We start from the raw sequence: 57,201 nt of genomic DNA, 5'->3' as shown, positions 1-57,201 counted from the left end.
ATAAAAGTAGAAAATTCGCATTGTGAATGGACAATATCTGGTTTCCAATCTTTTATTTCCTTAATGAATTTATTTCTTAAAGTTGCAGAAATCCTTGCCTCTGGATAAATTTTCCCCGCACCAAGACTTCCTATATAATAAACATTTCCTTTTTTATAACTTTCAGTTGAATTTGAGAGGGTTAAAACTTTTACATCAAATCCCCTATCCTCTAGATAGGATTTTAAATTTAAAATTGATCTTACTACACCATTGACGACAGGATCGTACCAATCAGATGTAATTAAAATTTTCATCGAATCACCTCTTTAACTAACTTAACATTTCTTCATTATAAACTTATAAAGTCTATTAATATTGTATGCAAAAAGTAAATATTTTTCAATTTATATCAATTGGGGTATATTTTATCTAGTATTAATTCAAAGAAAGGGTGATAATTTGGGAAATTTAATAGTTGGCGATGTGCTTTTATTATTCTTTTCAATTTATGTAGGAATATTTTTCAAAAAATTTCACACAGACTATCCAAAAATGAGAGTTGGATTTCACATTTGGGAAGTTTGTTACAATAAAGAATGTTGGGAATACGGAAATAATTTTGCTGGAAATCTTTCAATAATTCTTGGAATAATTTTATTTGGCATAATTTATCCAATAATTTTGTATTTCAAAATAAAAAGAAATATATGCGTAATCCTTCTAATTGTTTTTACAATCCTATATTTTATCCTTTTACTTTTAATTTTAAGACACCACATGAGAAAAAAATTTAATTTAAAAGATGAAAAAGATGATGAAGATGATAAAAAATAAAGCTATTTTACAAAAAGTAAAATAGCTTTATTTTTTTCTTTGAGATTTTTATTTAAAAATTTTAGTCTTCTTCTTTGTCTATATATTTTCTTTTTAATCTTATAGCTGATGGACAAGCTGCAACTCCGCCTTCGCCTGTTTCTCTTAGGCTTGCTGGAAGGGCATCGCCTACTTCTTTTAAGGCGTCTACTGTTTCATCAAATGTTACCAAAACTTTTACTCCAGCAATTGCCATATCAGCTGCAGAAAGTGCATTTATAACTCCTGATGCGTTTCTAATATTGCAAGGAAATTCTACCATTCCTCCTATCGGATCGCACACAAGTCCCATTATTGATAAAAGTGCAATTGATGCCGCATCTTCCATCACGTCAATGTCACATCCTCTCAAATAACAAATTGCAGCTGCACACATAGCTGCTGCAGAACCGCATTCCGCTTGGCATCCGCCCTCAGCTCCAGCAAATGTTGCATTGTCAGCAATAATTTGTCCGAATTCTGTTGCAACGAGAATTGCTTTTATCAATTCTTCATCAGAATATCCATATTTTTCACGCATTGCCATTAAACTTGCTGGAACAATTCCTGCAGATCCTGCTGTTGGACTTGCTACGATTTTTCCCATTGATGCGTTTACTTCTGATGTTGAAAAAGCCATAGCCATTGCCTTTGTTGGCAAATCTCCCATTATTGTATCTTCTGATAGAAAATAATTATTCATTGATTTTGCATTTCCACCAGTCATTTTTGTCATTGACATTAATTTTTTATCAAGAGCTTTTTGTGAAGATTCTTTCATAACATCAAGAGATTTTTGTAATAATTCAAAAACTTCTTCTCTTGATTTTCCTGTTAGCTCCATTTCATCTTCAAGCGCAATCTCCCAAACTTCCTTGTTTTCTTCTTTTATTCTATTTTTAATATATTCCATTGTTGTTTTCATAAATTACCCCAAATATTTTATAAATTCAAAATTCTTGCCGGCTTCAATTTCTTTGTAAACTTCTTCTTCCAAATCTTGATCTAATTCTACAATTAACATAATTGTGTTGCCCTTGTTTATAGTTTTCATATTTTTTATATTATAATTGTGGTCAAACAAAACATTTGAAATGAAAGCTATCATTCCTTTTTGTTCAGGATAGGTACAAATAATTGTAGGATTTTTTCCATTATATTCTACTTCATTGTCCATTATTTGATTTATCATAATATTTCCGCCACCAATTGATGAGCCTCTCAATTTAAATTCATGGCCGTCTGGGTAGTAAAGAACAATTTTTACTGTGTTTGGATGAACTTCTCCCATATCTTGTGGAATAAAATTATAAGTAATTCCTGCTTCATCAGCTATTTTAAATGAATCTCTTAATCTTTCATCTTCTGGTCCAAAGCCCAAAACTCCTCCAACCAAAGCCCTATCTGTTCCGTGACCTTGGTAAGTTTTTTCAAATGATCCGTGTAAATAAAAATCAACTTTTGTAAATCCTTCTCCGCCCAAATCTCTTGCGATTTTTGCAATTCTGTTTGCTCCCGCAGTATGGGATGATGATGGGCCAATCATTACAGGTCCAATAATATCAAATACTGATAAATTTGCCATTATACTCTCCTTATTTTTGAAATTTCTTTTGGACTATCTATTATAAGATTTGGCTTTAAATTTTCAAGAATTTTTCTTTCTCTAAAGCCCCAAGCACATCCTACAGTAAATACTCCAGCATTTTTTCCACACTCCATGTCGACTTCGCTGTCTCCAAAATAAAAAATATCCGAATAGTCGACACCAAATCTTTCTTTTATTATATACATACCCTCAGGCGACGGTTTTCTTTTTATATCTTCTCTATATCCTAAAATAAAATCAAAATAGCCTTCTCCAAAAATTTCTCCTATAACTTTTTTGCAAGTGGAATCTGGCTTGTTAGAAAAAGCAACCAAAATTTCGCCCATTTTTTTTATTTTTTCAAGCTCTTCTACGATTCCATCATAAGGCTTTGTAAGATAGGTTGGATTATCATCATATCTTTTGTTATAAGCGTTTAAAATTTCTTCTCTTTTTTCAGATTTTTCAAAGCCAATATAATCAAGAGTTTTTTCAATCAAAACCCTCGGGCCATTTCCTACAAACTCCTCAATTTTTTCTTTCGGTACTTGACTTAAAGAAAAATTTTTTAAAGTTTGGTTTATATTATATGAAATAGAATCAATCGTATTTAAAAGTGTTCCATCTATATCAAAAATATACATTTATGTATCTCCTTTTGTTTGCCAATTTGTGCCAAACTATTATTACTATACCACTCATTAGTGGTATAATAAAAACAATATGTGAAACGAAAAAATAATAAGGAAGGAAAATATGCAAACAAGAAGAAATTTATCTATGCTCAGTGATTTTTATGAATTTACTATGGCTTATGGATATTTTGAAAGTGGAATGAAAGATACGATTGCAGTTTTTGATGCATTTTACAGAAAAAATCCTGACGGCGGAGGATTTTCAATTTTTTCTGGCTTAGATGATATTATTGATTACGTAGAAAATATTCATTTTGATGAAGAAGATATTGAATATTTTAGAAAAAATACAAGATTTTCAGAAGAGTTTTTATCTTATTTGAAAAATTTTAAATTCACAGGAGATATTTGGGCATTTCCAGAAGGATCAGCAATGTTTCCATCTGAACCGATTGTGACTGTAAGAGCTCCAATAATTGAAGCACAAATTTTGGAAACTTATTTGCTTTTATCTTTAAATTACGGCTCCCTTGTTGCTACAAAAACAAATAGAATTGTAAGAGCTGCAAAGGGAAGAACTGTAATGGAATTTGGGGCAAGACGCGCTCAAGGCCCTGACGCTTCTGTAAAAGGAGCAAGGTCTGCCTTTATAGCCGGCGCTCCAATCACTTCAAATACTCTTTCAAGTCAAATGTATGCTTATCCTGCTGGCGGAACTATGGCTCACTCTTGGGTTCAATCATTTGATTCAGAATACGAAGCCTTTTTTGCTTATGCAAAATTATATCCAGATAATTGTATTTTATTAATTGACACCTATGATGTTTTAAAACAAGGCCTACCAAATGCTATGAAAATTTTCAAAGAAGTTTTAGAGCCTTTGGGACTTACTGGCGGTGTAAGAATTGATTCTGGCGATCTTGCCTATCTTTCAAAAGAATGTAGAAAAATTTTGGACGAAAATGGCTACAAGGATGCAAAAATTGTTGCAAGTAATTCACTTGACGAATACAAAATAGAATCTCTACTCCAACAAGGCGCAGAAATTGATTCATTTGGAATCGGAGAAAGATTAATTACTGCAAAATCTGATCCAGTTTTTGGTGGAGTTTATAAACTTGTTCAAGTTGAAGACAAAAAAGGCAAGACTGCAAAAATAAAAGTATCAGAAAACGTAGAAAAAATTACAACACCAGGCCTAAAAGAAGTTTACAGATTATACGACAAAAAAACTGGCAAGGCAGAAGCTGATTATATAACTTTAAAAGAAGAAGTTGTTGATGAAACTAAACCACTTGTAATTTTTGATCCACACTTTACATGGAAGATGAAAAGAATGGAAAATTATGAAATTCGAAAAATGCAAATTCCAATTTTTAAAAACGGCAAAAAAGTTTATGAATCTCCAAAAATTGAAGAAATAAACGAATATTGCAAGTCAGAAGTGAAATCCTTGTGGGATGAGGTAAAAAGATTTGACCAACCTCACAATTATTACGTCGACCTTTCTCACGATTTGTGGAATTTAAAACAAAACCTAATAATGAAGGCTATGAGCAAATAATGATAGCCATAATTACTGGAGCAAGTTCAGGCATAGGCTATGAATTTGCAAGGCAAATTGACAAAAAAAATTATGAAGAAATTTGGCTAATCGCAAGAAGAACTGAAAGACTTCATGATTTATCAAAAAAACTACAAACAAGGGCAAGGATTTTTGCCCTTGATTTGTGTGAGGAAAAATCTTTTGAAGCTTTAAAAAAAGAATTAGAAATTTCAAACAAAAAAATAGGACTTTTGATAAATTCTGCAGGCATGGGAGAAAATGATTATTTTAAAAACACAAGTTTTGATAATGATATGAAAACTTTGGACTTAAATATAAAAGCTCTCACAGCAATGACAAAAATTTCCTTAAATTTTTTCCAAAAAGACGGAATAATTTTAAATATTGCCTCATCTGCAGCCTTTATTCCACAGGCAAAATTCGCCCTTTATGCTGCAAGTAAGTCCTATGTCTTATCATTTTCAAGAGCTGTAAGGAGAGAGTTTAAGGATATAAAAGTTTCAGTTTTATGTCCAAACAGAGTTGAAACAGAATTTTTAGAAAAATCAAATAACAATTCGGGCGGAATAAAAAATTTGGGAAATGAAAATCTAGAAAAAACGGTAGCAAAAGCAATTAAAAAAATGGGCAAAAAAGACCTAATAACCACCCATCCAAGTGCAAAAATTTTATTAATAATTTCAAAAATTTTCCCTCATTCTTTTATAATGTGGATTGAGAAAAAACTTTCTATGTATTAATTTTTTATTTCAAATTAAAAAGAAGGCAAGTGCGCCTTCTATTTTTTTGTAACTTTTAGTGCATCTAATCTTTTTTTCATGTATTTTTTATTTTCTTCGACGTTATCATACATCAAAGATATTAAAAGTATATCCATAACTGTTAGGTAAAGAATTCTTGCATTTAAGGATTCTGTTCCGTGTTCGGATTCTATTGATGGTAAAATCATAGCCTCATCTGAGATTTTTACCATTTCAGATTTTGGATTTCCTGTAAGGGCAATAATTTTTGCCTTATTTTTTTTTGCAACTTTTGAAACTTCTATTACCTCTAGCGTTCTTCCTGAATGTGAAAATACAAAAATACAGTCGTTTTCGTCCATCTTTGTGCAAGCACTTAGTTGCATGTGAGAATCCGAAATATAATTTACCATATATTTTGTTCTCAAAAATTTATGATATGAATCGTAAGCTATGGTTGCTGATCCTCCCATGCCAAAAAAGTGAATTTTTTTGGATTTTTTTATCAAATTCAAACAAGATTCAAATGGAATATTTTTAATATCTTCTTTTAGCGTATACATTGATTGGATATTAAACGCCATAATTTTGTTGGCTATTTCATCAGGGCTGTCATTTTCATTTACACTTGTTATAGCTGTAAGTAGCGAATCGTCAGAATTTTTATTTATATTTGTAGCTAAGTTTAATTGAAAATCTTTGTAGCCTTTAAAGCCAAGTTTTTTTATAAATTTAAAAATTGACGCTGTGGAGCTTTCTGTTTCTTCAGCAACATTTGATATAGTTTTATTTAATATTTCATCATCTAATTTTAAAAAATATTCTGCATAAAAATTTTCCGTTTTTGTAAAGGTACTTTTTTTAGACAAAATAATTCTTTCTAAATATCGGTTCAAAACATCCTCCAATCTATTCTTACTAATATTATACATAAATTTGTAAAAATGAATAGAAATTTTTGATTGCAAAATTTTTTTGTTTTTTTACTGTTTGACAAGTAAAAATTTTTTTCGTATAATTTACTTAAATAATGAACTACAGATAGCCTTACAATTTTTTAAAAATATTTTTTTAAATTATTTGAAAAGGTTATCAAAAAAAGAAAGGAGTTTATATGAAAATAGGTTTTTTGGGACTTGGAAAAATGGGTTACAACATAGCCTTAAATGCCATCGACAATAATTTTGAAGTAATTGGCTATGATGTAGATGAAAATGTAAGAAAAAAAGCAAGCAAAGATTTTAAAATCGCAAATTCTATCGATGAGCTTATAGAAAAATTAGATGATGTAAAATTTATTTTATTGAGTTTGCCTGCAGGAAAAATCACTGATGACATGATTTTTCTTTTAAAAGAAAAACTTAATAAAGACGACATTGTAATTGATACTGGAAATACTAATTACAAAAAAACTTTAGAGCATTACGAAATTTTAAAGGAAAAAAATATTGGTTTTCTTGATTGTGGAACTTCTGGCGGAATGAGCGGCGCTAGAAACGGTGCTTGTCTTATGGTTGGAGGAGAAAAAAAATATTACGATCAAGTAAAAGATTTTTTTGAAGCAATTTCTTGTGAAGATGGACTTTTATATACAGGACGTGCTGGTTCTGGTCATTATTTAAAAATGATTCACAATGGAATTGAATATGGAATGATGCAAGCTATCGGCGAAGGCTTTGCTGTTTTGGAAGCTAGCGAATTTGATTATGATTACGAAGATGTTTCAAAAGTTTGGAATCACGGATCTGTAATTAGGTCTTGGCTAATTGAACTTGCCCAAGAAGGCTTTGCCAAAGATCCAAAACTTGATTCTCATTCTGGCGTTATAAATGCAAATGGAGAATGTAAATGGACAGTTGAAGAAGCACTAAGACTTGACGTTCCTGTTCCAGTTATTTCTAATTCTTTGTTTGTAAGAAATACAAGTAAAATAAATGTTGATGATAATTTTTCTAATAAAGTTGTAGCTCAACTAAGAAATGGTTTTGGCGGTCACGATCTTGTAAAAAAGGATAAATAAAATGAAAATTGCTATTGTAAATTCTAGTAGTTTTGGAAAAATTTTCCCAGACCATATAAAAAAACTAGAAAAAATTGGACAAGTAGATCGCTTTGAAGTCGACCAAAATATAGATGGAAAATCTCTAGGTCAAATGCTAAAAGGCTACCAATATATAATAGCGAGCGTTACACCATTTTTTGATAAAGAATTTTTTGAAAATGTAGATGATTTAAGACTTATCTCAAGGCATGGAATTGGCTACAACAATGTAGATTTAACTTGTGCAAAAGAAAAAGGAGTAATTGTTTCTATTGTTCCTTCTTTGGTAGAAAGAGATTCAGTTGCAGAAAATAATATTACAAATCTATTGGCTTTGATGAGAATGACTATAAATTCTTCCAAAAAAGTAAGAGATGATAAGTGGGAAATGAGAGCAAATTTTGTAGGAAATTCTCTCTACCACAAAATTGTTGGCGTAATCGGCGTTGGAAATACTGGAAGCCAAGTTGCAAGAACACTTAGAGAAGGTTTTCAATGTAGGGTATTAGGCTATGACCCTTACAAAGACAAATTAGAGCTAGAACAATTCGGCGTAGAAAAAGTTGATTTTGAAACACTTTTAAAAATGTCTAATGTTATTTGTTTATGCGCAAATTTAACCAAAGAAAATTATCACATGATAAATAAAAATACAATATCAAAAATGAAAAATGGAGTTTATATATCAAATACCGCAAGAGGTGCTCTAATTGACGAAAAAGATATGATTGAAGCTTTAAAAAATGAAAAAGTAAAAGCTCTTGCAACAGACGTTATGGAAGTTGAGCCTGCAAGAAGTAATCATCCCTACTTGCAATTTGATAATGTAATAATTACACCTCACACATCAGCCTACACAAAAGAATGTTTGTATGCAATGGGAGAAAGTTGTGTAAATGATGTTTATAATGTGCACAATAAAAAACTTCCAAAAAGATGTGTGCAAAAAGAAAGTCCCTTTGTGGAATAAAAATTTTTAAAAAATTTAGGAGGAAAAAATGGAGACCTTATCTGTAGCAAAAAGTTTATTAATAGCTTTGTGGGTTGCAGGCGTTATGTCACGTTGGCTATTGGGTGGCGCATCTTTAACATTAAGATTTTCGCCATTAATGACAGGCCTTGTTGTAGGAATTGTTATGGGAAGAATTGCTGATGCAATGATAGTAACTGCAAGTTTGCAATTAATATATATGGGAGTATTTTCTCCAGGTGGCTCAATGCCATCAGAACCTGCAGTTGCAGCTGCAATAGCAGTTCCAGTTGCCCTATTAGGAAATTTAACACCAGAAGCATCAATTGCCATTGCCGTTCCAGTTGGATTTTTAGGATCTTATCTTTACCAATTTAGATTTTTCCTAAATACCTTTATAGGCAAAAAAACTGACGTCGCAATTGAAAAAATGGATGAAAAAGCAATCAAAAGATCAATAATAACATATCCAACTATAGCATCTTTTGTTTTATTTGTTCCATTAATCTTTGTAGCTTTATATTTTGGCGCACCAGTAATCGCTGATGTTGTAGCAAAACTTGAAGGAACAGTATTTTTACACATACTAGATGTAGTCGGCGGAGGACTTGCAGCAATCGGTATTGCAACAACAATTTATGTAATAGGTAGAAAAGATTATTTGTTATTTTTCCTATTAGCATATTTTTTAAGCGTAATTTTAAAAGATATGAATGTAAATATGCTAGTTTATGCAATTTTAGGAACAATAATTTCAATTTTGGCAGTAGGAAATAAAAATCAAGCCAAAGAAGATAAAGAAGTAAAAACAGAAACTTCAAGCGAACGTGAATTGACATTTGAAGAAGAAGATGACTTTTAGTAGGAGGTTTTAAAATGCAAGATATAAAAAAAGACGAAATGGCTCCAGAAGAATTAGAGCTAAAAGATGTTAGAAAAGCATATTTAAGATGGCATTTCGCAAACGAAATTCCTCACACTTTTGAAAGATATTTGGCACCTTCCCTCTTATATGCAATGATGCCAGTTTTGAAAAAATTATACAAAAATAAAGAAGATTTGAAAAAATCTTACAAAAGACAATTGTTATTCTTCAATACCCAACTAACTTGGGGCGGTGGAATAATCACAGGTCTTATGTCATCAATGGAACAAGAAAGAGCTCGCCAAGAATATAACAACGAAGAAATAACAATGACCGATGATTTGATGTATAATACAAAAGCAGGGCTAATGGGAGCTCTTGCAGGAATCGGCGATGCAATTGATTCAGGAACAATCCAATATATTTTTATAGCAATAGCAATTTCTTGGGCCCAAGCTGGATCCCCAATGGGAGCTTTGTTTCCATTCGTAGGATTTTCCTTATACCAAGTTTTTATCGGAAGATTTTTTGCAAAACAAGGATTTGTTTTAGGTAAAAACGCATCAAGTTTATTAAAAAGCACAGGAGTTCAAAATGCAATAAATATTTTATCAGCCTTGGGACTTTTTATGATGGGAATTTTGGCAGCAAATTATGTAAAAGTAAGCTCAGCATTAAAATTTACAATCTCAGGAAAAGAATTTGTTTTCCAAGAGCTTTTAGATAAAGTATTACCAGGAGCTTTACCATTAGTAACAGTTCTTGGCGTATATGTTTTTTATTTGAAAAAAGGTTTAAAAGTTACTCAAGCTTTATTAGGTTTAACAATAATTTTAGCAGTATTAGCAGGAATAGGAATATTATAAAATGGGAAAAGTAGTATTAGGTAGAGTTGATGAAAGATTAATTCACGGACAAGTAATGATTACCCTATCGCAAAAAGACGGAGTAAATTCAATTTTTGTAGTAGATGATGTCGTTTACAACGAAACTTTTATGAAAGATTTATACAAAAGTGCTGGAAATAGAACAGGAAAGAAAACAATAGTTCTAAATGAGAAAAGGGCTTTCTACTATTGGGACAAATACAAATTTAAAGATTATAATTGTATCCTAGTTGCAAAAAGCATAGATGTATTTTATAAATTAATCAAACACGGCGTTGAAGTTTGCGAATTAAACGTTGGAGGAATAGCAAAAAAAGACGAAAATGATTTGTTAGTTACAAAATCAGTTTATCTTAACAAAGAAGATGCAAAAAAATTAAAAGAGTTAAGAGAAGATTATAAAATAGACAATATTTATTTTCAAGCAACCCCATCAGCACCAAAATCAAGTTTAGACGAAGTTTTAAAAAATTTTGATTTATAAATCATTTAAGCTCCCCTTAAATTAAGAAAGGATAAAAAATGATAGGAATACTAATTGTAAGTCACGGAAAGCTTGCACAAGGATTTAAAAGTTCAGCAGAAATTATTTTTGGGCAAGCAGAAAACATAGATTATCTAGGTTTATATCCAGAAGATGACATAAATAATTTCAACGAAAAAATAAAAGAAAAAATAATAAATTTAGACAAAGGCGATGGAGTAATTGTCTTTACAGATTTAATTTCAGCATCCCCTTACACCCAAAGCCAAATTGCCATATCAAAATTAGAAAATAATGAAAAAATATCATTAATAGGAAATTTAAATTTCCAAATGCTAATTCAAGCAATAAATGGCCAAGTCTTAGAAGAAAACATAGACCAAGTTGTAAAAAATATCCTAGAAATCACAAAACAAGAAGTCTTAGAATGGAAATATGAAAATATACAAATAGAAAACCCAGATGAAGATGATGATTTTTAGATAAAAATTTTTTTCCCTTACAAATCGTGCTAGAAAATATCTCTAGCACGATTTTTTTTATTTTAAAATTAGATTTAAAAATACCAAGGCTAATATGTTTAACCTTGGTATTTTAATTTAATATTTTCTGATAGTTAGTAATTAATTTTAGGCTTATTATTGGGAATTTGTTTTATTTGATTAATTCTAGTGGTGAATCTACTTTTTCTTCTACTTTTTCACCTTTTAGATATTTAATTGCTGTTTCTAGAGCGATTTTTCCCATTTCCTTTGGTTTTTGAGCAACTGTTGCTGACATTGAACCTTCTTTTACAGCATTTATTGCGTCTTCATTTCCATCAAATCCAACTACAACAATATCTTTTCCGCTAGCTTTTATTGCTTCTATTGCTCCCAATGCCATTTCATCATTTTGACAAAATACTGCTTTTACATCTGGTTGAGCTTGAAGTAAATTTTCCATTACTGTCATTCCTTCTGCTCTATCAAAGTTTGCAGTTTGGCTTGCTAATAGATTTATTTTTCCATCTGTAGCTTTTTTAAATCCTTCTCCTCTTTCACGAGTAGAGCTTGCTCCAGGAATTCCTTCTAATTGAATAACTTCTGCATTTTCTCCAATTTTTTCAAGAATAAATTCGCCTGCAAGTTTACCACCTTCTACGTTATTACTTGCAATTAAACTTACAATTTCTCCCTCATCAGAATTTCTATCAACGCATATTACAGGTATATTTGCTTCGTTAGCTTTTTTTACTGATGTTGAAATTGCTGTTGAATCTACTGGATTAATTATAATCAAATCAACTTTTTGTGTTATAAGATCTTCTACTTGGTTGTTTTGTGTTGAAGAATCATTTTGTGCATCTGTTATAATTGTTTTTGCGTTTGCATCTTTTGCTGCCTCTTCAACGCCTTCTCTTATTGATACGAAAAATGGATTGTTTAAAGTTGATAAAGAAACTCCAATTTTATATTCGCCATCTTTGGCTTTTGTTTCTTCTTTTGCATTACTAGATGCATTATCATTTTTATCTTGTCCTTCGACGCTACAAGCTGTGAATGTAAACATAGCTATAGCTAAAACTGCCAATATTCTTCTAAATTTTTTCATATTTTTCTCCTATTTATTTCTCTTTCTGTCTATTAGAACTGCTATTAATATTACAATTCCTTTCACTATTTGTTGATAGAAACTTGAAACTCCCAATAAATTTAGTCCGTTATTAAGGACTCCTAAAATTAAAATTCCTATTAATGTTCCTGTTAATGATCCACTTCCACCTGTCATACTTGTTCCACCCAAAACTACTGCTGCTATAGCATCCATTTCATAGGCTGAACCTGCTGTTGGTTGAGCAGAATTTAATCTTGATGTAAGTACAAGACCAGATATAACTGCCATCAAAGCACTGATTACATATACAAATGTTTTTGATTTTGCTATATTAATTCCTGAAATAAAACTTGCTTTTTCATTTCCTCCAACAGCAAATATTTTTCTACCATAAGAAGTTTTATTTAAAATCATCCAAAGTATTATATAAACAATTATAAATAAAATAACTTGGAAGGGAATTCCTAAAACTTGTCCTTTTCCTAAAAATTGGAAAGCAAAGTCATCTCTAGGTCCTGCTATTGGTCTACCGTCCATAAAAACTAAAGTAAGTCCTCTAAATATTGTCATAGTTGCAAGTGTTACTATAAATGGTGCAAGTTTTCCTTTTGTAATCAACAAACCATTTATTAGTCCTAAGACAATTGCCAATAAAATAGCTACAAATATAGCAAGAATTGTGTTTGTCCCATTTTGTAAAAGTCCTGCAAAAATTGCTGAGCTTAGTGCAAGAGTTGAACCAACTGAAAGATCAATTCCTCCAGTTAAAATTACAAAAGTCATTCCTAATGCCACAAAACCATTTATGATTAATTGACGCATCAAATTTAACAAGTTGCTCACTTGCAAAAATGCTGGATTAAGTACGCTTACAAAGCATATCAAAATAAGCAAGGCAACTATTGTTCCTAAATTTTGATTTTCTTTAAATCGATTTTTTATATTACTCATAACCTTCCTCCTGTTGCAAGGGTCATTATTTTTTCTTGGCTAGCATCTTTCTTTAAAAGTTCTCCTTGTATTTTTCCTTCATGAATTACATAAATTCTATTTGATAAACTTATAAGCTCTGGCAAATCGCTTGATATAAGTATAATTGAAACTCCCTTATTAGTAAGGTCTTTTATTAAATCATAAATTTCTCTTTTTGCCCCTACATCAACGCCTTTAGTTGGCTCATCAAGGATTAATATTTCTGGACCAATCGCATACCATTTTGCAAAAACTACTTTTTGTTGATTGCCTCCAGATAAATCGCTAATTTTGCTTTCTGATGATTGGGTCTTAACTTTAAAACTATCTACCAAATTATCTGAAAGATTTTTTTCTTTTGCTTTATCTATAAAAGAATTTTTTGAAAATTTGTCAAAATTTAACAGAGAAATATTTTCTCTAATTGATTCATCAAGAATCAATCCTTCTTCTTGCCTATTTTCTGTTACAAAGCCAATTTTATTTTTTATTGCATCTGCTGGATTTTTTATTTCTATTTTTTTACCATCTATAAATACTTCTCCACTATCTTTAGGATCAAGTCCAAATACTGATCTCATAATCTCTGTTCTTCCTGCTCCCATAAGCCCAGAAATACCAAGGACTTCTCCTTTTTTTGCTTTTATATTTATATCTTTAAAAAATCCTTCTCTATTAAAATTTTTAAGCTCTATCTTTACATCAGAAATTTCAGCATCCATTTCAGGATAAAAATCTCCAATATCACGACCTACCATATAAGAAACAACTTCTCTTTCATCAGTCTTATTAGTATTCATTACTGATACGGATTTTCCATCTCTCATTACTGTAATCTTATTAGTTAATGAAAAAATTTCTTCCATTCTATGAGAAATATATATCATAGAAACATTTTTATCTCTTAGTCTTTTTATTAGCTTAAATAATTTGTCAATTTCATTATTTGTAAGTGCAGATGTTGGCTCATCAAGAATTAGAACATTTACTTTATTTAAGTTAGCCTTTGCTATTTCCATCATCTGTCTTTGTCCAACTGAAAGTTCAGAAACTTTTGTTTTTGGATTTATATCTAAATCAAATCTTTCAAGAAGTTCTATACATTTTTTTCTCATTTTTGCCTTGTCAAGAAAAATTCCATTTTTTATTTCATTATTCATAAAGATATTATCCATAACAGTAAGCTCTGGCCAATCAGATAATTCTTGGTGGATAAAACTTATACCATATTTTTTGGCAACATTTGTATCACTTATGTCAACTTCTTTGCCATCAATTAAAATTTCTCCCTTATCTTTAGATAAAACTCCTGACAAAATATTCATCAAAGTAGATTTTCCTGCTCCATTTTCTCCTACCAAAGCATGAATTTCTCCATCATTTAAGGTAAAATCCACTCCTTTTAAAACATCATTTTTACCAAAAGACTTGTAAATATCTTTCATTTCAATTTTCATAAAATCCTCCTAAAAGATATTCTTTGACCTTAAAATTATATTTGAATAAGGTGTATTTTCTCCAGTCCTTATAACAAATTTAACGTCTTTTAATTTTTTCTTAAATTCTTCATGAGATATATATTCGCATTCAATATCTGGCAAAAGTTTTTTAATATTTTCTTCTTGACTTGGATTTTTTTCTTTGATTTCTTTTGCCAAATAATAATATTCGCAACCAAAATCACTAAGCAGAATTTCTAAAACATCTATAAACTTAGGTTCGCCAAGTTTAAGTGCTAAGTCAATCTTTTTGTCAGAATCAATTGGCAAACCACAATCTCCAACAGCTATTAAGTCTGTGTGTCCCAAATCAGAAAGTCTTTTTGAAATTTCGCTATTTAATATTCCTTTTTCTTTCATACATTCTTCCTTTCAAATTCTTTTACATCACAAAGGCTTGGAATAGATATGCTAGCCCCGCTTTTTGTTACGGAAAGAGCAGATGCTAGGCTTGCAAATTTCAAACAATCCCTTACATTTTTTCCTTGATAAAAATATGATACGAAAAATCCTGTAAAAGTATCTCCAGCTCCTGTGCTGTCGACAGATTCAACTTTTATTCCTTCTTGTTTGATTTTCTCATTTTTATTTACAAAAATTGAGCCTTTACTTCCAAGTGTTACAATCAAATTTATATTTGGATAAGTAGCCATGAAATAATTAATGCTTTCATCTATATTATCTTTATTTGCTATATTCTTTGCCTCTATTTCATTTACCAAAAGCAAATCTATTTTATTAAAATCAAATTCTTTTATCTCATCTGTTATTGGAGAAGGATTTAAAACTATTTTCATTCCCTTTTCATAAGCCTTATCTATCAAATATTTCATAGAGCTTATTTCATTTTGCAAAAGCAAAATGTCATCTTTATCAAAATTATCCAAAACTTCATCTATAAATTTTTTGTCATTATCAAAATTTGCTCCCTTGTAGAGAACTATAGAATTTTCTCCCCTATCATCAACTTGGATAATCGCATTTCCTGTTAATTTATCAGATTTTTTTATATATTTGGTATTTATATTCTCACTTTTTAAATAATCAATAAGAAAAATACCATCATCTCCTACGCTTCCTGCGTGATATACATTTTCAAAACTTTTGCTAAGAGCAACAGATTGATTAAGTCCCTTTCCACCTGGTCTTTTTTCAATGCTTTTTGCACTTATAGTTTCTCCTGGCTTTACAATATTTTCTACTCTAAAAAATATATCAATATTTAAAGAACCAAAATTTAGTATTTTCATTATTTTTTACCTACACTTTCCCCAAAAGCCACAAAAGGCTCTACCATAACTTTTTTATTATTTTTTCTTCCATTTATCAAATCATCCGCCATTTCAATAGAAGATTTTGCTATCATTTCCAAATTTTGGTCAATTGATGTTAATTTGGGACTAATTAAATTATTTAAAAATAAATTATCATAACTTATCAAAGAAATATCTCTTGGAACTTTTATTTTGTTTTCATCAAAATATTTCAAAAGTCCGTATGAAGACATATCAGCAAAAGAAAAAATAGCATCAACTTTTTTTTCTAAAAAAATTTTTCCAGCCTTGTAACCACCTTCATAAGAATAATCCCCATGAATTATATTTGAAGAATCAATATAAATATCATTATTCATAGCAGCTTTTATGGCACCAGATAATCTTCTTGAAGAATTTGCAGTAGACCTTGGACCTATTAAAAGCCCAATATTTTTAAATCCTCTATCAATTAAATATTGCATGCCCAAAAATCCACCTTTTTCATTATTGCCAGTAACTATGTGAGTTTTTCTATCATCAAAATCAACCTCATCCAAAAAAATAATATTATTTTTTCTTACTAGCTCGTCGTCTAAATCTTTCATATTTCTATCAACTAGCAAAGATGCTCCAATAACATTGCTAGTAACCATATTAATAAATTCTTGCTTTTTAATATTTTTATTATTAGTATTGTGAATGTACAAAAAATAAGAATATTTTTCTGCATAATAAGTAAGATTTTTAACTAACAAAGAAAAAAATGGATTGGAAATATCTGGAATAAGAGCCATAATCACATTGCTTTTTTTACTAGCAAGAGCTTTGGCAAAATTATTTGGATTATAACTAAGAGTATTTGCCGCTTCAATTACTTTTTTTCTAGTTGCATCCGATATTTTGTTGTTAGTATTATTCAAAACCATAGAAACTGTTGTAATAGATACTCCAGCAAGTTTTGCTACATCTTTTATATTCGCCATATCGACCTCGTTAAAACGTTTTAATTAATTATAATATATTCTTTTATTAAGGCTTTGTCAATAGATTTTTTCTATTTATTAAAAAAATATGAAAATATTTAGCAAATTATTCTATAAGTATTTTTATAAGTAAATAAAAATTTTTTCGATTGTTTTTGAAATTTTTTAGCTTTAATCCTTTTAAAAAAATTATTTTTCAATTAAAAAATCGCACTGAAAATATTTTATTTTTATCAATGCGATTTTTATAAATAATTTTTATTTGGAAAAAACATCTGAAATTACTTCTTTTATATTTTTCATCTCTTTTATTTCTAAATTTTTGTATTCTTTTTTATCTATTGAACACTTGCCTATATAGGCTTTTTTGTAGCCTAGTCTTTCTAGCTCTTTTAATCTTGATTTTATTTGTGGAACTTTTTTAAGCTCTCCTGTAAGTCCTACTTCTGCTATAAAAACCGTTTTATTGTCGACTGGTTTTTTTAAATATGATGAGGCTATTGAAATCATTATGGCAAGATTTACTGATTGCTCTCTAATTTTTAGTCCGCCTGTTGCTTTTATTATTACATTTTCGTCAAATAAATTTATGCCTGCTCTTTCTTGTAAAATTGAAATTAAAGTATTTAAGTCATCTTTTCTCAAACTATCTCCAATTCTTTGGGGATAGGGCATAAATGATTTTGAAACCAAAGATTCTATTTCAATTTCCAAAAGCCTACTTCCTTCTTTCATCACAGAAATTGCCGATCCTTCAATTGCTGAATCTCTTTCTGTAATAAAATATTCTGACGGATTTGTAATTTCGATTAGACCTTCTTCTTGCATAGAAAATAATCCGACTTCGCCCGTTGGTCCAAATCTATTTTTTGTACTTGTCAAAAGTCTTAAATCGTCTTCGCTTTCTCCGTCCAAAACTAAAACCGTATCAACCAAATGCTCCAAAGTTCTAAGCCCTGCCATTTCTCCAGATTTATTCATGTGGCCTACCATAATAAAGGCTCTTTTTTTCTCAGGATTTTTTGCAAGGTCAACGCATTTATTTGCACATTCAATAGTTTGGGTAGGAGAACCTTGTTTGTTATCAAATTCGTTTAGAAAAAATGTTTGAACTGAATCTAAAATTACAATATCAGCATCTTTTTTCTTTATTTCAATTTCTGCAAGATCCATTGAATTTGTTGATAAAATCCAAATATTTTTTGAAATTTCTCCAATAATTCTATCAGCTCTTGCTTTTATTTGAGATTCACTTTCTTCTCCAGAAACATACATTACCTTAAAACCATCTTTCGCATAAGACGAAGACAATTGCAAAAGCAAAGTAGATTTTCCAGCTCCAGGTCTTGCTGTCAAAATTGAAACAGAATCTCTTACAAGCCCTCCGCCAATTGCCCTATCAAATTCGTCAAAAGAAGATTTTATTCTTTCAGACTCATCAAGTTTTACTTCTTTTAATAGCCTTGCCTCATTTTCAAAATCAAGGGAATTTTCTTTTGATGATGTCCTTTCATTTTTTATGGTTTTTTCAATCAAAGTTCCCCATTTGCCACATTCTGGGCATTGACCTGCCCAAACATTTTGAATATGACCGCAATTTTTACATTCAAAAGCTCTTTTAAGCTTTGCCATTAATCTCTCCTAAAACATAATTTACAGAAAATTTCTCGCAAGCTTTTTTTGGATCTTCCTTATAAATTTTTTCAAATTTATCTCTCAAAGTTTCCTTTTCATCAATTAATTTTTCTATTGATGAGAGATAGTTTTTTTCATTTTCATCAAGTCCAGCTTTTGCAAGAGAAATAAAATATTTTATCCATTCGCAAATAGATTTTCCCTCATATTTTGCATCAAAGCCGTGCTCTTTTGCATCCATTTTTAATTTTTGACAAGAATCATAAGTCATATTTTTAAAATCTTCTCTCAATTTATTTAGATTTTCTTCATTATAAAATAAACCCTTGATTAAGGCTGGAAAAGAAAGATTGTATGGATAAGAAACTGCATCAGGCATCCTAATTTCTATATATTTTTTAACCCTAACATCAGGAAAAACTATAGAAAGAGCGTGGAAAATCATCTCATCAGAAAAATCTTTATCCATTATTTTTTCAAATTTTGTATTCCCCTTATAAACATCTTGTCCATCTTCATGAACAAAAATTATATCAGTGTTTAAAATTTTTTCTGCATATTTTTCATAAGACATATCCTCATCAAAGGCAAAATCATAAACGCCCGTCCTATTTTTGTCACAAGCTTCCCAAATTTCTTGGCGAAGATTTTTATTTTCATAAGGCTTTCCTTGGAAAATATAGGCGTTATCATAAAGAGTGTACATAAAAGGAGAAAGAGCATTTGCCACGAAAAATTTCTTTTTAAAATCTTCTTCATCTGAAAAATCTATGGCAGATTGAACACTTGCAGTTCCTCTCATCATATTTAAAGCATATTTTCCACCAAATTCAGTAAAATATTTTTGCATATATTTGTACCTATCTTTTGGAATAATATTCAAATCCATTATTTTTGATTTTGGATGATAGCCCAAGGTTTCAAGATATTGATTTTTTTCATCAAAAATCGGAACAATTTCTCCCATAATTTTTTTATAAGAATTATCCAAATCATTTATATTTTTTTTAGCATCAATTGCAAGTTCAAATTGACCAGCAGGCTCAAGATTTACAGCAATATCTTCTTTTCTAAGACCAAGAATATATCCATCTTCCTCGTTTGTCACAGAAAAACCCATACCCTTTAAATCTTTCAAAGTACTGCCCACGCCCTTTTCTCCAAAATAATCATAAGAAAAAAGCTCATCCTTATCTATAACAAAATGCTCCATTTCTAGACCAATTTTAAATTTTTCCTTTTGGCTTTCGCCAGATTTTATATATTCAACAATTTTATCTTTTTTTTCTTGATAATTCACAACATCCTCCAATTTCTAGACATTTTTCTACTTTTAATATACCCTTTTTACTTTAATAATAAATTTGCCTATATTTAACTTAATAATTTATATCAAAAGCAAAATAATTTTAAATATTTTATCTTTTTCTTGTAAATGTATATAATATAATTAAGAAAAAATCAAAAATTTTTACGTGATTATATTTAATAAAAATATAATTTAAATAGTAAAAAAGGAGGAGATATGAAAAAGAAATTAGCACTAATTTTTACTATGGTTTTAATCTTTTCATCTTGCGCCGGAAAAACTATAAAAAATAATCAAAAAGAACCTGAAACAAAAAGCCAAACAAAAGAAACTCAAAAATTAGAAGAAGATAATTCAAACGAAAAAGTTTCTCAAAAAACAGAAAAAGACAATGTAGATAAAAAAATCGCAAAAGATAAGACAGACCAAAGCGAAAATCAAAAAACAAATACTACCAATAATCAAAATAATTCAGAAAACAAAACTCAAACTGTACCAACTCCTAGCCAAAAAAAATCTTATGTAACATTTACAAATCCTGACCTATCAGATAATTCTAATAATTATCCTGAAGTTTTAAACGATTTAAATGGAAAAGAATTTCGATTTTCATCTGGAGCTGGCGGTTGGTGGACTATATTGAATTTTACAGAAAACGGCAATTTTACAGGTGTCTATAAAGATTATGATGCTGAGAGTGTAGCTGTTTGTGAATTTAATGGAAAATTTTCAATTGATTCAAAAGTAGATGAAACTTCCTATACTTTAAGACTTGATAGAGCAGAAATAAATAGTCCAGTAAACACTGAAGAAGTTCAAAATATTGATGGACAAGATATGACAGTAAAATATGTCGATCTTCCTTACGGATTTGAAGCAAGTGAAGAAAATATTCATTCTTTCCAAGATAAATTCACCTTATACCTCCCTTTAAGAAAAAGATCAGAAATGAGTGATGATGTAAACTACTGGTTAGATATAACTATTAATCCATTTATAGAAAAAGACATAAGTAGAGTTTACATACTTGTAAACGAAATAAATCAATTTCCTTTCAGAGAACAAGTAAAATAATGAAAGCATATTATAAAAAAGATAAATTTATTTTTGAAATTGAATATAATGAAAAAATTGAAAAAATTACTTTGGTTGATAAAGAAAAGTCTGGCAAAAAATCTTTTGTTTCAAATTTTGCTTTTGAAGAAATTTCTGCCTTTCTTGATGGGAATTTAAAAAAATTTTCTTTTGAAATAAATCCTCAAGGGACAGATTTTCAAAAAAAAGTTTGGAGAGAAATTGAAAAAATCCCTTATGGAAAGACTATAACTTATAAGAAAATTGGCGAAAAAATAAATTCTAAGGCCTACCAAGCTATTGGCTCTGCTTGTGGAAAAAATCCGATTTTATTAAGAATTCCCTGCCACAGAGTTGTAGGGAAAAATAATTTGGGCGGATTCTTTTATGGACTTGATTTGAAAAAATATTTATTGGAGCTTGAAAAAAATGTAAATGAATTGTAATAGGAATTTTTCTTAGGAAATTTTAATAGCTTAGGCTTTTTAAAATTTCCTAAGATTTTTTTCTTTTAATATTTCTATAATTTTTTCCAAAAAATTTACTTTGAACTTGGCTCTATCATATTATAACAATCTCTGATTTTCCCAGTTTTTTTCAATTTTTCAAACATTTCCAAAACATCTTTTGACTCAAAAAGTCTTTTTTCAAAAGCATTGTAATCTTTTTTTTCAAAAATTTTCTTAAAATATTCAAATTCATAAAAATACAAATCTTTTTCTTTTTTTATATCAATAATTTCAAGCTTTCCATCTGAAAAACATTCAATTTTTTCTGCCTCTTGAATATTTCCCAAAACTTTTATATAGCCTTCTTCGCCTTGGATTATTATATAATTTTCACTTTTACTGTCTTTGGCATTGGTAAATGATACAGAAAAATCTCCATAAGAGATCAAACCTTGCCCTGCAATATCAACGCCGTATGGATTTATATTTCCAAAATATGAATAATCTTTTCCTTTTCCAAAAAGTTCATAAATCAAATGCAAATTATAAATTCCAAGATCTGCCAAAGCTCCTGCAGAAAATTCGCTTTTAAAAATATTTTCAACAACTCCTTCTTTATATTTATCAAATCTTGATGAATATTGGGAATAATTAATCATACAAGTGGAAATTTTTCCGATTTTTCCCAAAAGATTTTTTAAAAGCTCAAGGCTTGTCAAATATTTTATGGAAATCGCCTCAAATAAAAACAAATTTCTTTCTTTTGAAATTTTTATTAAATCATCAAGCTCTTTTGTATTGGTAAAAAATGGCTTTTCACAAATCACATTTTTATTTGCCAAAAGACACATTTTTGCCTGCTTATAATGCAAAGAATTTGGACTTGCTATATAAACAAAATCGATTTTTGGATCTTCGAGCATTTTTTTAAGATCATCAAAAGATTTTTCCGCCCCAAATTTTTCTTTCAAATAATCAGCCTTTTCAATAGACCTAGAATAGGCTCCATAATAATCATATCCGTCCATTTTTACCACTGTTTTCAAAACATTTTCAACTATGAAATTTGAACCTATGCTCACAAAATTAATCATATAACCCCCTATTTTTTACCCTAATATAAAAAATAATTATAGAAATTAAATAACACATTATAAATAAATATTTCAAAGAAGATCTTTTAAAGACTAAACTTATTAATAAATCAATAAAAAAAGATGGAAGAATTGATTTGATATAGGTTTTTCCTATATATTTATCTCCAACCATTGATTTTGGATATTCTGTAAATATAGGCTTATTATGAAATAACAAAACTATATTCTCACTTGCCAATGTAGCAAGAATTAAAATTATAATATCAAAAAAATCTTTGATACCTACTAATTTATATTTTAACAAAAAACTAAGTAGGAAAACCAAAATTACTAGCACACCTGTAAGAAAAATTGTGAATAAATTTTTACTTAAAATATATGATAGAATATTATTTTTATTAAGCTTTTTCTTATCCTCAAAATAAATTTCGTCCGAAAGACAAGCCTCTCTAAAAATAAGGGAGGTCAAAAGAGAAATAAAAAAATAAAATAAAAATATTAGACCTCCTCCATTTATCAACAATTTCAAAGATAGATATACCATAGCTAAAATTGTAAAAATAATAAAAATTAATTTTTCATCAAAATATTTTTTGAATGTATCTTCTAAAAACATAAAGCCTCCCGATAAATTTCTACCCAAAATTTGGGTAGATAAATACAAGGAGGTACTATGAAATATTATTTATTGATTGGCTTATTAGTATGGATTATCTTTATCAAATCCATACAAAATAAAATAATTACTAAGACCATGTTTTTACCAATATATTATTTTATTTGCCTAGGACTTTTTTTGATTTTATTTTTGATAATTTACAAATTTTCTTTTACTTTTCTAGATTTTTCCATAATTTTTTTGATAAGTTTTGGATTTTTCTTATCCTTAAAAAGTAAAGGAGTTACAAAAAATTCTATTATTATTTTTGAAAAAATTCCTGTTTTCCCAAAATTTATAAAGTTTAAAGACATAAAAAATATAGAAACTATAGAAAATTCAAAATATCCAAAGTGTAGAATTTGGGCTTATGGAACTTTTTATGATTTTTACTTTAAAGATTACAAATATATAGTGATTTTTAAAAATATTTTTGAAAATTACATAGATCATAAAATTTAATCTAGTATATGATTAAAAATCTTAAATTTAAAGCCTAGGTAAAATAAGTTAGCATTATACAAAATATAATTTTATTTTACATAAGATATAAATATCTAATAAAATTTATAAATTTCAACTATGTAAAATAAAAAGATTAGTTCAAATTTTAAAATTTTTCTATTATTGCCTCGACATTATAAATTCAAATAAAACAAATTTATGTGATCAGAATTCTTATATTTAAATGAATAATTTTTTACAACAGACATTTATTTTTACATTTTACACTAATCAGTTAATAAAAAACTTTTATAATTTTTAGTTTTAACTATAAGCTCAACATTTATTTTCATAATGATTTTACAAGTTTCATTTTTCCAAATATCAAATTTAAAATATAAGTTTTAAAGATTTAATAATAGAAAAAATTTTTATAGCTTAGATTTTAAAGTTTATCCCTATTCATATTGATTTCATTGGTTTTTTTATATTTTCGTAGAGAAGTTTCTTCATCCATTTATTTTAAAATTTTAAATGATAATGCAAATCATTCTTGACATTTATTATTTTTATTGCTAATATTTAGTTGTCGATAGTTAATTAACTAAAAATACAAATTTATAAATTAAATAATAAGGAGAATAAAATGAAAAATAAAAAATCACTTAGTTTAATTGCCCTTTTATCTTTGGGCCTTGTTATGACAGCTTGTCAAAAAGATCAAAAAAATGATGAGACTTCAAGTTCAAATGTTTCTCAAGAAATGAAAAAAGATGATGCTTCAAATGTAAGCGATTCTTCTTCAAATATTGAAGAGAAAAAAGAAGATTCAGCAGAGGTAAGTCTTTCTGACTGGGAAGGCGAATGGAATGATATGGGCGGATATCTTGACAAAGATGAAGTTCAAAGTGCTTTTAAAACTTTAGCTGAAAAAGAAAAAGTTGATGAAAAAGAAGCTAAAGAAAATTATTTAAAGAAAAGAAAATGTGATTTTGGTGGTCTTGAAATAAAAGATAATAAAATCAAATTCTTAAAAGATTTCCCTGATAAAAAAGGTGAAGTTATCGGTGAAAGCGAATATAAATATGTTGGAAAAGAAGAAGTTGAACATGGTGGCCATAAATTAGAATGGGATATTTTTGAAGCTGTAAATGATGATGCGCCTTATAAATTTATTCTTATGATGCCAATTCACGGAGAAGAAAGCCTAACACATTTCCACATGAGATATGGCGATGACAAAGATAAATTATTAAAAGATGAAGGATGGTTCCCTACTTTTGTAAAACCAAACACAACTGATGCACAAATAATTGATGAAATTACTGAATAATTTATGTGGGTTGAAATTTTTCAACCCTCTTTCTAAGGAGGAAGAATGAAAAAAAGATATATAAGTTTTTTTGTTTTCTTGCTTTTTCTTTTTAGCTCTTGTGCAAACAAGAATGAACACTCTTCCGATAAACCTTTGGTTTATACTTCCTTTTATCCTGTTTATGAAATGACAAAAATGATTGGTGATGACACGATAGATGTAGAATCTTTTATGCCCCTTGATAAGCAACCTCACCTTTGGGAGCCAAGTCCTAAGGATATGAAAAAGCTAGCAAAGTGTGATCTTTTGGTTGTAAATGGAGCTAACATGGAACCTTGGCTTGATAAGGTTAAGGAAAATTTACCAAATCTTGATATTTTAAAATTATCCGATTCTGTTGATCTTATTACTTATAAGGGAGCAGCAGCTATTGGTGATTTTCAATATATGTCTAAAGTAAATTTAAAAAAAGGAAAAAATAAATTTGATTTTGGTCACACTCATGAAGATATGATGAGGGTTGCCTTTATAAAAGATGATGGTACTCGTGGAGAAAATTTGGTAAAAAAATGTAAAGATATAATGAGCCAAAAGGGAGAGTTGATTCATCAAAAAGAAACTTTCGATCTTGAAGAAGGAAAGGTTTATGGACTTGAAATGGGACATGAATCTGGAGAAATTTTCTTTAATATTCCAAAAGATGGAGATTATATTTTTATAAGCGACAGGATAAGTGAAGATCTTCTTCCATATAATTTGGTTGGAAGTAATGGTAAATTTTTAAAAGATGAAAAAAAGGAAGAACCTTTGATGGAAGGTTCATCTTCTGGATTTGATAAAATAACTTATGATCCCCATTCATGGTTATCTATTACCAATGCAAAAAAATATTTGAATGCTATCAATGAAAAATTAACCGAAAAATATCCGAAAAACGAAAGAATTTATAGGAAAAATAAATTAAAGTATGTTGATAAACTTACTGATATTGATGCAAAATATAAGGAGAAATTTTCAAAAATTGATAAAGATAAGAGAAATTTCTTGGTAATTCATTATGCCTATGCTTATATTGCAAGAGATTTTGATTTGATTCAATATCCACTTCAAGGTCTAACAAGTTTAGAAAATCCTAGCCTTAAAACTATAAAGAAAGCCATAGACTTTTCTGAAAGCAAAAATATTTCCACAGTTTTTTATGAATATGGACAAAATCCAAAACAAGCTCAGGCTTTGGCTGAAGAAATTGGTGGAAAAATCTCTCCTCTTGCTTCTATGGAATATGTTAATAAGGAACAGGAGAAAGGTAAACTTAATTATATTGATCTTATGGAAATGAATCTTGAAAATCTCTACAAATCTATGACTGAGGAGGAAAATAATGAAAGCAGTGTCAATAAATAATTTGAATTTTTCTTATTCACAAATTCCTGTTTTAAAAAATTGCAATTTGAATGTTGATGTCGGTGAATTTACGGTAATTCTTGGTGGAAATGGTTCAGGTAAATCAACTTTAATAAAACTTATGCTTGGAGAATTAAAAAATAATAGTGGAGAAATTAAAATTCTTGGCAAAAATATTGAAGATTATGTTTCTTTTAAAGACATTGGATATGTCCCACAAATAAATATAGTAAATAAAATTGCCTTTCCTATAACTTGCCTTGAACTAGTTTCATTAAATCTTTACGAAGAATTTGGTCTTATTAAAATCCCCAAGAAAAATCATTACCAAAAAGCAAAAGATATACTAAAAAAAATGGGTATGGAAAATTATATCAACACTCCTGTAAATGAATTGTCAGGAGGTCTTGCTCAAAGGGCAATGATTTCAAAAGCTATGATAAATGATCCAAAAATTTTAATTCTTGATGAACCGACAGCAGGAGTTGATAAGTATTCTAAGGACCATTTTTTTGAAACAATAGATTTTCTTTCAAAAAAATTTAATGTAACTATAATTATGGTTACTCACGAATTAAAAGAAATGGAATCTTTAAATATTAAAATGACAAAATACGAAATGATAGAAGGGAGTTTAAAAAAATGCTAGAATTTGCTTTTATGAGAAAGGCACTTCTTTTGGGATTTTTACTTTCTATTATGATTCCTATAATAGGAATTGTAATGGTAAATAGAAAAACTTCCATGATAGGTGATGCCCTATCTCACACAGCTCTTGCTGGAGTTGGAATGGGATTAATATTAGGTTTTGATCCTCTTTTGGGATCGTCAATTGTTTGTATTGTAGCTGCCTTTTTGATAGAACTTATAAGAAAAAAACTTCCCCAATATGGAGATATGGCAACAGCAGTTATTATGAGTACTGGTTTAGGAATTGCAGCCATTCTTTCAGATTTTGCTCCAGGTGGAAATTCTTTTGAATCTTACCTTTTCGGATCAATTTCATCAGTTACAGATAGAGATATAGTAAATACAAGTATTGCCTTTATTTTGGTTTTAATATTATCAATTTCAAGATATTCATCTCTTTTAGCTATAGCAATAGATCCAAATACAGCTAGGCTTTCTGGAGTAAAAGTAAAAAGACTTGATGCATCTTTTACTCTCCTTGCAGCCATAACTATAGCCTTGTCTGTAAAAATAATTGGAGCTTTAATGGTTACAAGCTTAATAGTTTTACCAGTAGCAACAGCCTTAATTATTGCTAAAAGTTATAAACAAACATTTTTTATAACAATTACACTCGGCGTAATCTATATGATGCTTGGTATTATTCTAAGTTATCAATTCGATATAAAACCCGGTGGAGCAATTGTTGTAAATGCAATAATAGGAATGTTAATATTTGTTTTATATAAAAAGTTAAGAAAAAATAAAGTATAAAAATTGGGCTTTTACAGAATCTTATATTTTGTAAAGCCCATTTTAAATTTAAAAATTTCACTTAAATTCAATTCGATTTTATAACTTTAATAAAATTAATATTTTAAATATAGATTAAATTGATTTATAAATATTTTTTTGATAAAATACCTATATGTTGTGCGAATGTTTTCTAAAGGAGATTTCTTATGAAAAATTTTATGAAAATAATACTCTTATCAATCATAGTTATCATAGTTATCATAATTATTCTTTTTATTATCTCCATTATTACTTATTATTCTTTAAAATAATTACAAGGAGCTTTAATGAAAATAAAAATCAAATTATTACTTCTTATAAGTCTATTTTATATATTTGTAGGATGTAATATCATAAAAAATGGAAAAAAATTTTCTGACGAAGAAATAAAAAAAGACGCTTTTATTATGTATAATCCTAAAAAAGAAAATGCAAAAAGCATTGAAACTTACAAGCCTTCTATGGCTGATGAGCTTTTTGAAGATACTTATGCTTACAAAATTTATGAAAAAAATAAGGAAAATCTTGGCAAAACTCGTGATATTCTTATGGAAGAATGCATCGATTACGCAAATAATTTGTATTTTATTTTTAGCTCTGATCTTGAAAAAATCAAAAAAATAAGGGAAGTCTTAGGGCTAATTTGACTAATGAAAACGGCGAAGAATCTATCGAAAAAAGTTTATACGAAACTCAGCTTTTGGCAATTTGTGACACTTCTTCCAAACTTTATTATGCAATAAATGATTTAAAAGTTGTAAATGATTTGATGGGAAATTCCTCTGATGATTTAAAAATTTATACAAAAGATTTTGTTGAAAAAAACGGGGAAAGTTTGCTTGATGACCAAATGAAAAATTTTGGTTTTGCTTATAATGATAAGGCTAAAGAAACTATAGAAAATCTTATAATTTCCTATCTGAATGAATTTAAAAAAGATCTCCCTCACAAAGACGGAGATAAGACAAATATAAAAATCGAAAAAGAAGTTAAGCTCAGCATGGAAAAGCTTGAAATTTTAGAATATTTTGATGATTTAGAAAAAGCTTTGAGAAAAACTTATAAGGAAAATTAAAAAATTAATAATTTCAATCAAAAAGGCTCAAAATGAATTTTCATTTTAAGCCTTATTTTTTATCCCAAAACTTCTGATTTTTCTTTTATTTTTTCTTTTTTGTTGGCAAAATTTATTTTTCCTTCTTTTACTGTAAGGTTAATTTTCATATCTTTTGATAATTTTCCTTCCAATATTTCTTCTGCCAATTGGTTGTCGATTTTATTTGTGATATGACGTTCAAGTGGTCTTGCTCCGTATTCTTTTGAAAATCCGCCTTCTGAAAGTAAATCTACAACTCTCTTGTTGTAATTTATTTCTATTCCAAGATTTTTTAATCTTTCTTTTGTTTCTTCAAGTAAAATTTTTGTAATTTCTTTGATGGCGTTCTTATCAAGTGAGTTGAACATTATTATATCGTCAAGTCTGTTTAAAAATTCTGGAGCAAAGGCGTTTTTTATTGCCTTATTTATTATTTCCTTATTTGAATCATCTATTTCTTTTTCCACATCTCCAGTTCCAAATCCAATTTTTGGGTTTTGATTTAAAGATGATACTCCAACGTTACTTGTCATAATTATTATTGTATTTTTAAAATCTACAGTTCTTCCTTGACCATCTGTCAAACGTCCATCATCAAGAATTTGTAAAAGCAAATTGAAAATATCTGGATGGGCTTTTTCAATTTCGTCAAATAAAATTACAGAATATGGATTTTTTCTTACAGCTTCTGTAAGTTGGCCCCCTTCTTCGTAACCAACATATCCTGGAGGAGATCCAACAAGTCTTGACACGGCGAATTTTTCCATATATTCACTCATATCCATTCTGATTAGATTATCCATATCTCCAAACAAATTTTTTGCCAAAGATTTTGCAAGATATGTTTTTCCAACTCCTGTTGGCCCTACAAAAATAAATGAACCTATCGGTTTTTTTGGATCTTTTAGGCCAACTCTTGCTCTTTTTATAGCGTGAGAAATTTTATCAATAGCCTTATCTTGACCTATAACTTCTTTTTTAAGGTCAATATCAAGATCCATATATCTTTGTTTTTCGTCTTCTGTTAATTTTGTTATTGGAACTTTTGACCAAGATGAAACAATTTTTGCAACTTCATCAAAAGAAATTTTTAAATCTGTTTTGTTTTCTTCTTTTTCTTTTTCAAGCTTTTCGCGAGTTTCATTTATTTGATCTCTTAGGCTTGCGGCTTTTTCAAAATTTTGCTCGTTTATAGCCATATTTTTTTCTTCAATGAGCTTATCTAAGATTTCTTTTTTTGAAACTTGATTTTTATTTTCCTTATAATTTTTAATTCTTTCTTTTGAACAAGCCTCATCAATTACGTCAATTGCCTTGTCTGGCAAAAATCTGTCTTGAATATATCTTTGTGATAAATCTACAGCAGCTTTTATGGCCTCTTCTGTAATTTCCACCTTGTGGTGGTCTTCGTATTTATCTTTCAATCCTTCAATTATTTTTATTGTGTCATCTTTATTTGGCTCTTCTACATGAACTGGTTGCATTCTTCTAGTTAAAGCTTGGTCTTTTTCTACGTGCTTTCTATATTCATCAATTGTTGTAGCACCAATAATTTGAATATCGCCTTTGGCAAGAATTGGTTTTAAAATATTCGCTGCATCCATAGAGCCTTCACTTGCTCCAGCTCCCAAAACCATGTGAAATTCGTCAATAAATAAAACTACATCTTCTCTTTGTTCAAGTTCTCCAAATAATTTTTTAAGTCTATCTTCAAAATCTCCACGATATTTTGTTCCTGCAATCATACTTGCAAGATCAAGAGAAACAATTGTTTTTTCTTTCATAACAAAAGGAACTTTTCCATCAACAATTCTTTGGGCAAGTCCTTCGATTATGGCAGTTTTTCCAACTCCTGGATCTCCAATCAAAATCGGATTGTTTTTTGTTCTTCTTAAAAGAATTTGAATAACTCTTTCAACTTCATCTTCCCTTCCAATAACTGGATCAATTTTTCCAGCCTCTGCCATTTCATTTAAATTTTTGGCGAATTTTTTTAAATTTTCGCTCAAATTATTAGATGTATTTGAAGATTTTTCTTCCTTTTGCAAACGAACCAAATTGTCTCTGATAATTTTTTTATCAAGACCTGACAACATAAACATTAAATTTGTAAATGAATCGTCGTCATTTAAAATTGCAAGAAGAACATCTTCTTCGCTTGCAGAAACTTTTTTTCTTTTTTGAGCAAAAAGTCTTGCCCTATCAAAAATTTGTCTTACTTTATTAGAATATTCCTTTGCAGGTCTTACAGCAGAGCCTTTGCCAATATTATTTATTACAATTGACCTTAAAAGTTCGTAATTTGCACCAGCTTCTTCCAAAGCCTTTGTCGCAAGAGAACCTGTTTTCATAAGAGCCAAAAGCAAATGCTCAACTCCTATATAATCGTGGCTAAGAGAATAAGATTCCCTTCGAGCCTGACCTGTTAGCCTATTTAATTTGTTATTTTCCATTATCTAGCCTCCATGTACGAATTTAAAAATTCATATCTTTCATTGTCACGGTTGCCCTTGTACTTATCCTTTGTAATATTGAAAATCAAATACTCAATTTCTTGATTTGATAATTTTGTTTTAAAACCCAAAATATTATATTTTTTTAAATCATAAAGACAATTGACCATAGCAGTCATTGTCTTTAAATTTTTGCTTTCCAAATTATCTTCCAAAATTTTTATAGAATCTTTTATGTCTTCATCATTTAATCCGTTTAAAGATTGGAAATCTCTCCTAAATCTTCTCTCATTTCTAACAATTGTATCTAAAATATTTTCAAAATTTTCCAAATATTCGTCCGTTTTCTCCCTATAATTTCCGAAATTTTTCAAAATATAAATATCATCGTCATAGGATTTAAAATATTCTGGAACAAATCTTGTAAGATAAATTCCATCATGAGCAAGACTTGATTTTAAAGTTAGATATGCTTGGGTATTATCCAAAAGTCCAAACAAAAATAATTTAAACCTTATTTCAATTCCATTTCCACAATCTCTACCAAAACTTGTCAAATATCCATATTGAGGAGAAAAAGAAAAATCAAATTTTTTATCCAAATCTTCTTCAATTTCCATCGCCCTTTCATAAGCAAGCTTGATTTCTTCTCCAAAATTTGAAATATTTATAGAAATATGGTCTTTATTATTTATAACAAGAATATAATCATCCTCAAAAACAAAGCCAATCACAGCTTCTTTATTTTTTGAATCTTCTGTAATTATTCCTGCATTAATAAGTTTATTTAAAGTATTTTCATCTATCTCATCTAAAAGTATCAATTCATCCCCATAAATTTCCCTAAATTTTTCAATAATTTCTAGAGAATCTTTTTCCGAAAGACTTATGGGAAAATTATATCCTTCAATATTTCTTTTCAAAGATAAGTTGTTTTCAAGTATTATGTCCTTATAATAATCTATCAATTTCTCACCTTCATATTCAATTCATCTATTTTTTCTTTAAGATCTTGAGCCTTTTCAAAATCTTCAATCTCAACTGATTTTTGCAACTGTTCTTGCAAATTTTTAATTTTTATTGCCACTTCTCTGAAATCTCTGTGTTTTTTTGGAAATTTTCCGTCATATTTTTTCAAATTATTTACAGCCTTCAAAATTTCTACCGTAAGTTTTTTGTCGATTTCATAGCAATAAGGACATCCAAAAACTCCACTTTTTATATTTGTCAAAGAATTTCCACACTTTGGACAAGTTTCTTCTTTTAATGATGAAAAATAATCATAAGAAAAATTATTTTTGGAAATTTTGTAATCATAATAAGAATCGATAATTTGGTCAAGGCTTGGAACAAATTTATCTACCAAGCTTTTCCAATCAAAATTATTTATATCAATATCTTTTTCATTTCCATCAAAAAGAAAATTTCCTTCGCCTTTGGATAATTTTTCCATACAATCATTGCACAAGTGGAAATCATGTTCTATGCCATTTATAATTGCTTTTACAGTTACATTTGCTTCGTTGTCGCATCTGTCACACTTCATAATTAACTCCTTATTAGAAAGCTCAGTAAAATATTTTTTACTATATCATGCCTTACTAAATTTCTCTTATTTTTTTCTACATTCATAAGGGACTTGTCAAGGATAGCGTAAACTGCAATTCCCAATTCATTTTCGTCCATATATCCCTTGTTAAAAAGTTCCGTAAAAAAACTTTTTGCCCTTTCCTCAGTTAATTCTTTATCTAAATTTTTAATAATATATTTTATATAATCATCTTCATCTTCAACTATAGTAATAATTCTTATAAAGCCGTTGCCGCCTCTTTTGCTTTCAATTAAATATCCATTGTATGGAGTAAATCTTGTAGAAAGCACATAATTAATTTGACTAGGAGAGCACTCAAACCTTGTTGCCAAATCATTTCTTCCAATTTCTACAAAACCATCTTGAGTATCTTCCAAAAGAGCTTTCAAGAATTTTTCTATATCAGACGTTAGTCCTGCCATAGATTTACCTCGATTTCTTTGACTTTCTCTGACCTTTCAAATAATAAATAAAGATTCAATTCGAATCTTATTTTTATTGTACACTAAAATAGTAGAGATTCAAGAATATTGATATGCAATAAAAATATAAAAAACAAGGCCAAATATTTTAAAATATTTTAGCCTTGTTAATTTTTTTAATCATCTCGCCTATTGCCAAACAAAATCCAAAGTCTTAAAAATTGTAAAGCAGTAGAAATTGTAGCTGCCACATAAGTTAAAGCTGCAGCTTTTAACATATCTTTTGCATAATCATTTTCGACACCAACGAGCATGCCCGATTCATTTAAAACTTTCAAAGCCCTTCTTGATGCATCAAATTCTACAGGAAGAGTAATAATTTGAAAAATCAAAACAAAAGAAAATAAAAATATTCCAATGCTAATTAATTTTCCCATAGAAAGAAAAATTCCCAACAAAATCATAGGAAAAGATAATTTTGATCCAAGATTTACAGCAGGAACTATATAAGATTTTATTTTTAAAGGAATATAACCTTTTTTATATTGGATAACGTGACCGCACTCATGAGCTGCAACTGCAAGAGATGCAATTGAAGTGTCAGTCATAGAAGTTTCTGATAAGGCAATTTCTTTATTAATCGGATTAAAATAATCAGACAAGGATCCCCTAACCTTTTTAATAGAAATATCATTGTAAGAATTTGTAGATAAAATATATCTTGCAGCATCAAAACCTGTTATAGATTTTTGAGTTTTTATTTTTTTATACTTATCAAATTTTCTTTGAATATTAGCTTGAGCCAGACTACTAATAAGAAGTCCAATGAGAACCAAAATATAAGTTCTGTCAAAATAAAACATAATTTTCTCCTTTTATTTTTTTCAATATACTACAGGGATTTTTTATTTCAATTGGTAAAAAAATAAAACACAAGGAAATTAGAAATTTAAAATATAAAGTTAATAAAAAGAGCTCTTGATTTAAATATGCAAAAAATCAAATAAAATCTTTGAAAATTTTTGGCAAAATAAAAAGACCCCTTTGGGCCTTTTTATAATATAGAAAAGAATAAGTTAGTCCTAGTTTTCTATAGGGAAAACTATAAGGAATTAATAATGAAAAACCTAGCTATTTACTAGCTAATATTATTATAGCATGATTTTTTAAAAATGCAAACTTTTTTCACGAATTTTTACATCCTTTTGTTTTCAATATTTATAAGATAAATTTTCGTTTTCCTATCTTGATTTTTATTTATATTTGTCAACTTCTTTTTGAAGCTTATCTGCATGATCGCTATCTCCTAATAATACCAAAGTATCATCTTTTTCGATTTTCCAATTTGCTTCTGGATTTATTATTAATTCTCCATCTCTTTTATAAGCTATTACCATCATTTTATATTTTTTTCTAAAATCTATTTCTTTTAGAGATTTTCCTACAAGCTCGTCGTAGGCTTTTAATTCTATCATAGAATAATCGTCTGAAAAATGGAAAAATTGAAGGAGATTTGATCCTGCTATGCTTCTTGCAAGTTTTTCTCCCATATCAATTTCTGGAAAAATTATTTGATCTGCTCCAATTTTTTTCAAAATTCTTGCGTGATTTGTTGATGTTGCTTTGGCTATAATTTTTTCTACATTATGGTCTTTGGCAAATAAAGTTGCAGCCATTGACGCCTCAAGACTTTCTCCTGTTGCAATTACTGCCACATCAAAATTTCCCATTCCTAATTCTTCAAGGGCCTTGTCATTTGAAATATCACATTGAACGGCGCTTGTTACTTTTCCTGAAATATTTTGAACTAAATCGTAATCTTTGTCGACAGCCATAACTTCTAATCCATCTTCAAAAAGTTTTGTCGCAACTCTTTCCCCAAATCTTCCGATTCCTAAAACTATTACACTTTTTATCATTTTTTTCTCCTAACCTATACTAATATTTGCTTCTGGAAATCTTATATATTTTGTTTTTGATTTAAGTCCAATTGAATAAGCCATAGTCATTGGACCAATTCTTCCTAGATACATACTTATTGTTATTAAAATTTTTCCAAGTGTTGACAAGTCCCCTGTGATTCCTCTACTTGCTCCAACTGTTGCAAAGGCTGATGAAACTTCGTAAGAAATATCAATTACTTTAAAATTTTCGCTCAATGACAAAATAAAAATAACTATAAATATAAGTCCCAAATAAACCATTATAATCGCAAGTGCCTTTCTAATGATTTTTGGTTCTATATGTTTTTTAAAAATAGTAACTTCATCTTCTTGTTTAAAAATTGAAATTGTTGATAAAATCAAAACTCCAAAAGTTGTTGTTTTTAACCCACCAGCAGTTGATCCTGGAGAACCCCCTATTACCATCAAAATTATCAAAAGCAAAACACTTGTATCGTGCATTTGATTTAATTTTACAGAATAAAATCCCGCAGTTCTTGCAGAAATTGATTGAAAAGCTGATTGCATTATGGAATTTTTAAATCCTTCTTTGTACAAAACTCCACCAACTTGACTTTCAATCAAATAAAAAGCAAGAGTTCCAATCACAATTAAAAAAGCACTAATTATCAAAACTAATTTGGCGTGAGTAGATAATTTTTTGAAAGATCTTTTCCTAAAAATTTCCGCCGTAACCATAAAACCAAGTCCACCAATTACAATCAAACTCATCAAAGTAAGATTAACCAAATTATCATTTCTGTATGGATAAATCGAATCTCCCAAAAGATCAAAACCTGCATTACAAAAAGCAGAAATCGAATGGAAAATCGAATACCACCAGCCCTTTGCCATACCAAAAATCGGAACAAAGCGAAGGGACAAGAAAAATGCTCCCAAAAATTCCACAAAAAATGTAAAAACCAAAACATATTTGAATAATTTCATAATTCCTTGTAGGGTATCAATATTTAATTGCTCTTTTAAAATTTGTCTTGACTTTAATCCTATTTTTTTTCTTAAAAGTAAGGGAAAAAGTGTAGCCAAAGTCATTACACCAAGTCCTCCAATTTGAATTAAAAACAAAATCAAAAGATGGCCGTAAGAATTCCAATGCTCTGCAGTGTTAACGGTGGTAAGTCCTGTTACGCAAGATGCTGATGCCGCTACAAAAATCGAATCAACTAAATTTGTAGCCTTGCCACTTCTTGTAAAAATCGGCAAAGATAAAATACATCCTCCAATAATAATCAAAATTGCAAAACCCAAAGTCAAATACAAGGGTGGATTTGATGTAATTTTATCTGATAATTTTTCCAAAAAATTTTGTTTATTTTTACTAATATTTCTCATTTTCTTTCCTTAAATAAAACCAATAAATTTAAAGCCTATTTTAAAGCTTATCTCATCTAATTTTATACCCTAGATTATAAATGTCAACACAAAGACAAAAGACTTTACAAATAATTTATTTTTTTGTTTTATATTATTTTTGAGGGTATAAATTAAAAAAGCAGATTGGAGTTTTTTATGAAAAAATATTATTTTAAGGAAAAATTTTTTAAAATTACAGATAAGTATCCGATTTTAGATGAAAACGGAAAGGAAGTTTTCTTTTTTGACCAAGATTTTAAATTCGTAGGTTATGAGGCGAAATTAAAAGATATGGATGGAAATATTTTATTTAATATTTCCAAAAAAATTCTTTCTTTTCTCCAAACTTATTATGTTGATTTTTGTGATGGAAGTCGTATGGAAATAAATCAAAAATTATCTTTTTTAAAAAGGAAAGTCGATGCTTTTTATGATGGAAAAGAATTAAATTTAAAAGGCTCTTTTATGGACCATGATTTTGAAGTTTATTACCAAAATAATTTGATTGCTGATATGAACAAGAAATTTTTTGCTTTTAGCGACCAATATGAGCTTACGGTTTATGACGAAAATTTTACTTTAGTTTTGATTGCCCTTTGTCTTTGCATAAATGAAATGAAAAATAGAGATGATGCTGCAGCTAACGCTTCAAATTAAAATTGATTTTTAAAATATTTAACATATAATTATATCAACAAGAGGGAGTAGCTTAATTATTCAATCGTCATTACGGTTTAACCCGGTTGAATAAACCACTTGGTAGCAAGACTTTTGGCGATGTGCCAGAAGTCTTTTCTTTTTGTAAAGAAAAAAATTAAAATAAAAAAATTTAAGGAGGTAGGAATGGACTATTTAGGTCAAAAAAATGAAATTGTAAAAAAACTTGACTCAGATAGCGCAAGAGGCTTGTCAAGCGAACTTGCAGCAAAACGTCTTGAAGAAAACGGCCCAAATAAAATTGAATCTAAGAAGAAAAAATCTCTTGGTAAAAAAATCGCCGAGCAAATCATTGATCCTATGGTAATTTTATTGATAGTTGCATCAATCGTTTCAGCTTTTACAGGCGATAAAGTTGAATGTTTTATAATTATTGCTATCGTTATTATCAATGCAATTATGTCAATTATTCAAGAAGGAAAAGCAGAAGATTCTGTTGAGGCCTTGCAAAAAATGTCATCGCCTGAGGCAAGCGTAATTCGTGATGGCAAAAAAATAAAAGTAAAAGCAGAAGAGTTAGTTGTGGGCGATGTAGTTGTAATTGAAACTGGCGATATTGTTCCAGCTGATATGCGTTTATTAGAATCATCAAATTTAAAAATCGACGAGTCTTCTCTTACTGGAGAATCTGTTGCAACAGAAAAAAATTCTGAAGCTGTTTATGATAGCGAAGTAGGAATTGGCGATAGGGAAAATTTTGCTTTCTCATCAACTATTGTAACTTACGGACACGCAAGAGGAATTGTTACTCAAACTGGTTCTGACACAGAAATGGGAAAAATCGCATCAAGCCTTCATCAAGTTGAAGATAAGGATACGCCATTACAAAGACAATTAAATAAATTATCAAAACTTTTGGCAATTCTTGTAGTTGTTGTTTGTATAATTGTATTTGTTGTTGGATATTTTAGAACTGGCGATTCACTTTTAGATAATTTAATGGTTGCAGTTTCCCTTGCAGTTGCAGCAATTCCTGAAGGACTTACAGCAGTTGTAACAATAGTTTTATCAATCGGTATGAACAGAATGGCAGAAAGAAAAGCAATTGTAAAATCTTTGGTTTCTGTAGAAACTCTTGGAGCTACAACAGCAATTTGTTCAGATAAAACAGGAACTCTAACTCAAAACGAGATGACCATTACAAAAATTTGGACAAATGAAAAAGAATATGAAGTTGAAGGAAGCGGATACGAACCAAAAGGTCACATAAAACTTGATGATGAAAAAATAGAAGATGAAGAAAATATAAAACTTCTAATGAAAATTTCGACTTTATGTAACGATGCTGATTTGGTTTTGGAAAATGACCAATATAAAATTATTGGAGATCCAACAGAAGGCGCTATGCTTACATTTTCTGAAAAATGGGGAATAGTTCAAGAAGATTTAGAAAAAAAACATCCAAGAATTGAAGAAATTCCTTTTGATTCTGACAGAAAAATGATGACAACCTTCCATAACGTCAAAGAAAATTATAAGGCAATGACAAAAGGTGCTCCGGATATAATAATTTCAAATTCTTCAAAAATTTTATTAAATGGAGAAATTGTCGATTTCACTGAAGATTTAAAGCAAAAGGCAATGGATGAAAATAAAAATCTTGCCAAACAAGCTCTTCGTGTAATGGCTTACGCCTTTAGGGAATTTGATTCAATAAAAAATGAAGATTTAACAAGCGAAAATATAGAAAAAGAAATGATCTTTGTTGGATTAACTGGAATGATTGATCCGCCAAGACCAGAAGCAAAAAAAGCTGTAGCAGAGTGCCACTCATCAGGAATTGATGTTTTAATGATTACTGGAGATTATTTAGAAACAGCCTTCGCCATAGCAAGAGATTTGGGAATTGCAGATTCAAAAGACCAAGCAATCGAAGGAAAAGAATTAAATAATATGACAGATGATGAAATTAGAAAAATCGCCAAAGAAAAAAGAGTTTTTGCAAGAGTATCTCCACAAAATAAAGTTCAACTTGTAAACGCCCTTCAAGAAAACGGCGAAATAGTTGCCATGACAGGAGACGGAGTAAACGATGCTCCAGCAATCAAAAATGCTGACATAGGAATTTCTATGGGAATTACAGGAACTGACGTTGCAAAAGATACAGCAAATATGATTTTGGTTGATGATAATTTTGCAACAATTGTAAATGCAGTCGAAGAAGGAAGAATAATTTTTGCAAATATTAGAAAATTTGTTTCATTCCTACTTTCATGTAACATAGCAGAAGTTTTGATTGTATTTTTGTCAATTTTATTTGGCCTACCTTCTCCACTTACACCAATCCAATTACTTTGGTTAAACCTAATAACAGATGCTTTCCCAGCCCTTGCCCTTGGCGTTGAACCAGGAGAAAAAGATATAATGCAAAGAGAACCAAGAGATCCAAAAGAATCAATAATTTCTGGAGATTTAAGAAATTCATTAATTGTTCAATCACTAGCGATTACATTTGCAGTTTTGATTTCTTATATAATAGGATTAAAATTAATCTTTCCAGGAAATATAGAAGGAGCTCACACAATGGTTTTTGCAACCTTAATTACAAGCGAGCTTTTGAGAGCATTTTCTGTAAGAAGTACAAAATATACTTTAAAAGAATTGGGAATTGGTTCAAACAAACAATTAATAAAAGCAAATATCCTATCATTCGCCCTACTTTTAATAGTAATGTACGTAGGACCATTAAGATTTTTGTTTGAATTAGAATTAATAACCTGGCAATGGATAATAATTTTAGCACTTGCCTTTATTCCATTAATTTTAGGAGAAGTTCACAAAATTAGTGCTAGAAAAAAATAAAATATTTTAAAAAGCAAGAGTTTTAATTCTTGCTTTTTTTTGGTTAATTAGTATAATGTAGTTACTAAGAGATATGAAAGTATACAACCAATCAAAAAAAGCAGGAGCGGCAACTCCTGCTTTTTTTTGCCTAATTATCGTCAATATATCTATCTAAAAATTTGCAAATATAGTGGCAAATTATACCTGCTAAGATAGAAAACACTAGAGATATGAACAAACCAATCACCCCCTAACTGTTACCAGTTTAGGTTGACGATAACAAAAATATTATATCATAATTTTTATTTCTCAGTTTTAGCATAAAAATTTTCATTGATTTTTTATTTTAAATAAGTATATTGTTTTTGAGTAAAAGAATATAGATTCATGGAATCAAAAAAGCAGGATGACAAATCTTGCTTTTTTTCTTATATCTTAGTATAATGAAAATGACTAAAGGAACATATAGTTCATTGTAAGACTAAAAAAGCAGGAGGGCCAACTCCTGCTTTTTTATTTGGCTAGTTATCACATTTGTCATCGGCATCTAACCATTTACAAATAAAATGACCAATTATATTTGTCAAAATGCCAATTATAAAGGAACATATATCTTTCATGTAAGCACCTCCATTCTGTTATCAGATTGGATGCGATAACAATGTAATTATATCATAATAATTTTAAAAATTAGAGGTAAATTTATGAGAAAAAAAGAAAAACAAAAATATTTCATGGAAAAAATTCACCAAATTTACAATGATAAAAATTTAAACTTAACTGAAACTTGTAGAAAAGAAATTTTAGACCAATATAAAGACTTATCAAATAATAAGACAAATATAAACTACGCATCATATAAGCTCTATCCATATTTAAGAGATGCCCTTTATGACAATAAGGATTCAAAACTTTTAGGTGATTTTATGAAAATAATTTTAAAATATAGGTGGAAGGCGTATTTTGCAATGATTTTACCTACAAAATTTTAATTTCAAAAAAGCAGGAGTATAAATTCCTGCCTTTTACAATTTAAAAATAACACCAAAAACTGCACCCATCCCTATTATTAATAGTGGATGGATTTTTTTGTATTTTCTTAATAAAAATAAAAATCCTAGAAACAAAACAAGCTGGATTATTTGAAATAAGTCTAGAAAATTTCCTGTTTTTTCATATAATTTTACATTAAATAAGGAAATTACCATAACATTTAGCATAGCACCCAAAATAAGTCCTGCCGTTGATGGTCTTATAAATTCAAAAGCATTTTTTACAATAAGAGAAGTTTTAAATTTATCCAAAGATTTAGCTATTATTAAAATTATTATTATTGCAGGACTTATTAAAGAAATACTTGCAAGAATTGCTCCAGTAATTCCGTAAGCCTTGTAGCCTGCAAAACTTGCTGCATTTATGCCAATTGCTCCGGGTGTTGATTCTGAAACTGCTATCATATCCAATAATTCTTCGCTTGTAAACCAATCATAATTTTCTGACATTTTTTGTAAGAAAGGAAAAGTTGCCATTCCTCCTCCTATTGCAAAAAGTCCTGTTTTGAAAAATTCCCACATCAACCTAAGCATATTTTCCTCCAAAAAGAATTCCAAAAACCCCACAAGCTATGACAATAATTATTGGTGAAATGGAAAATATTCCAATAGCAAGAAAAGTTAGAAAAAAAATTAAAATTTTTATTTTGGTGTCAGCAGTTTTTTTAACCATATTTATTACAGTATTTAAAACTAAAGCCGAAACTGCAATTCTAATTCCAGCAAAAGCGTGTTGGATTATTAATAAATGTGAAAATTCTTTTAAGAAATTTGCAATAAGAGTAATTATTATAATAGAAGGAGTAATAAAACCCAATGATGCAATTATTCCTCCCAAATTTCCCTTTCTTTTTCTACCACAAAATGTTGAAGTATTTACAGCAATTATTCCTGGAGTTGTTTGACCTATTGCGTAATAATCTAAAATTTCTTCTTGACTAATCCATTTTCTTTTATCGACCAATTCTCTTTGTAAGAGCGGAAGCATGGCGTAGCCTCCTCCAAAGGTAAAAGCACCTATTTTAAAAAAAGTTATGTAAAGCTCAAATAATATTTTCATTTTAAATTTCTCCTTTGTATTTTATTATAGCACAAGGCAAAGGTCAGGCTAAATGTCTTGATTTTAGGCTTTCTTGCAGTATGATTATTTAATATATGTAAAGAAAAACGAAAGGAAGTTTATGAATTTAATTTTATCAGATTCTTATTTAGAACACTTAGAAGAAATTAAAAATTTATATATAGAAGCTTTCCCAAAAGCTGAAAGAAAACCTCTAGACCAAATTATAAAAGTTTGCGAAAATTCTTTGGGAAGAATTATTCCAATTTTGCTTGATGATGAATTTGTAGGAATGTTTATTACCTTGGATTCGGATTGCGACGATACGCTTTTGATTGATTATTTTGCCATAAAAAGCGATTATAGGGGACTAAGTCTTGGTTCAAAATCTATAGAACTTTTGAATGAAAGAGAAAATAAAACAATAATTATTGAAATTGAACCTTGCGTTGAAGATGCTTGTAACCTTGTTCAAAGGCAAAAAAGAAAGAATTTTTACAAAAATTTGGGCTTTAGGCAAACTGACATAAACATTTCATGGTTTGGAGTTGAGCTTGAGCTAATGAGTTTAAATAAAACAATAAATTTTGAACATTATATGAATCTATTAACTTCAATTTTTCCAAAATCTTACATTGAAGATAATATAAAGCTTGCATAAGAAAATTTTAAGGAGTTTTTATGAAATTATTTTTTGATTGCGATGGAACAATCCTTGATTCCATGCACATTTGGCTAGAACCAATAGCAAAACTTTTAAAAGAATATAATTACAAACTTACAACCGAAGAGAAAGGAAAAATTGAAGCCTTATCATTTTTGGATACAGTAAAATGGTTAAAAGAAAATGTCTGCAAAGACAAAAGCGAAAAAGAAGTTTTAGATTATTTTTCTTCTACAATAACAGATGCCTACAAAAATCATTTGCTAGCAAAAGACGGAGCTGTTGAAATTTTACAAAAATTAAAAAACGATGGCTATGATATGTGTATTTGTTCATCAACTGACAAAATTCATCTAGAAAATGCCCTAAGAAGACTTGGCATAATAAATTTATTTGATTTTATCCTGACTCCAGATAAATTTCCTTACAAAAAAAGCGACAAGGAATATTGGCAAAAGGCACTCGATAACTATAAAATTGAAGCAAAAGACGCAGTTTTATTCGACGATGCCCTTTATGCAGTAAAATCCGCCAAAAAACTTGGAATAAAAACCGTAGGCATAAAAGATTTCCCATACAATGAAAATGAATGGCAAGAAATAAAAAAAGAAGCTGATATGGTAATTGATAATATCAAAGATATTGATATGGAAAAAATTAAAAATCTATAAAATAAAACCACCTAAAGGCTCATTGAATTATGGATTTTAGAAAACTGAATTAGAGAGTCTTTAGGTGGCAAGATGAAAGGTTAAGAGCAGAGATGTTCTTAGCCTTTTTAATTTAATTAATTGTATAATGATAGCTTTCAACTGGCTTGACTTATCTTTTATAGTACGTGAATATGTGTATAGTAAAAAAGGAGAGTTAAGCATGAAACAAAAAATTTTGGAAAGATTAGAAACAGAAGTTAATACTTGCAAAAGATACGCAGAAAACTGAATTAAGAAAGCAAAAAAGGAAAAGTTGGATCAGCCATTAACTTTTTAGATATTGCAGTAACAGCAAAAAAATGTGCTGATAGACTTCATGATGAATTTTGGAAAGTATTAGACGGAAAACTAACAGAGGAAGAATTCAAAATTTTTTGCGAAGCCGAAACATTGAGCCAAGAAAAAAATAAAGTTTATATTGAGTTAAACATGGAAATAAATAAGCAATTAAGCATTTAACACTTTCAAATTTCAACAGTAATACCTTTTATTCTATTTGCCAACCCGCTACATCCGTTAAAATTTGCATAGTAAATAATTGGTATCTTAAAAGCAGAAGAAAAGCACCAATCATTTCTGATTGATGCTTATGATTGTTATTTAATTATTATCGGTAAACCGAAAATTGTGCGAGAACGCACAGAGGTCTTAATGACCTCGATGCTTCTCTTTTTTCTTTTTTTGTTTCAGTTCAAACTTTCGCTGTGCTTTTGCCAGATTACGTTCACGGTTTTCCACCTTGCGTTGCTGTTTGTTCTGCTCCTGTTGCAGTTTTAGAGCCTGCTGTGATTTAGTACCAATGCTAGTTTTCTTCATTTCCTTTCTTACTTCACGTTGCGCTCTCTTTGGATTCTTTTTGGTTTCCTTTACAACAGTTGCCACAGCGGGGCTGAATTGTAAATCATAATAGTGTTTAAGGACAAAATCCAGAATCTCGTAATCTTTTGGTTCTGCTCCAAAAGTTACTTTAGCCACAGATAATTTTCCATTCTCGTTTCTTTCAAATACACCTACCCAAAATGGCTCTTCAAAAAACACCGTACATTTACCTATTACCTTTGCTCATGCAATCCATCCTTAAAGATTTAGATGAGCAAAGAACGGACAACCCGGAGGGGCAGGTTACTTACCCTGACAAGCAGGACGGCCGGGCTACCTACCGGCTCTAGTACGTTGTTGGATGTACATTGCGTTTTTATCTTTGCCTTATTTATAATCAAGCCTAAACGACTAGATTGACAAATTTTGATTTTGCACTACTCTTCGTATTTCGTGTATTTATCAAGCTGAACATCAATATCACGACCACCATACATCACTCGCATGATGGAAACTGTCATATTACCATTATCTACAATATAAAGAACGCAGTAATTATCTACCGAAACAATATGAAGCCCACGGCTTTTCCACGGTTCCCTGTCATAAAAACGATATCGTTCCGGCATATAATCAAGACTCATAATACACTTTTCTATTCTGTCCAGCTGGCCACTAGCATTCTCCGGTGACTGCAGTTCGTAGGCAATATATTCATAAATGTTACGGATATCATTATCTGCCTGATCTGTAATTTTGATAGTGTAAATCATAGATTGTAATCTTTACGAATATCTGCAAAAACTGCATTCGCTTCTCTTGTTCTTCCCGCTTTGATATCTGCATATCCTTTCTCAAGTTCTGCATTCAGTTCTGCTTCTGATAAAAAGGACATATCTACAGGACGAGATGATGGAATTTTTACATCAAACGGAAGTCCTCTCTGAAGAATAATCTGTTTATAAAACATATTGATAGCATTGGAAGCAGGGATGCCCAGTGCTGATAAAATGCTTTCTGCCTGTTCTTTCACTTCCGGCTCAATGCGAGCATAGAGATTCGCTGATTTTGCTGCCATATAAAGCACCACCTTTCAGATATTTTCTTAATCTTATCATACACGTATGTGAGTACAATAGCAATACAAACAACATATCTTTTTCAGCTTCTTCATCAGAACTTATTAAAATTCTTAAAAAATATCCCTCTTGAATATTGCTCGATACTAACGAGGCACTGTTGCATAAAAGCAAAATACCACATCTTTATATCCTATTCAGTTTTACAAGATTAGCTCCTCTTGAATCTGCAGCCAGAGAAAGTTTTTTCGTACTCGGTTCAATACTATCTTCCTTGGTTTACGATTCAATAGACGGATTGGATTAAGAGCGGTTACAGAATCAATCTATCTGTTTGAAGCTTTTCTATTTTCCATCTTTACATATATCATTAGTATACTTAAAAATCCTTAAAAAAATGATGAAGTAATTTGAAATTAAAAGTCGGAAATTTTCTTCATAATCTCCTGCATTCTATTTTCAAAAAGCCCTGCCGGTATTAATGCGATCCCTGTTTCATCGCTTAGCACTATCATTCGGTCGCCAGCTTTAATAGCAAAATGATCCCTGGTTGCTTTTGGAATGACAATTTGTCCTCGATCACCAATTGTGACTGTACCCCAAATATTCTTTCCCTTCTGTGCAGGTGGTATGATGCCAATATCTGAAACCTCTTCGGTTTTTATTAGTCCATCAATTGTTACCCCATATAGTTCAGCCAAAGATAGAGCCTTATCAATATTTGGAGTAGTAGTGCCACTTTCCCATTTTGCATAGGCTTGACGGGAAATACCTATTTTTTCTGCTATTTCTTCCTGAGAATAGCCATTTATTTTTCTAAGCATGATTAGATTATCTTTAAGCATAGAATTCTCCTATAAATCAATTTTTTCAAAATCTATGGTAGCTTTCCTGAATGCAAGATATGTCATAAATAAAAATACGATTATTCCAGAAAGTAAAAGGATAATCTGTAGAAAAATCTCATCGAATCCAAAAGCGTTTAGTGCCTCAAGCCCAGGAATGTGATGCAGTGTTTCTGAAATACCAATAGTTATAAAAGCTGCAACCATATATAAGATAAAAGGATTGCCAATTTTATATCCGGTCTTAAAAAATCCTCCAACAAATATAACATTAAAAAGACCAAATAGAATAAGAGCTGTCCCCAAAAAGAAAGGATTCGCATTCATCAATGCATTATCCCTATATACTTGTGAATCAAATAAAATAGTCATGCGAACAAGAGTACATATTGTCATGACGATAAATCCACAAAGCTCAATAAAAATGACAAACTGAAACTTTCCCTTCACCACATCGCTTTTTGCAACTGGCAATAAAGCGGTGTAAACTATATCGTTTGCTTCTCTTGCACTTTGGAAGCTCTGATAAATTCCAAGCGTGATAAAAAATACTCCGCAAAGAATTGGATATCCCGGCAAAAGGGCCATAAAACCAAATGCAATAAATAAATAGGTAAGTATTAGTGCACTTAGTCGCATTTCTTTTCTTAATAATGCATTCATAATCTTACCTCCTTCTCTAGCCTTAGGAATATTTCTTCAAGGGATTCTCCTGGCAAGCCGTAGTTTTTAATAAAGTCCTCTCTTCTAGATTCAACCTTGATTTCACCTTTTTTTATATAGATAATATTATCAGCACATTTCTCCAAATCGGATGTGATATGAGTTGAAAAAAGAATCGTAACTCCATGCTCTTTCAAGTTAATAAAAAGATCCAAAAGCTCGTCACGTGAAAATGGATCTAGACCGCTTGTTGGTTCGTCAAGGATCAAAATTTCTGCCTGATGTGAAAGAGCAAGAAGAAGATTAAACTTTACTTTCATTCCTTGCGACAATTCAATTGGCTTCTTGTTTTCGTCCAAAGAAAACATGGTCATGTATTTTCTATATGCATTTTCATCCCATGTGCTATAAAAAGTTTTACTGACACCGATGATTTCTTTTATTCTCTTTCTTGGATACCAGCTGATACTTCCAGTGGAGTAGCCTATCTTCTGTTTAATCTCTGTTTCGTGCTCATTTAGTGGTATGTCAAAATACTTAATTTCACCGCTTTTTGGATGAATAAGATTTAGCATCGCCTTAATAGTCGTGGTCTTTCCCGCACCATTTCTGCCTATAAATCCAGTAATCTTTTTGCTCTCGAGCGAAAATGTAACATTATTTAAGCAAAATGAAGGGTAGGTCTTTGAAACATTTCTAACTTCTACAACATTCATAAATTCCTCCAAATGTATGATTCTTATGAATATTGTAATTAAAAGTTGCTTTTGAATCAACCAACTGGAATTTACATCTATTGTTATGATTTGTTGCTACAATAGAATCGCGATGAACAATTCTTAACAGAAAATTAAGATTGTATCCTCTTGTTATATTTCTTCCTTGAAAATAGATAAAGTTACTTAAGCTGTTTATTTGATCTATCAGCTGCATTATATCTAAGAGTTTATATTAAAATGCCAATTTGTTCATTTTCTAATCTTAGTTCTAAAAGTTCTAAATGTTGCTACTGTGTTTATATGGATAAATTTATAAATTTCCAAAGTTCCCCCAAAAAATTACCTCCACAACTTAAATTTTAAATATCTCTATTATACTATCCCTATAGATTACCATTTAAAAATCGGCACAAAGGTTAATACATTCATGCCGATTAAATTCTAAGGAAATAAATCCCTAATTAAGAACCACCAAACGGTGGTTCTTTTTTTGAATATTTTTCTTATTTTAAAAACTTATCTAAAATCTATAACTTTTAAATTCTTTTTCATTTTCTTTTTCAAAAGAAAAAGTGAAAGAAGTCCTTTTATAATTGATGTTATTGTCATTGATAGCCAGATTCCCAAAACGCCAAAATATGGCATTAATAAAATTGATATTGGAATTCTTGCTGCATTAAATATTATAGAAATTGCTGATGGCGTTCTTGTATCTGACAAGCCTTGGAAAATCCCTGTAGAGCCTATTTCTAATGCCATCATAAGTTGGCTTGCTGAAAGAATTGCCAAATATTTTGCACCCAAATTTATTGTTTCCAAATCGCCTGGCACAAAAATTTCAAATAAATAATTTCTAAATGCAAACAAAATAATTGTAGCTATAATTCCAATTGCCCCAACAAGTTTTAGACTTTCTTTGACGCCTTTTTTTACCCTATCCATTAAGCCTGCTCCGTAATTTTGTGCGATTAATGATTGAACTACAACTTGGCATCCTTCTGTTGTTTTCCAAGAAATTGATTCGAGCTGACTTCCTATCGAATAAACTGCAACTGGTTTTGGTCCAAAATTTGCCATTAATTTATTTAAAATCATAGTTATTAGAGCGTGAATTCCGCTGATAAAAGCAACTGGAAGCCCTAGTTTAAAAATTCTCACTTGCCATTTTGTTGAAAGTGTAAAATTTTCAAGAGAATCTTTTATTACGCCAACTTTTCTTTTCATAACAAATAAAAATATAAAAAATACAGTTGCTTGTCCCGTAACAGTTGCTATTGCCGCACCCCTTATTCCTAATTGAGGAATTGGTCCAAGACCAAAAATAAAAATCGGATCAAAAACTATGTTTAAAACCAAACCAATTGTATTTATTTTAAAAGGAGTAATACTTTCTCCAATAGAATAAAATGATTGGGAAAAAATCGGATTTAAAAATACAAATATATAACCCAAAGCTGTTATAGAAAGATAAGCATTTGCAAAATTTGAAACCTCTGCTCCTAGTTTATAAAAATCTATAATATAAGTTTTGAAAGTAAATATTAAAATTATGTAGATTATTGAAGTAATACTTCCTTGCAAATATCCATTTTGTAAAATCAAAGACGTAAGTTTTTTATCTTTTCTTCCATAGGCTTGAGCCGCATAAACTCCTCCGCCAATTTTCGCAATCAAAGACAAGGCCTCAGCAATCCAAGCCAAAAAATAAGAAACCCCAACAGCAGCGACAGCATTAGAGCCAAGTCTACCAATCCAAATCATATCTACCAAAGTATAGGCGATTTGGACAAAAGCTGTAAGAGTTAAAGGAATGGATAATTTTATTAAAGATTTTCCAATATTTTCCTTTGTAAGATCAATATTTTTTCTTTTCTCCATAGGCATCTCCTTTATATTTTTCAAAATTTTTTATCAAATCTATTAGACTAATTAAAAATAATTATTTAAATCTCTATAATCTCCTAAATTTTACAAAAAAGGAATTTAATTGTCAATATTTATCAATATCAAAAACAGATTTTTTGAAATTTTTAAAAATTTATAATTTATTTAAAAATACTTCCTTTGACTTTTAAAATTTTAAAGAAAAAACTCCTAATCATTTTGATTAGAAGTTTTAAAAAATATTTACCAGTTTTTTATTTTTTATTCTATTATAAGAGAAGTTTCTGGATCAAAGAGATAGGTTTTTTCCATATCAAAAGCAAATTTTACTTCTTGTCCAACTTTTGCTTTTGTTGATGGATTTACTCTTGCTGTTATTTGATCTTCGCCTAAATCAAAATACAAATAAACTTCTGCTCCCATTAGCTCAAATACTCTAATTTTTGCATTTATTATTGAGCCATCGCTTGCTTTTTCTAAAAAGTCTTCTTCGTCATAAATTGATTCAGGTCTTATTCCAAATACAACTTTTTTTCCTATATAATCCTTATCGATTAATATGTCTGCTTTTTCCTTTGGAAGTTTTAATTTTAAATAATCATTTTCTACGAATACTTCTTCGCCTTCTTTTACCGCTTTAACATCTATCAAATTGATTTGTGGTGAGCCTATAAAACTTGCAACAAATAAATTTTTTGGATGATCGTAAAGATTTTGTGGTGTATCAATTTGTTGAACAACTCCATCTTTCATTACAACTATTCTTGTTCCAAGAGTCATTGCTTCTGTTTGATCGTGAGTTACATAGATCATTGTTGTTCCCAATTTTTGATATAATTTTGAAATTTCAATTCTCATTTGAACTCTAAGTTTTGCATCAAGGTTACTTAATGGCTCATCCATCAAAAATACTTTTGGATTTCTAACTATAGCACGTCCCATAGCAACTCTTTGTCTTTGTCCACCTGATAATTGTTTTGGTTTTCTTTTTAATAGATTTTCTATATCCAAAATCTTTGCTGCTTCTTTTACTTTTTTGTCAATTTCATCTTTTGGCACCTTATTTATTTTTAATGAAAATGCCATATTATCATAAACTGTCATGTGTGGATAAAGAGCATAATTTTGGAAAACCATAGCTATATCTCTATCTTTTGGTAGAACGTCGTTGACAACTTTCCCATCAATTTTTAGCTCTCCAGAGCTTATATCTTCAAGCCCTGCTATCATTCTAAGAGTCGTAGATTTTCCACAGCCTGATGGTCCTACAAAAATTATAAACTCCTTGTCCTCTATTTCCATATTAAAATCTTTTACAGCATGAAAGCCGTTGTCATAAATTTTATTTATATTTTTTAAACTTAAATTTGCCATTTTTTCTCCTTTAATATTAAAATTTACAGGGTAAATCTATAATATTATGAATTTATTTCCTATTTTTTTCTATAATTTCTTTCAAAAATTCTTCTTTTTCTTTTAATTTTTCCATTGATTTGAATTTATAAGACCAATTTTTTTCATCCAAGGTGGCTGGTGTATTTATTCTTGCTTCTTTGCCCAAGCCCAAAATATCTTGTAGAGGAATTATTACATATTCGCTATCGCACCTCATTGCAAATTCAAAAAAATTATCGTAAATATTTTCGTTTCTTATGCCGATTTTTTGGAAAAGTTTGTTTATATTTTCTTTTTCTTCTTCGCTTAAATCTTCAAACCAATCCATTATCGTTTTGTTATCATGTGTTCCTGTATAACAAATTGAATTTTTTGGTGCATATATATAATTTTTTTCAGTTGCTCTTATATCTGTTTGAATTATTACCATTCCTTTTAGGTTAAAATAATCTCTAAGCTCAAAAACTTCTGGTCTTATTTCTCCCAAATCTTCTGCAATAAATTCTACATCTTTCAAATCTTTTTTTATTTTTTCAAATAATTCATAGCCAGGTGCAAAAAGCCATTCGCCTTCTATGGCTGTTTCATTTTTTGAATCTATTACCCAATAAGTATCAAAGGCTCTAAAATGGTCAAGCCTTACTATATCGTAAAGTTTTCCGTTATAGGCAAGTCTATTTATCCAAAAAGAAAAATCATCTTCTTTTATTTTTTCCCAATTATAAATAGGATTGCCCCATCTTTGTCCTGTAGCTGAAAAATTATCTGGTGGAACACCTGCAATTAATTTTGGATTGCCATCTTTTGTTATTTCAAAATATTGTTGATTTTCCCAAACATCAAGGCTATCAAGTCCTACATAAAAAGGAATGTCTCCAACAATTTTTATATTATTTTCGTTGGCATAAGCCTTTAATTTCATCCATTGTTTGTAAAAAATATATTGAACAAAAATTTCATAATTGATTTTGTCTTCATAAGCTGTTAAATCGAATTTTTTATCTACAATCCAATTTTTCATCTCATCTGGCCATTCATTCCAGCTTCTTAAATTATTTTCTTTTTTTAAAGTTATAAAAACTCCATAATTATACACAAAATCAAATTTCAAAAAATCTTCGTAAGCTTTTGTTTGATTTTCTTCAGTTTTTTTAAAATTTTCGTAGGCAATTTTTAAATATTTTTCTTTAAATTTTCTTACAAAATTATAGTCAATTCTTTCTTTTTGCTCTATTTTTTCAGCCCTTTTTTCAAGCAGTCCGTCTTCATATAGCAAGTCTAAACTTATATAAATTTCATCTCCAGCAAATGAGGAATATGGCTGGTAGGGAGAATTTCCATATCCTAGGGGATTTAATGGCAAAATTTGCCACATATCGAATCCTGATTTTTTGATTATATCTATAAAATCAAATGCAGCTTTTCCAAAATCTCCAATCCCATTTTCTCCATTTAGACTTTGAAGGGGTAATAAAATACCTGCTTTTTTCATTCTAACTCCTTACTAACAATTGGTGCTGTTGTTTTTCCTACAAACAATTCAGCATCAAATTCCATTATCTTTTCATACGGTTTTTTCTTTATTATTTTAAATAAATCTTTTACTGACTCATAAGCAATTTCTGATGCTGGTTGGATTATGGTTGTGATTGGTTTCAATAAATATTTATTTATTTCCAATCCATCAAAACCTGCAACTGAATAATCTCGCGGAACTTTTTTACCAAAATCATCTATTGCCTTAATTGCTCCCATGGCGACTACATCAGATATTGCAAAAATTGCTGTGCATGGAATATTTTTTTTCACAATTTTTTTGCCTACTTCATATCCGTGTTCCATGGAATAGGGATTTGTTCCCTTTTTTGGATAAAAAATTAATTTTTCATCAAATTCTATCTCATTTTCTTCTAGGGCTTTTTGGTAGCCCATAAGCCTTAACTTTCCTATACTTTGATCTTCAATTCTTGGCGCTATAAAAGCAATTTTTTTATGCCCAATGCTTATCAAATAATTTACTATTTTTTTGCTTTGAACAAAATCATCTACGCCCAGACAAGCTGATTTTTTTATTTTTAAATCTTTGTTTATTATTGTCGTCATTGTAAAAGGAATTCCCAAAGAATTTAATTTTTTTCTATCTTCTACAAAATATCCACCCAAAAATATTATTCCTTCAGGCTTTAAATTTTTTACAACTTTATAAGCTATATCAATCTCACTTAAATGTTCTTCTACTTTTTGTAGGGCAAAAGTGTAACCAGCTTTTGTTATTTGTTCTTCGAGAACCTTTAACATTGGTGTAAAAAATGGATTTGTAATTCCTTTTATGAGAACTGCTATTGTTTTTGTTTTTGTAATTTTTAAATTTCTTGCATTTTGATTTGGCACATAGCCTAAATCATCAATGGTTTTAAGAATTTTTTGCTTGGTAGCATTACTTATTTCTCCACCATTATTTATAGCTCTTGAAACAGTGCTCACACTTACCCCACACATAGATGCTATGTCTTTTATGGTTACTCTTTTCAATTTTTTATCCTTTAATTGCTCCTGCCGCAACTCCTTTAACTATGTGTTTTTGCATAGTCAAATAAAATACTATAACTGGCAACATACTAAGAACAAGCATAGCCATCATAGCTCCCAAGTCTTTGTTTCCATTACTTCCTACAAGCATTTGGATTACAACTGGAATTGTTTTGTATGGAGTACTTACTCCTATTACAAGATATGGAAGAAGATAATCATTCCAAATCCACATTGTATTTAAAATCGCAACTGTAATCGCTGTTGGTTTTAAAATCGGAAGAATTATATAAAAGAAATGTTTTATTGGCGAACATCCATCTATCATTGATGCTTCTTCGATTTCTATTGGGATTGATTTTATAAATCCCGAAAACATAAATACTGAAAGCCCACTTCCAAATCCTAAATATAAAACAACCATACCGATTGGATTATTTAAATGTAGAAAGTCTGCAACTTTTATTGTTGGAAACATAACCATTTGGAAAGGTACTATCATTGAAAATACAAACAAGTAATAAATCACTTGTGTAAATTTATTTTTTACTCTTGTTAAATAATAAGCAGTCATTGCTGATAAAAGTACAACTACAAAAACTGAAATTATTGTTATAAAAAATGACCAACCTGCAGCTTGGAAAAATCCTGTTCTTGCAAGTCCAGAAACATAATTTTCAAGCCCTGCAAAAGTATCTCCTGTTGGAAGTGTAAAAGGAGAAGCGCTTATGAAAAATTTTCCTTTAAAGGAATTCATAAGGATAAAGGCAATAGGAAATAGGAAAATCCCAAGTAGAAATAACATTATTACAAACAAAATTGCATTTATGGTTTTTTCTTTCATTATTGTTCCACCTCTTTTTCTCTGGTAAGTCTGATTTGAAGATAGGCAATGGCTGCTACTATAATAAAGAAAATAACCGCTTTTGCTTGTCCAACTCCTTCAAATCCATTTCTTGAAAACATAGTATCTACTATATTCAAAGCTAACATTTCCGTCTTATACAATGGTGCTCCTGCTGTTAAAGCAAGGTTTTGATCGTATAATTTGAAACTGTTTGTTAGTGTTAAAAATGTACAAATTGTAATTGATGGCATAACCATTGGAATTGTTATAGATTTTAAAGTTTGCCACTTACTTGCTCCGTCAATTTCTGCCGCTTCTATAAGTGATGGTGGGACATTTTGAAGACCTGCTATATAAATTACCATCATATAACCAATCAATTGCCAATTCATAAGTATTACCAAGCCCCAAAATCCATATTTTTGATTTGCTAAAAGCGTTTGTCCAAAATTTAATAAAAATGAATCAATCATAACTTGCCAAGTATAACCAAGGACTATTCCACCGATTAAGTTTGGCATAAAAAATACAGTTCTAAATAAATTTTTGCCTCTGATTTTTCTTGTAAGAACAACAGCTAGGGCAAAGGCTATAACATTTATAGAAATTACACAAACTATAGTAAATAAAACCGTAAAAACAAAAGCTCTACCAAATCTTTGTCCGCTTGATAAGGCTGTTACATAATTTTGAAAACCTACAAACTCAGAATTAAAAATTGTAGTGAATTTTGTAAAAGAAAGTCCGATTCCAAGTATAAAAGGAATAATAAAAACTATACAAAATACTAAAAAAGTAGGTAATACAAAAAATGGGAAATATTTTTTCAATATTTTTTCCATAAAAACCTCCTTTATGGATTTGTTTTAAAAAAAGTCTGAATGCAGGATTGATTTTTAATCAAGCTAACATACATTCAGACTATTTTTTTTCTATCACAAAGATAGATTAATTTAACCTATAATCTTTTTCGGCTACTAATTTTTTTATTTTGCAGCAGCTTTTTCATCTTTCCATGTTTTTACAAAAGAATCTTTAACTTCATCCCATTTCATTTCTCCAGATGCATATTGTCCTAGAGCTTGTCCAAAGAAATCTTTGAATGCTTGGCTTGGGAATGATGTGAAGTTCCAATCAATATTGTATAAGTCTTTGTCAGACATATATTTTACAACTTCTTTTGCAAGAGGATCTGATGGTTGATCTTTTTCTTCAAATGTATCGAAAGGTGAAATGAATCCTAAATCTTTTGTTACAAATTCTTTTCCTTTTTCAGAAGTAAATAACCAAGTTAAAAATTCTTCTGTAGCTTTTTGGTCTTCTTCGCTAGCTTGTGAATTTACAGAGAAGAAGTTTTCTGTACCAACACAAATACCTTGTTTTTCTTCGCCTTTAACACCTGTATAGATTGGTAAGAATTTAATGTTTTCTTCTTTTACTTTGTTTCCAGAAACTTCAGAAATTTGGCTCCAAGCCCAGTTACCATTTTGAACAAAAGCAGCTTTTTCAAGAGCAAATTCAGCCATAGAATCAGTAACAGCTTTTCCAGTTAAAGCATTTGGATCAACTGTAGAATTTTTAATATAAAGATCAAAAATATTTTTGTAATTATCAGCATATTTGAATTTAACTTCATCCATATCTTTTACTTTATTATCTTTATATTCATAATAAATTGGTAAGTTTGCTAAGTGAGTTTGCCATCTCCAATCTTCACCTGGTTTTAAAGATGTAGAAGCAAAAGCTCCGTCGATGCCAAGCTCTTCTTTTTTAGCTTGCATATCTTCAGCAACTTCTTTTAATTTTTCAAAGTTTTTAATTTCATCAACACTTTTAATCTTTGCACCATCAAGGCCTATATATTTTTGTAAAATTGCATCGTTGTAGATAATTCCATATCCTTCAACTACATAAGGAATACCAAATACTCCTTCTCCATCTTTAACAGCAAGTTCTTTGTCGATAAGATGTTTGTAAAGTTCAGAATCTTTCAAATCTTTTGTGTAATCTTTCCAATTTTGGTAGCCAACAGGACCGTTGATTTGGAAAAGAGTTGGTGCATCCTTTTTAGTAATTTCTGCTTTCAAAGTAGATTCATAAGTACCACTTGCAGCAGTAACAACTTTTACAGGAACGCCAGTTTCATCAGTATAAGTTTTTGCGATTTTGTTCCAAACTTCCTCAACTTCAGGTTTAAAGTTTAAATAATAAACAGAACCCTTTGCACTTTCTCCGCTTCCTGCATTAGAATTGCTGTTATCAGCATCATTTTTTTGTCCACAAGAAGTAAGAGCAAGAGAAGATGCAAGCACTAAAGCAGTTGTCAATAACGTTTTCTTCAATTTCATAAAAAATATTCCTCCATTTTATTTTCCAACTAACCAAAAACTTTTATAAAAAGAAAACCCTAAAAATCCCTCTATTAATATTTTTTTAGAATTTTTCAATTTCTTTGCATTTTTAAAAAATTTAAAGCAAACAGTTTTCGGTATCGTTTCCGTAAATTCACTATATCATATTCCAAAATAAAAATCAAGACTTTTTTTGAAAAAATTTAAAAAATTTAAAAAAATAAAATCCCATAATTCCAAAGACTAAAAAAGAAAAATAAAATTTTTTAAAAATTTTTTCAAAAAAATTATGAAATTTTTTATAAAAATAAAAAATATTAATCAAAAAAATAATGATTTCCCTAAGACTTTTACTTCAAATTATTTTATCCAATAAAAAAAGACCATAAGGTCTCAGACTATCGGCAAAGTATACAAATCCTCATGCTAAGAATA

At 29.5% G+C, this 57,201-nt stretch carries 60 protein-coding genes (1 of these 60 cut by a window edge); 23 read left to right on the top strand and 37 right to left on the bottom strand.

Annotation, left to right across the window (positions count from 1 at the left end; all coding sequences use genetic code 11):
• Positions 1-296 carry the beginning of a glycosyltransferase gene (locus tag HMPREF2852_RS02110; protein ID WP_070605686.1) on the bottom strand. It extends 862 nt beyond the left edge of the window, so 296 of the gene's 1,158 nt are visible here — the first part of the coding sequence; it begins with the start codon at positions 294-296; the stop codon falls past the left edge of the window.
• A 145-nt stretch (positions 297-441) separates the two neighbouring features.
• On the opposite strand from HMPREF2852_RS02110, the gene HMPREF2852_RS02105 reads away from it, so the two are divergent.
• A complete protein-coding gene (locus tag HMPREF2852_RS02105; RefSeq protein ID WP_070605684.1) occupies positions 442-816 on the top strand; it encodes an SdpI family protein in 375 nt (124 codons plus the stop codon).
• A gap of 61 nt (positions 817-877) precedes the next feature.
• Here HMPREF2852_RS02105 and sdaAA read toward each other — a convergent pair whose 3' ends face one another.
• Genes sdaAA through HMPREF2852_RS02090 form a run of 3 tightly spaced genes read right to left on the bottom strand, consistent with a single transcriptional unit; the run spans position 878 to position 3,066 of the window.
• The gene (gene sdaAA / locus HMPREF2852_RS02100; protein ID WP_019118989.1) at positions 878-1,759 is read right to left on the bottom strand and encodes an L-serine ammonia-lyase, iron-sulfur-dependent, subunit alpha; all 882 of its coding nucleotides are present in this window, start codon (positions 1,757-1,759) and stop codon (positions 878-880) included.
• A 3-nt stretch (positions 1,760-1,762) separates the two neighbouring features.
• Complete coding sequence (gene sdaAB, locus HMPREF2852_RS02095; RefSeq protein ID WP_070605682.1) at positions 1,763-2,419, bottom strand: L-serine ammonia-lyase, iron-sulfur-dependent subunit beta; 657 nt, start codon at positions 2,417-2,419, stop codon at positions 1,763-1,765.
• Complete coding sequence (locus HMPREF2852_RS02090) at positions 2,419-3,066, bottom strand: HAD family hydrolase (protein WP_070605679.1); 648 nt, start codon at positions 3,064-3,066, stop codon at positions 2,419-2,421. The genes sdaAB and HMPREF2852_RS02090 overlap by 1 nt, the downstream gene beginning before the upstream one ends.
• 112 nt (positions 3,067-3,178) lie before the next feature.
• Between HMPREF2852_RS02090 and HMPREF2852_RS02085 the strand changes: the two genes are divergently transcribed.
• On the top strand, positions 3,179-4,621 hold the full coding sequence (locus HMPREF2852_RS02085; protein WP_070605677.1) for a nicotinate phosphoribosyltransferase: 1,443 nt from the start codon (positions 3,179-3,181) through the stop codon (positions 4,619-4,621).
• Positions 4,576-5,364, top strand: a complete 789-nt coding sequence (locus HMPREF2852_RS02080) for an SDR family NAD(P)-dependent oxidoreductase (RefSeq protein WP_261667897.1) — start codon at positions 4,576-4,578, stop codon at positions 5,362-5,364. Before HMPREF2852_RS02085 ends, HMPREF2852_RS02080 begins: the two co-directional genes overlap by 46 nt.
• A 38-nt stretch (positions 5,365-5,402) precedes the next feature.
• Here HMPREF2852_RS02080 and HMPREF2852_RS02075 read toward each other — a convergent pair whose 3' ends face one another.
• Positions 5,403-6,260: a MurR/RpiR family transcriptional regulator gene (locus HMPREF2852_RS02075; protein ID WP_019118994.1), complete on the bottom strand. Its 858-nt coding sequence runs from the start codon at positions 6,258-6,260 to the stop codon at positions 5,403-5,405.
• 218 nt (positions 6,261-6,478) lie between these two features.
• Here HMPREF2852_RS02075 and gnd point away from each other — a divergent pair, with 218 nt between their 5' ends.
• The 6 genes from gnd to HMPREF2852_RS02045 are packed head-to-tail and all read left to right on the top strand — an operon-like array spanning position 6,479 to position 11,093.
• A complete protein-coding gene (gene gnd / locus HMPREF2852_RS02070; RefSeq protein WP_070605673.1) occupies positions 6,479-7,384 on the top strand; it encodes a phosphogluconate dehydrogenase (NAD(+)-dependent, decarboxylating) in 906 nt (301 codons plus the stop codon).
• Between the two features lies 1 nt (position 7,385).
• Positions 7,386-8,375, top strand: a complete 990-nt coding sequence (locus HMPREF2852_RS02065) for a D-isomer specific 2-hydroxyacid dehydrogenase family protein (RefSeq protein ID WP_070605671.1) — start codon at positions 7,386-7,388, stop codon at positions 8,373-8,375.
• A 28-nt stretch (positions 8,376-8,403) separates the two neighbouring features.
• On the top strand, positions 8,404-9,237 hold the full coding sequence (locus HMPREF2852_RS02060) for a PTS mannose/fructose/sorbose/N-acetylgalactosamine transporter subunit IIC (RefSeq protein WP_070605668.1): 834 nt from the start codon (positions 8,404-8,406) through the stop codon (positions 9,235-9,237).
• 14 nt (positions 9,238-9,251) lie between these two features.
• Entirely contained in the window at positions 9,252-10,106 is an 855-nt protein-coding gene (locus HMPREF2852_RS02055; protein ID WP_070605666.1) for a PTS system mannose/fructose/sorbose family transporter subunit IID, read from the top strand.
• A 1-nt stretch (position 10,107) separates the two neighbouring features.
• Positions 10,108-10,611 (top strand): PTS sugar transporter subunit IIB, encoded by a 504-nt coding sequence (locus tag HMPREF2852_RS02050; protein ID WP_070605664.1) that lies wholly within the window; start codon positions 10,108-10,110, stop codon positions 10,609-10,611.
• Between the two features lie 38 nt (positions 10,612-10,649).
• A complete protein-coding gene (locus tag HMPREF2852_RS02045) occupies positions 10,650-11,093 on the top strand; it encodes a PTS sugar transporter subunit IIA (RefSeq protein WP_070605662.1) in 444 nt (147 codons plus the stop codon).
• A 172-nt stretch (positions 11,094-11,265) separates the two neighbouring features.
• On the opposite strand, the gene rbsB is transcribed toward HMPREF2852_RS02045, so the two are convergent.
• The 8 genes from rbsB to HMPREF2852_RS02005 all read right to left on the bottom strand — a co-directional run bounded on the left by rbsB (position 11,266) and on the right by HMPREF2852_RS02005 (position 19,852).
• A complete protein-coding gene (rbsB, locus tag HMPREF2852_RS02040; protein WP_004839719.1) occupies positions 11,266-12,204 on the bottom strand; it encodes a ribose ABC transporter substrate-binding protein RbsB in 939 nt (312 codons plus the stop codon).
• A gap of 9 nt (positions 12,205-12,213) precedes the next feature.
• Positions 12,214-13,158 (bottom strand): ABC transporter permease, encoded by a 945-nt coding sequence (locus HMPREF2852_RS02035; protein WP_070605659.1) that lies wholly within the window; start codon positions 13,156-13,158, stop codon positions 12,214-12,216.
• Complete coding sequence (locus tag HMPREF2852_RS02030) at positions 13,155-14,636, bottom strand: sugar ABC transporter ATP-binding protein (RefSeq protein ID WP_070605657.1); 1,482 nt, start codon at positions 14,634-14,636, stop codon at positions 13,155-13,157. The genes HMPREF2852_RS02035 and HMPREF2852_RS02030 overlap by 4 nt, the downstream gene beginning before the upstream one ends.
• 9 nt (positions 14,637-14,645) lie before the next feature.
• Positions 14,646-15,038: a D-ribose pyranase gene (gene rbsD / locus HMPREF2852_RS02025; protein WP_004839714.1), complete on the bottom strand. Its 393-nt coding sequence runs from the start codon at positions 15,036-15,038 to the stop codon at positions 14,646-14,648.
• Complete coding sequence (locus tag HMPREF2852_RS02020; RefSeq protein WP_070605655.1) at positions 15,035-15,928, bottom strand: ribokinase; 894 nt, start codon at positions 15,926-15,928, stop codon at positions 15,035-15,037. Before HMPREF2852_RS02020 ends, rbsD begins: the two co-directional genes overlap by 4 nt.
• Entirely contained in the window at positions 15,928-16,917 is a 990-nt protein-coding gene (locus HMPREF2852_RS02015; protein WP_070605653.1) for a LacI family DNA-binding transcriptional regulator, read from the bottom strand. Before HMPREF2852_RS02015 ends, HMPREF2852_RS02020 begins: the two co-directional genes overlap by 1 nt.
• 258 nt (positions 16,918-17,175) lie before the next feature.
• Positions 17,176-18,549 carry a DNA repair protein RadA gene (radA, locus tag HMPREF2852_RS02010; protein ID WP_070605651.1) on the bottom strand — a complete coding sequence of 458 codons (1,374 nt, stop codon included), beginning with the start codon at positions 18,547-18,549 and terminating at the stop codon, positions 17,176-17,178.
• The gene (locus HMPREF2852_RS02005; RefSeq protein WP_070605649.1) at positions 18,536-19,852 is read right to left on the bottom strand and encodes a glutamate-cysteine ligase family protein; all 1,317 of its coding nucleotides are present in this window, start codon (positions 19,850-19,852) and stop codon (positions 18,536-18,538) included. The genes radA and HMPREF2852_RS02005 overlap by 14 nt, the downstream gene beginning before the upstream one ends.
• Before the next feature lie 225 nt (positions 19,853-20,077).
• Here HMPREF2852_RS02005 and HMPREF2852_RS02000 point away from each other — a divergent pair, with 225 nt between their 5' ends.
• On the top strand, positions 20,078-20,935 hold the full coding sequence (locus HMPREF2852_RS02000; RefSeq protein ID WP_070605647.1) for a hypothetical protein: 858 nt from the start codon (positions 20,078-20,080) through the stop codon (positions 20,933-20,935).
• Positions 20,935-21,381 (top strand): methylated-DNA--[protein]-cysteine S-methyltransferase, encoded by a 447-nt coding sequence (locus HMPREF2852_RS01995; RefSeq protein WP_070605645.1) that lies wholly within the window; start codon positions 20,935-20,937, stop codon positions 21,379-21,381. Before HMPREF2852_RS02000 ends, HMPREF2852_RS01995 begins: the two co-directional genes overlap by 1 nt.
• Before the next feature lie 95 nt (positions 21,382-21,476).
• Here HMPREF2852_RS01995 and HMPREF2852_RS01990 read toward each other — a convergent pair whose 3' ends face one another.
• Together HMPREF2852_RS01990 and HMPREF2852_RS01985 are read right to left on the bottom strand one after the other, a co-directional pair.
• On the bottom strand, positions 21,477-22,478 hold the full coding sequence (locus tag HMPREF2852_RS01990) for a Gfo/Idh/MocA family protein (protein ID WP_070605643.1): 1,002 nt from the start codon (positions 22,476-22,478) through the stop codon (positions 21,477-21,479).
• Complete coding sequence (locus tag HMPREF2852_RS01985) at positions 22,471-23,097, bottom strand: hypothetical protein (protein WP_070605640.1); 627 nt, start codon at positions 23,095-23,097, stop codon at positions 22,471-22,473. The genes HMPREF2852_RS01990 and HMPREF2852_RS01985 overlap by 8 nt, the downstream gene beginning before the upstream one ends.
• 57 nt (positions 23,098-23,154) lie before the next feature.
• Here HMPREF2852_RS01985 and HMPREF2852_RS01980 point away from each other — a divergent pair, with 57 nt between their 5' ends.
• The 7 genes from HMPREF2852_RS01980 to HMPREF2852_RS09960 all read left to right on the top strand — a co-directional run bounded on the left by HMPREF2852_RS01980 (position 23,155) and on the right by HMPREF2852_RS09960 (position 28,841).
• On the top strand, positions 23,155-23,601 hold the full coding sequence (locus tag HMPREF2852_RS01980) for a hypothetical protein (protein ID WP_070605638.1): 447 nt from the start codon (positions 23,155-23,157) through the stop codon (positions 23,599-23,601).
• A gap of 628 nt (positions 23,602-24,229) precedes the next feature.
• Complete coding sequence (locus tag HMPREF2852_RS01975) at positions 24,230-24,916, top strand: ZinT/AdcA family metal-binding protein (protein WP_070605637.1); 687 nt, start codon at positions 24,230-24,232, stop codon at positions 24,914-24,916.
• Positions 24,917-24,961: 45 nt separating this feature from the next.
• Entirely contained in the window at positions 24,962-26,302 is a 1,341-nt protein-coding gene (locus HMPREF2852_RS01970) for a metal ABC transporter substrate-binding protein (protein ID WP_070605635.1), read from the top strand.
• Complete coding sequence (locus tag HMPREF2852_RS01965) at positions 26,280-26,951, top strand: metal ABC transporter ATP-binding protein (RefSeq protein WP_004839696.1); 672 nt, start codon at positions 26,280-26,282, stop codon at positions 26,949-26,951. The genes HMPREF2852_RS01970 and HMPREF2852_RS01965 overlap by 23 nt, the downstream gene beginning before the upstream one ends.
• A complete protein-coding gene (locus HMPREF2852_RS01960; protein ID WP_070605632.1) occupies positions 26,945-27,745 on the top strand; it encodes a metal ABC transporter permease in 801 nt (266 codons plus the stop codon). Before HMPREF2852_RS01965 ends, HMPREF2852_RS01960 begins: the two co-directional genes overlap by 7 nt.
• 308 nt (positions 27,746-28,053) lie before the next feature.
• The gene (locus tag HMPREF2852_RS09965) at positions 28,054-28,413 is read left to right on the top strand and encodes a hypothetical protein (protein WP_261667890.1); all 360 of its coding nucleotides are present in this window, start codon (positions 28,054-28,056) and stop codon (positions 28,411-28,413) included.
• The gene (locus HMPREF2852_RS09960) at positions 28,410-28,841 is read left to right on the top strand and encodes a hypothetical protein (RefSeq protein ID WP_261667889.1); all 432 of its coding nucleotides are present in this window, start codon (positions 28,410-28,412) and stop codon (positions 28,839-28,841) included. Before HMPREF2852_RS09965 ends, HMPREF2852_RS09960 begins: the two co-directional genes overlap by 4 nt.
• A 59-nt stretch (positions 28,842-28,900) precedes the next feature.
• Here HMPREF2852_RS09960 and HMPREF2852_RS01950 read toward each other — a convergent pair whose 3' ends face one another.
• From HMPREF2852_RS01950 to HMPREF2852_RS01920, 7 genes are all read right to left on the bottom strand, one after another.
• Positions 28,901-31,315 carry an ATP-dependent Clp protease ATP-binding subunit gene (locus HMPREF2852_RS01950; RefSeq protein ID WP_070605630.1) on the bottom strand — a complete coding sequence of 805 codons (2,415 nt, stop codon included), beginning with the start codon at positions 31,313-31,315 and terminating at the stop codon, positions 28,901-28,903.
• Positions 31,315-32,283 carry an ATP--guanido phosphotransferase gene (locus HMPREF2852_RS01945; RefSeq protein ID WP_070605628.1) on the bottom strand — a complete coding sequence of 323 codons (969 nt, stop codon included), beginning with the start codon at positions 32,281-32,283 and terminating at the stop codon, positions 31,315-31,317. Before HMPREF2852_RS01945 ends, HMPREF2852_RS01950 begins: the two co-directional genes overlap by 1 nt.
• A complete protein-coding gene (locus HMPREF2852_RS01940) occupies positions 32,280-32,861 on the bottom strand; it encodes a transcriptional regulator (protein ID WP_070605626.1) in 582 nt (193 codons plus the stop codon). The genes HMPREF2852_RS01945 and HMPREF2852_RS01940 overlap by 4 nt, the downstream gene beginning before the upstream one ends.
• Before the next feature lie 2 nt (positions 32,862-32,863).
• A complete protein-coding gene (locus HMPREF2852_RS01935) occupies positions 32,864-33,328 on the bottom strand; it encodes a CtsR family transcriptional regulator (RefSeq protein ID WP_004839685.1) in 465 nt (154 codons plus the stop codon).
• 176 nt (positions 33,329-33,504) lie between these two features.
• Entirely contained in the window at positions 33,505-34,191 is a 687-nt protein-coding gene (locus HMPREF2852_RS01930) for a zinc metallopeptidase (RefSeq protein WP_070605625.1), read from the bottom strand.
• A 390-nt stretch (positions 34,192-34,581) separates the two neighbouring features.
• A complete protein-coding gene (locus HMPREF2852_RS01925) occupies positions 34,582-35,247 on the bottom strand; it encodes a potassium channel family protein (RefSeq protein WP_070605623.1) in 666 nt (221 codons plus the stop codon).
• Positions 35,248-35,256: 9 nt separating this feature from the next.
• Positions 35,257-36,624, bottom strand: coding sequence for a TrkH family potassium uptake protein (locus HMPREF2852_RS01920; RefSeq protein WP_070605621.1), 1,368 nt, complete (start codon positions 36,622-36,624; stop codon positions 35,257-35,259).
• Between the two features lie 177 nt (positions 36,625-36,801).
• On the opposite strand from HMPREF2852_RS01920, the gene HMPREF2852_RS01915 reads away from it, so the two are divergent.
• From HMPREF2852_RS01915 to HMPREF2852_RS01905, 3 genes are all read left to right on the top strand, one after another.
• Entirely contained in the window at positions 36,802-37,302 is a 501-nt protein-coding gene (locus tag HMPREF2852_RS01915; RefSeq protein WP_019119020.1) for an LURP-one-related/scramblase family protein, read from the top strand.
• A 186-nt stretch (positions 37,303-37,488) separates the two neighbouring features.
• Complete coding sequence (locus HMPREF2852_RS01910; protein ID WP_070605619.1) at positions 37,489-40,164, top strand: cation-translocating P-type ATPase; 2,676 nt, start codon at positions 37,489-37,491, stop codon at positions 40,162-40,164.
• A 686-nt stretch (positions 40,165-40,850) separates the two neighbouring features.
• On the top strand, positions 40,851-41,138 hold the full coding sequence (locus HMPREF2852_RS01905) for a hypothetical protein (protein WP_070605617.1): 288 nt from the start codon (positions 40,851-40,853) through the stop codon (positions 41,136-41,138).
• Positions 41,139-41,171: 33 nt separating this feature from the next.
• Here the strand turns inward: HMPREF2852_RS01905 and HMPREF2852_RS01900 are convergent, their stop codons facing one another.
• Together HMPREF2852_RS01900 and HMPREF2852_RS01895 are read right to left on the bottom strand one after the other, a co-directional pair.
• Positions 41,172-41,732 (bottom strand): chromate transporter, encoded by a 561-nt coding sequence (locus tag HMPREF2852_RS01900; protein WP_070605615.1) that lies wholly within the window; start codon positions 41,730-41,732, stop codon positions 41,172-41,174.
• Positions 41,725-42,258, bottom strand: a complete 534-nt coding sequence (locus HMPREF2852_RS01895; RefSeq protein WP_070605613.1) for a chromate transporter — start codon at positions 42,256-42,258, stop codon at positions 41,725-41,727. Before HMPREF2852_RS01895 ends, HMPREF2852_RS01900 begins: the two co-directional genes overlap by 8 nt.
• 121 nt (positions 42,259-42,379) lie before the next feature.
• Here HMPREF2852_RS01895 and HMPREF2852_RS01890 point away from each other — a divergent pair, with 121 nt between their 5' ends.
• The gene (locus HMPREF2852_RS01890; RefSeq protein WP_070605611.1) at positions 42,380-42,919 is read left to right on the top strand and encodes a GNAT family N-acetyltransferase; all 540 of its coding nucleotides are present in this window, start codon (positions 42,380-42,382) and stop codon (positions 42,917-42,919) included.
• Positions 42,920-42,939: 20 nt separating this feature from the next.
• Complete coding sequence (locus HMPREF2852_RS01885; RefSeq protein WP_070605609.1) at positions 42,940-43,593, top strand: HAD family hydrolase; 654 nt, start codon at positions 42,940-42,942, stop codon at positions 43,591-43,593.
• Between the two features lie 690 nt (positions 43,594-44,283).
• On the opposite strand, the gene HMPREF2852_RS01880 is transcribed toward HMPREF2852_RS01885, so the two are convergent.
• The 13 genes from HMPREF2852_RS01880 to HMPREF2852_RS01820 all read right to left on the bottom strand — a co-directional run bounded on the left by HMPREF2852_RS01880 (position 44,284) and on the right by HMPREF2852_RS01820 (position 56,763).
• Positions 44,284-44,673, bottom strand: coding sequence for a YjdF family protein (locus tag HMPREF2852_RS01880; protein ID WP_261667884.1), 390 nt, complete (start codon positions 44,671-44,673; stop codon positions 44,284-44,286).
• Between the two features lie 218 nt (positions 44,674-44,891).
• Positions 44,892-45,227 (bottom strand): type II toxin-antitoxin system RelE/ParE family toxin, encoded by a 336-nt coding sequence (locus HMPREF2852_RS01875; RefSeq protein ID WP_070605605.1) that lies wholly within the window; start codon positions 45,225-45,227, stop codon positions 44,892-44,894.
• Entirely contained in the window at positions 45,224-45,532 is a 309-nt protein-coding gene (locus tag HMPREF2852_RS01870; protein ID WP_070605603.1) for a type II toxin-antitoxin system RelB/DinJ family antitoxin, read from the bottom strand. Before HMPREF2852_RS01870 ends, HMPREF2852_RS01875 begins: the two co-directional genes overlap by 4 nt.
• A 417-nt stretch (positions 45,533-45,949) precedes the next feature.
• Positions 45,950-46,378, bottom strand: a complete 429-nt coding sequence (locus HMPREF2852_RS01865) for a helix-turn-helix domain-containing protein (protein WP_070605601.1) — start codon at positions 46,376-46,378, stop codon at positions 45,950-45,952.
• A 9-nt stretch (positions 46,379-46,387) separates the two neighbouring features.
• Positions 46,388-47,041, bottom strand: a complete 654-nt coding sequence (locus HMPREF2852_RS01860) for an ABC-2 transporter permease (protein WP_070605599.1) — start codon at positions 47,039-47,041, stop codon at positions 46,388-46,390.
• Positions 47,038-47,757, bottom strand: coding sequence for an ABC transporter ATP-binding protein (locus HMPREF2852_RS01855; protein WP_070605597.1), 720 nt, complete (start codon positions 47,755-47,757; stop codon positions 47,038-47,040). The genes HMPREF2852_RS01860 and HMPREF2852_RS01855 overlap by 4 nt, the downstream gene beginning before the upstream one ends.
• A 519-nt stretch (positions 47,758-48,276) precedes the next feature.
• Positions 48,277-49,638 (bottom strand): MATE family efflux transporter, encoded by a 1,362-nt coding sequence (locus tag HMPREF2852_RS01850; RefSeq protein ID WP_070605595.1) that lies wholly within the window; start codon positions 49,636-49,638, stop codon positions 48,277-48,279.
• 267 nt (positions 49,639-49,905) lie between these two features.
• Positions 49,906-51,018 carry an ABC transporter ATP-binding protein gene (locus tag HMPREF2852_RS01845; RefSeq protein ID WP_004839663.1) on the bottom strand — a complete coding sequence of 371 codons (1,113 nt, stop codon included), beginning with the start codon at positions 51,016-51,018 and terminating at the stop codon, positions 49,906-49,908.
• A 52-nt stretch (positions 51,019-51,070) separates the two neighbouring features.
• Positions 51,071-52,531, bottom strand: a complete 1,461-nt coding sequence (malQ, locus tag HMPREF2852_RS01840) for a 4-alpha-glucanotransferase (protein ID WP_070605593.1) — start codon at positions 52,529-52,531, stop codon at positions 51,071-51,073.
• Positions 52,528-53,571: a LacI family DNA-binding transcriptional regulator gene (locus HMPREF2852_RS01835; protein ID WP_070605591.1), complete on the bottom strand. Its 1,044-nt coding sequence runs from the start codon at positions 53,569-53,571 to the stop codon at positions 52,528-52,530. The genes malQ and HMPREF2852_RS01835 overlap by 4 nt, the downstream gene beginning before the upstream one ends.
• 4 nt (positions 53,572-53,575) lie before the next feature.
• Positions 53,576-54,412: a carbohydrate ABC transporter permease gene (locus HMPREF2852_RS01830; protein ID WP_070605589.1), complete on the bottom strand. Its 837-nt coding sequence runs from the start codon at positions 54,410-54,412 to the stop codon at positions 53,576-53,578.
• Positions 54,412-55,257 carry a carbohydrate ABC transporter permease gene (locus HMPREF2852_RS01825; protein ID WP_004839658.1) on the bottom strand — a complete coding sequence of 282 codons (846 nt, stop codon included), beginning with the start codon at positions 55,255-55,257 and terminating at the stop codon, positions 54,412-54,414. Before HMPREF2852_RS01825 ends, HMPREF2852_RS01830 begins: the two co-directional genes overlap by 1 nt.
• Before the next feature lie 144 nt (positions 55,258-55,401).
• Positions 55,402-56,763 carry an ABC transporter substrate-binding protein gene (locus HMPREF2852_RS01820; RefSeq protein ID WP_070605587.1) on the bottom strand — a complete coding sequence of 454 codons (1,362 nt, stop codon included), beginning with the start codon at positions 56,761-56,763 and terminating at the stop codon, positions 55,402-55,404.
• Between the last annotated feature and the right edge of the window lie 438 nt (positions 56,764-57,201).

Origin of the sequence: Anaerococcus sp. HMSC065G05 (assembly GCF_001812365.1) — a bacterium.
Taxonomy (GTDB): Bacteria; Bacillota; Clostridia; order Tissierellales; family Peptoniphilaceae; genus Anaerococcus; species Anaerococcus vaginalis.
This window is presented reverse-complemented; position numbering and strand designations above follow the sequence as displayed.

Bases quoted from the DNA above. Each gene is read 5' to 3' on its own strand.
- HMPREF2852_RS01885 (WP_070605609.1), top strand. From the start codon at position 42,940: ATGAAATTATTTTTTGATTGCGATGGAACAATCCTTGATTCCATGCAC.
- HMPREF2852_RS01830 (WP_070605589.1), bottom strand. From the start codon at position 54,412: ATGAAAGAAAAAACCATAAATGCAATTTTGTTTGTAATAATGTTATTT.
- HMPREF2852_RS02000 (WP_070605647.1), top strand. From the start codon at position 20,078: ATGAAAAAGAAATTAGCACTAATTTTTACTATGGTTTTAATCTTTTCA.
- HMPREF2852_RS01985 (WP_070605640.1), bottom strand. From the start codon at position 23,097: ATGTTTTTAGAAGATACATTCAAAAAATATTTTGATGAAAAATTAATT.
- malQ (WP_070605593.1), bottom strand. From the start codon at position 52,531: ATGAAAAAAGCAGGTATTTTATTACCCCTTCAAAGTCTAAATGGAGAA.
- HMPREF2852_RS01935 (WP_004839685.1), bottom strand. From the start codon at position 33,328: ATGGCAGGACTAACGTCTGATATAGAAAAATTCTTGAAAGCTCTTTTG.
- HMPREF2852_RS01910 (WP_070605619.1), top strand. From the start codon at position 37,489: ATGGACTATTTAGGTCAAAAAAATGAAATTGTAAAAAAACTTGACTCA.
- HMPREF2852_RS01875 (WP_070605605.1), bottom strand. From the start codon at position 45,227: ATGATTTACACTATCAAAATTACAGATCAGGCAGATAATGATATCCGT.
- rbsD (WP_004839714.1), bottom strand. From the start codon at position 15,038: ATGAAAGAAAAAGGAATATTAAATAGCGAAATTTCAAAAAGACTTTCT.
- HMPREF2852_RS01940 (WP_070605626.1), bottom strand. From the start codon at position 32,861: ATGAAGTGTGACAGATGCGACAACGAAGCAAATGTAACTGTAAAAGCA.
- HMPREF2852_RS01865 (WP_070605601.1), bottom strand. From the start codon at position 46,378: ATGCTTAAAGATAATCTAATCATGCTTAGAAAAATAAATGGCTATTCT.
- HMPREF2852_RS02020 (WP_070605655.1), bottom strand. From the start codon at position 15,928: ATGAAAATACTAAATTTTGGTTCTTTAAATATTGATATATTTTTTAGA.
- HMPREF2852_RS01890 (WP_070605611.1), top strand. From the start codon at position 42,380: ATGAATTTAATTTTATCAGATTCTTATTTAGAACACTTAGAAGAAATT.
- HMPREF2852_RS01850 (WP_070605595.1), bottom strand. From the start codon at position 49,638: ATGGAGAAAAGAAAAAATATTGATCTTACAAAGGAAAATATTGGAAAA.
- HMPREF2852_RS02015 (WP_070605653.1), bottom strand. From the start codon at position 16,917: ATGGCGAATATAAAAGATGTAGCAAAACTTGCTGGAGTATCTATTACA.
- HMPREF2852_RS01925 (WP_070605623.1), bottom strand. From the start codon at position 35,247: ATGATAAAAAGTGTAATAGTTTTAGGAATCGGAAGATTTGGGGAAAGA.
- radA (WP_070605651.1), bottom strand. From the start codon at position 18,549: ATGGCAAAGCTTAAAAGAGCTTTTGAATGTAAAAATTGCGGTCATATT.
- HMPREF2852_RS02035 (WP_070605659.1), bottom strand. From the start codon at position 13,158: ATGAGTAATATAAAAAATCGATTTAAAGAAAATCAAAATTTAGGAACA.
- HMPREF2852_RS02065 (WP_070605671.1), top strand. From the start codon at position 7,386: ATGAAAATTGCTATTGTAAATTCTAGTAGTTTTGGAAAAATTTTCCCA.
- HMPREF2852_RS01975 (WP_070605637.1), top strand. From the start codon at position 24,230: ATGAAAAATAAAAAATCACTTAGTTTAATTGCCCTTTTATCTTTGGGC.
- gnd (WP_070605673.1), top strand. From the start codon at position 6,479: ATGAAAATAGGTTTTTTGGGACTTGGAAAAATGGGTTACAACATAGCC.
- HMPREF2852_RS01920 (WP_070605621.1), bottom strand. From the start codon at position 36,624: ATGAGAAATATTAGTAAAAATAAACAAAATTTTTTGGAAAAATTATCA.
- HMPREF2852_RS01960 (WP_070605632.1), top strand. From the start codon at position 26,945: ATGCTAGAATTTGCTTTTATGAGAAAGGCACTTCTTTTGGGATTTTTA.
- HMPREF2852_RS02055 (WP_070605666.1), top strand. From the start codon at position 9,252: ATGCAAGATATAAAAAAAGACGAAATGGCTCCAGAAGAATTAGAGCTA.
- rbsB (WP_004839719.1), bottom strand. From the start codon at position 12,204: ATGAAAAAATTTAGAAGAATATTGGCAGTTTTAGCTATAGCTATGTTT.
- HMPREF2852_RS02060 (WP_070605668.1), top strand. From the start codon at position 8,404: ATGGAGACCTTATCTGTAGCAAAAAGTTTATTAATAGCTTTGTGGGTT.
- HMPREF2852_RS01965 (WP_004839696.1), top strand. From the start codon at position 26,280: ATGAAAGCAGTGTCAATAAATAATTTGAATTTTTCTTATTCACAAATT.
- HMPREF2852_RS01870 (WP_070605603.1), bottom strand. From the start codon at position 45,532: ATGGCAGCAAAATCAGCGAATCTCTATGCTCGCATTGAGCCGGAAGTG.
- HMPREF2852_RS02085 (WP_070605677.1), top strand. From the start codon at position 3,179: ATGCAAACAAGAAGAAATTTATCTATGCTCAGTGATTTTTATGAATTT.
- sdaAB (WP_070605682.1), bottom strand. From the start codon at position 2,419: ATGGCAAATTTATCAGTATTTGATATTATTGGACCTGTAATGATTGGC.
- HMPREF2852_RS01950 (WP_070605630.1), bottom strand. From the start codon at position 31,315: ATGGAAAATAACAAATTAAATAGGCTAACAGGTCAGGCTCGAAGGGAA.
- HMPREF2852_RS02090 (WP_070605679.1), bottom strand. From the start codon at position 3,066: ATGTATATTTTTGATATAGATGGAACACTTTTAAATACGATTGATTCT.
- HMPREF2852_RS01995 (WP_070605645.1), top strand. From the start codon at position 20,935: ATGAAAGCATATTATAAAAAAGATAAATTTATTTTTGAAATTGAATAT.
- HMPREF2852_RS01860 (WP_070605599.1), bottom strand. From the start codon at position 47,041: ATGAATGCATTATTAAGAAAAGAAATGCGACTAAGTGCACTAATACTT.
- HMPREF2852_RS09965 (WP_261667890.1), top strand. From the start codon at position 28,054: ATGAAAATAAAAATCAAATTATTACTTCTTATAAGTCTATTTTATATA.
- HMPREF2852_RS01980 (WP_070605638.1), top strand. From the start codon at position 23,155: ATGAAATATTATTTATTGATTGGCTTATTAGTATGGATTATCTTTATC.
- HMPREF2852_RS01990 (WP_070605643.1), bottom strand. From the start codon at position 22,478: ATGATTAATTTTGTGAGCATAGGTTCAAATTTCATAGTTGAAAATGTT.
- HMPREF2852_RS01930 (WP_070605625.1), bottom strand. From the start codon at position 34,191: ATGTTTTATTTTGACAGAACTTATATTTTGGTTCTCATTGGACTTCTT.
- HMPREF2852_RS01915 (WP_019119020.1), top strand. From the start codon at position 36,802: ATGAAAAAATATTATTTTAAGGAAAAATTTTTTAAAATTACAGATAAG.
- HMPREF2852_RS02050 (WP_070605664.1), top strand. From the start codon at position 10,108: ATGGGAAAAGTAGTATTAGGTAGAGTTGATGAAAGATTAATTCACGGA.
- HMPREF2852_RS01825 (WP_004839658.1), bottom strand. From the start codon at position 55,257: ATGGAAAAAATATTGAAAAAATATTTCCCATTTTTTGTATTACCTACT.
- sdaAA (WP_019118989.1), bottom strand. From the start codon at position 1,759: ATGAAAACAACAATGGAATATATTAAAAATAGAATAAAAGAAGAAAAC.
- HMPREF2852_RS01900 (WP_070605615.1), bottom strand. From the start codon at position 41,732: ATGCTTAGGTTGATGTGGGAATTTTTCAAAACAGGACTTTTTGCAATA.
- HMPREF2852_RS01905 (WP_070605617.1), top strand. From the start codon at position 40,851: ATGAGAAAAAAAGAAAAACAAAAATATTTCATGGAAAAAATTCACCAA.
- HMPREF2852_RS01845 (WP_004839663.1), bottom strand. From the start codon at position 51,018: ATGGCAAATTTAAGTTTAAAAAATATAAATAAAATTTATGACAACGGC.
- HMPREF2852_RS02030 (WP_070605657.1), bottom strand. From the start codon at position 14,636: ATGAAAATTGAAATGAAAGATATTTACAAGTCTTTTGGTAAAAATGAT.
- HMPREF2852_RS01970 (WP_070605635.1), top strand. From the start codon at position 24,962: ATGAAAAAAAGATATATAAGTTTTTTTGTTTTCTTGCTTTTTCTTTTT.
- HMPREF2852_RS02045 (WP_070605662.1), top strand. From the start codon at position 10,650: ATGATAGGAATACTAATTGTAAGTCACGGAAAGCTTGCACAAGGATTT.
- HMPREF2852_RS01895 (WP_070605613.1), bottom strand. From the start codon at position 42,258: ATGAAAATATTATTTGAGCTTTACATAACTTTTTTTAAAATAGGTGCT.
- HMPREF2852_RS01855 (WP_070605597.1), bottom strand. From the start codon at position 47,757: ATGAATGTTGTAGAAGTTAGAAATGTTTCAAAGACCTACCCTTCATTT.
- HMPREF2852_RS01820 (WP_070605587.1), bottom strand. From the start codon at position 56,763: ATGAAATTGAAGAAAACGTTATTGACAACTGCTTTAGTGCTTGCATCT.